This window comes from Marinobacterium sp. MBR-111, from assembly GCF_040547585.1.
Classification (GTDB): domain Bacteria; phylum Pseudomonadota; class Gammaproteobacteria; order Pseudomonadales; family Balneatricaceae; genus Marinobacterium; species Marinobacterium iners.
This window is the reverse complement of record NZ_JBEPQA010000018.1, coordinates 1-57,671: the sequence shown is the minus strand read 5'-3', so window position 1 is coordinate 57,671 and position 57,671 is coordinate 1. Positions and strand designations below refer to the sequence as shown.

The 57,671-nt window shown below is 53.0% G+C and carries 54 protein-coding genes (1 of these 54 running past the window's edge); 36 read left to right on the top strand and 18 right to left on the bottom strand.

The features are described from left to right. Nucleotides 1–527: the 3' portion of a DMT family transporter gene (locus ABIE61_RS12965; protein WP_354410124.1), read on the top strand. Its footprint begins 388 nt before the window's first position; only the last 527 of its 915 coding nucleotides appear in the window; its start codon lies off the left edge, out of view; the stop codon is at nt 525–527. A 12-nt stretch (nt 528–539) separates the two neighbouring features. Here the strand turns inward: ABIE61_RS12965 and ABIE61_RS12960 are convergent, their stop codons facing one another. Next, on the bottom strand, nt 540–1,130 hold the full coding sequence (locus tag ABIE61_RS12960; protein WP_354410122.1) for a nucleoside deaminase: 591 nt from the start codon (nt 1,128–1,130) through the stop codon (nt 540–542). An 89-nt stretch (nt 1,131–1,219) separates the two neighbouring features. Further along, complete coding sequence (locus ABIE61_RS12955) at nt 1,220–1,492, bottom strand: rhodanese-like domain-containing protein (protein WP_354410120.1); 273 nt, start codon at nt 1,490–1,492, stop codon at nt 1,220–1,222. Here ABIE61_RS12955 and ABIE61_RS12950 point away from each other — a divergent pair. From ABIE61_RS12950 to ABIE61_RS12895, 12 genes are all read left to right on the top strand, one after another. Then, the gene (locus tag ABIE61_RS12950) at nt 1,486–2,010 is read left to right on the top strand and encodes an MFS transporter (protein WP_354410118.1); all 525 of its coding nucleotides are present in this window, start codon (nt 1,486–1,488) and stop codon (nt 2,008–2,010) included. The two genes, ABIE61_RS12955 and ABIE61_RS12950, sit on opposite strands and share 7 nt — an antisense overlap. A 90-nt stretch (nt 2,011–2,100) precedes the next feature. After that, nucleotides 2,101–2,241, top strand: coding sequence for a hypothetical protein (locus ABIE61_RS12945; protein WP_354410115.1), 141 nt, complete (start codon nt 2,101–2,103; stop codon nt 2,239–2,241). 155 nt (nt 2,242–2,396) lie between these two features. Then, entirely contained in the window at nt 2,397–2,483 is an 87-nt protein-coding gene (locus ABIE61_RS12940; protein WP_354410184.1) for a potassium-transporting ATPase subunit F, read from the top strand. A gap of 79 nt (nt 2,484–2,562) precedes the next feature. After that, nucleotides 2,563–4,275, top strand: a complete 1,713-nt coding sequence (gene kdpA / locus ABIE61_RS12935; protein WP_354410112.1) for a potassium-transporting ATPase subunit KdpA — start codon at nt 2,563–2,565, stop codon at nt 4,273–4,275. A 13-nt stretch (nt 4,276–4,288) separates the two neighbouring features. Next, nucleotides 4,289–6,307, top strand: coding sequence for a potassium-transporting ATPase subunit KdpB (kdpB, locus tag ABIE61_RS12930; RefSeq protein WP_354410111.1), 2,019 nt, complete (start codon nt 4,289–4,291; stop codon nt 6,305–6,307). Between the two features lie 11 nt (nt 6,308–6,318). After that, nucleotides 6,319–6,921, top strand: coding sequence for a potassium-transporting ATPase subunit KdpC (gene kdpC / locus ABIE61_RS12925; protein WP_354410108.1), 603 nt, complete (start codon nt 6,319–6,321; stop codon nt 6,919–6,921). Then, on the top strand, nt 6,918–9,596 hold the full coding sequence (locus ABIE61_RS12920) for a DUF4118 domain-containing protein (RefSeq protein WP_354410106.1): 2,679 nt from the start codon (nt 6,918–6,920) through the stop codon (nt 9,594–9,596). The genes kdpC and ABIE61_RS12920 overlap by 4 nt, the downstream gene beginning before the upstream one ends. Beyond that, nucleotides 9,593–10,318: a response regulator gene (locus ABIE61_RS12915; RefSeq protein WP_354410103.1), complete on the top strand. Its 726-nt coding sequence runs from the start codon at nt 9,593–9,595 to the stop codon at nt 10,316–10,318. The genes ABIE61_RS12920 and ABIE61_RS12915 overlap by 4 nt, the downstream gene beginning before the upstream one ends. A 433-nt stretch (nt 10,319–10,751) precedes the next feature. After that, nucleotides 10,752–12,128, top strand: a complete 1,377-nt coding sequence (gene trkA / locus ABIE61_RS12910) for a Trk system potassium transporter TrkA (RefSeq protein ID WP_354410100.1) — start codon at nt 10,752–10,754, stop codon at nt 12,126–12,128. Nucleotides 12,129–12,140: 12 nt separating this feature from the next. Beyond that, a complete protein-coding gene (locus tag ABIE61_RS12905; RefSeq protein ID WP_354410098.1) occupies nt 12,141–13,586 on the top strand; it encodes a TrkH family potassium uptake protein in 1,446 nt (481 codons plus the stop codon). 3 nt (nt 13,587–13,589) lie between these two features. Further along, on the top strand, nt 13,590–15,041 hold the full coding sequence (locus ABIE61_RS12900; protein ID WP_354410095.1) for a sensor histidine kinase: 1,452 nt from the start codon (nt 13,590–13,592) through the stop codon (nt 15,039–15,041). Next, nucleotides 15,038–15,724 (top strand): response regulator, encoded by a 687-nt coding sequence (locus tag ABIE61_RS12895; RefSeq protein WP_354410093.1) that lies wholly within the window; start codon nt 15,038–15,040, stop codon nt 15,722–15,724. The genes ABIE61_RS12900 and ABIE61_RS12895 overlap by 4 nt, the downstream gene beginning before the upstream one ends. Here ABIE61_RS12895 and ABIE61_RS12890 read toward each other — a convergent pair. Together ABIE61_RS12890 and ABIE61_RS12885 are read right to left on the bottom strand one after the other, a co-directional pair. Then, on the bottom strand, nt 15,721–16,734 hold the full coding sequence (locus ABIE61_RS12890; protein WP_354410091.1) for an LLM class flavin-dependent oxidoreductase: 1,014 nt from the start codon (nt 16,732–16,734) through the stop codon (nt 15,721–15,723). The two genes, ABIE61_RS12895 and ABIE61_RS12890, sit on opposite strands and share 4 nt — an antisense overlap. A gap of 39 nt (nt 16,735–16,773) precedes the next feature. Next, nucleotides 16,774–17,361 (bottom strand): antibiotic biosynthesis monooxygenase, encoded by a 588-nt coding sequence (locus ABIE61_RS12885; protein ID WP_091828028.1) that lies wholly within the window; start codon nt 17,359–17,361, stop codon nt 16,774–16,776. A 168-nt stretch (nt 17,362–17,529) separates the two neighbouring features. Between ABIE61_RS12885 and ABIE61_RS12880 the strand changes: the two genes are divergently transcribed. Both ABIE61_RS12880 and ABIE61_RS12875 read left to right on the top strand, forming a co-directional pair. Beyond that, nucleotides 17,530–18,426, top strand: a complete 897-nt coding sequence (locus ABIE61_RS12880; RefSeq protein ID WP_354410087.1) for a LysR family transcriptional regulator — start codon at nt 17,530–17,532, stop codon at nt 18,424–18,426. A gap of 86 nt (nt 18,427–18,512) precedes the next feature. Then, nucleotides 18,513–19,478 carry an AraC family transcriptional regulator gene (locus tag ABIE61_RS12875; protein ID WP_354410085.1) on the top strand — a complete coding sequence of 322 codons (966 nt, stop codon included), beginning with the start codon at nt 18,513–18,515 and terminating at the stop codon, nt 19,476–19,478. A 44-nt stretch (nt 19,479–19,522) separates the two neighbouring features. Here ABIE61_RS12875 and ABIE61_RS12870 read toward each other — a convergent pair whose 3' ends face one another. The 6 genes from ABIE61_RS12870 to ABIE61_RS12845 form a co-directional block, all read right to left on the bottom strand. Continuing rightward, nucleotides 19,523–20,344 (bottom strand): IclR family transcriptional regulator, encoded by an 822-nt coding sequence (locus ABIE61_RS12870; RefSeq protein ID WP_354410083.1) that lies wholly within the window; start codon nt 20,342–20,344, stop codon nt 19,523–19,525. Between the two features lie 94 nt (nt 20,345–20,438). Next, nucleotides 20,439–21,149 carry an ABC transporter ATP-binding protein gene (locus tag ABIE61_RS12865; protein WP_354410080.1) on the bottom strand — a complete coding sequence of 237 codons (711 nt, stop codon included), beginning with the start codon at nt 21,147–21,149 and terminating at the stop codon, nt 20,439–20,441. 2 nt (nt 21,150–21,151) lie between these two features. Further along, a complete protein-coding gene (locus ABIE61_RS12860; protein ID WP_354410078.1) occupies nt 21,152–21,913 on the bottom strand; it encodes an ABC transporter ATP-binding protein in 762 nt (253 codons plus the stop codon). Further along, a complete protein-coding gene (locus ABIE61_RS12855) occupies nt 21,910–22,872 on the bottom strand; it encodes a branched-chain amino acid ABC transporter permease (RefSeq protein WP_354410075.1) in 963 nt (320 codons plus the stop codon). The genes ABIE61_RS12860 and ABIE61_RS12855 overlap by 4 nt, the downstream gene beginning before the upstream one ends. A gap of 15 nt (nt 22,873–22,887) precedes the next feature. Further along, entirely contained in the window at nt 22,888–23,751 is an 864-nt protein-coding gene (locus tag ABIE61_RS12850) for a branched-chain amino acid ABC transporter permease (RefSeq protein WP_354410072.1), read from the bottom strand. 70 nt (nt 23,752–23,821) lie between these two features. Then, nucleotides 23,822–24,994, bottom strand: coding sequence for an ABC transporter substrate-binding protein (locus ABIE61_RS12845; RefSeq protein ID WP_354410070.1), 1,173 nt, complete (start codon nt 24,992–24,994; stop codon nt 23,822–23,824). 271 nt (nt 24,995–25,265) lie between these two features. Between ABIE61_RS12845 and ABIE61_RS12840 the strand changes: the two genes are divergently transcribed. The 13 genes from ABIE61_RS12840 (at nt 25,266) to ABIE61_RS12780 (ending at nt 37,601) form a co-directional block, all read left to right on the top strand. Next, nucleotides 25,266–26,189 carry a catechol 2,3-dioxygenase gene (locus tag ABIE61_RS12840; RefSeq protein WP_354410067.1) on the top strand — a complete coding sequence of 308 codons (924 nt, stop codon included), beginning with the start codon at nt 25,266–25,268 and terminating at the stop codon, nt 26,187–26,189. 133 nt (nt 26,190–26,322) lie between these two features. Then, nucleotides 26,323–27,234, top strand: coding sequence for an acetaldehyde dehydrogenase (acetylating) (locus ABIE61_RS12835; protein ID WP_354410064.1), 912 nt, complete (start codon nt 26,323–26,325; stop codon nt 27,232–27,234). 14 nt (nt 27,235–27,248) lie between these two features. Beyond that, the gene (gene dmpG / locus ABIE61_RS12830) at nt 27,249–28,292 is read left to right on the top strand and encodes a 4-hydroxy-2-oxovalerate aldolase (RefSeq protein ID WP_354410062.1); all 1,044 of its coding nucleotides are present in this window, start codon (nt 27,249–27,251) and stop codon (nt 28,290–28,292) included. 37 nt (nt 28,293–28,329) lie between these two features. Further along, on the top strand, nt 28,330–29,178 hold the full coding sequence (locus ABIE61_RS12825) for an alpha/beta fold hydrolase (protein ID WP_354410059.1): 849 nt from the start codon (nt 28,330–28,332) through the stop codon (nt 29,176–29,178). Between the two features lie 109 nt (nt 29,179–29,287). Then, complete coding sequence (locus ABIE61_RS12820) at nt 29,288–29,608, top strand: 2Fe-2S iron-sulfur cluster binding domain-containing protein (RefSeq protein ID WP_354410056.1); 321 nt, start codon at nt 29,288–29,290, stop codon at nt 29,606–29,608. A 53-nt stretch (nt 29,609–29,661) separates the two neighbouring features. After that, nucleotides 29,662–29,994, top strand: a complete 333-nt coding sequence (locus ABIE61_RS12815; RefSeq protein WP_354410054.1) for a group II intron maturase-specific domain-containing protein — start codon at nt 29,662–29,664, stop codon at nt 29,992–29,994. Nucleotides 29,995–30,274: 280 nt separating this feature from the next. Further along, nucleotides 30,275–31,615 (top strand): benzoate 1,2-dioxygenase large subunit, encoded by a 1,341-nt coding sequence (gene benA, locus ABIE61_RS12810; protein WP_354410051.1) that lies wholly within the window; start codon nt 30,275–30,277, stop codon nt 31,613–31,615. Between the two features lie 3 nt (nt 31,616–31,618). Next, the gene (locus ABIE61_RS12805) at nt 31,619–32,113 is read left to right on the top strand and encodes an aromatic-ring-hydroxylating dioxygenase subunit beta (protein ID WP_354410049.1); all 495 of its coding nucleotides are present in this window, start codon (nt 31,619–31,621) and stop codon (nt 32,111–32,113) included. 71 nt (nt 32,114–32,184) lie between these two features. Then, complete coding sequence (gene benC, locus ABIE61_RS12800) at nt 32,185–33,198, top strand: benzoate 1,2-dioxygenase electron transfer component BenC (protein ID WP_354410047.1); 1,014 nt, start codon at nt 32,185–32,187, stop codon at nt 33,196–33,198. Between the two features lie 10 nt (nt 33,199–33,208). Beyond that, entirely contained in the window at nt 33,209–33,994 is a 786-nt protein-coding gene (locus ABIE61_RS12795; protein ID WP_354410044.1) for a 1,6-dihydroxycyclohexa-2,4-diene-1-carboxylate dehydrogenase, read from the top strand. A 65-nt stretch (nt 33,995–34,059) separates the two neighbouring features. Beyond that, nucleotides 34,060–34,464 (top strand): RidA family protein, encoded by a 405-nt coding sequence (locus ABIE61_RS12790; RefSeq protein WP_354410041.1) that lies wholly within the window; start codon nt 34,060–34,062, stop codon nt 34,462–34,464. Next, nucleotides 34,464–35,660 (top strand): benzoate/H(+) symporter BenE family transporter, encoded by a 1,197-nt coding sequence (locus ABIE61_RS12785; protein ID WP_354410038.1) that lies wholly within the window; start codon nt 34,464–34,466, stop codon nt 35,658–35,660. Before ABIE61_RS12790 ends, ABIE61_RS12785 begins: the two co-directional genes overlap by 1 nt. A 60-nt stretch (nt 35,661–35,720) precedes the next feature. Further along, the gene (locus tag ABIE61_RS12780; RefSeq protein WP_354410035.1) at nt 35,721–37,601 is read left to right on the top strand and encodes a sigma-54-dependent Fis family transcriptional regulator; all 1,881 of its coding nucleotides are present in this window, start codon (nt 35,721–35,723) and stop codon (nt 37,599–37,601) included. 56 nt (nt 37,602–37,657) lie between these two features. Here the strand turns inward: ABIE61_RS12780 and ABIE61_RS12775 are convergent, their stop codons facing one another. The 5 genes from ABIE61_RS12775 to ABIE61_RS12755 form a co-directional block, all read right to left on the bottom strand. Beyond that, entirely contained in the window at nt 37,658–39,112 is a 1,455-nt protein-coding gene (locus tag ABIE61_RS12775; RefSeq protein WP_206840116.1) for an aldehyde dehydrogenase family protein, read from the bottom strand. A gap of 16 nt (nt 39,113–39,128) precedes the next feature. Continuing rightward, the gene (locus ABIE61_RS12770; protein WP_354410033.1) at nt 39,129–40,673 is read right to left on the bottom strand and encodes a GMC family oxidoreductase; all 1,545 of its coding nucleotides are present in this window, start codon (nt 40,671–40,673) and stop codon (nt 39,129–39,131) included. A gap of 19 nt (nt 40,674–40,692) precedes the next feature. Further along, complete coding sequence (locus tag ABIE61_RS12765; protein ID WP_354410031.1) at nt 40,693–41,241, bottom strand: twin-arginine translocation signal domain-containing protein; 549 nt, start codon at nt 41,239–41,241, stop codon at nt 40,693–40,695. 14 nt (nt 41,242–41,255) lie between these two features. Then, a complete protein-coding gene (locus ABIE61_RS12760) occupies nt 41,256–42,152 on the bottom strand; it encodes a transporter (protein ID WP_354410029.1) in 897 nt (298 codons plus the stop codon). A gap of 525 nt (nt 42,153–42,677) precedes the next feature. Beyond that, nucleotides 42,678–42,878: a tautomerase family protein gene (locus tag ABIE61_RS12755; RefSeq protein ID WP_206840126.1), complete on the bottom strand. Its 201-nt coding sequence runs from the start codon at nt 42,876–42,878 to the stop codon at nt 42,678–42,680. A 122-nt stretch (nt 42,879–43,000) separates the two neighbouring features. On the opposite strand from ABIE61_RS12755, the gene ABIE61_RS12750 reads away from it, so the two are divergent. After that, complete coding sequence (locus ABIE61_RS12750) at nt 43,001–43,906, top strand: LysR family transcriptional regulator (RefSeq protein ID WP_354410026.1); 906 nt, start codon at nt 43,001–43,003, stop codon at nt 43,904–43,906. Nucleotides 43,907–44,087: 181 nt separating this feature from the next. Here ABIE61_RS12750 and ABIE61_RS12745 read toward each other — a convergent pair whose 3' ends face one another. The 3 genes from ABIE61_RS12745 to ABIE61_RS12735 all read right to left on the bottom strand — a co-directional run bounded on the left by ABIE61_RS12745 (nt 44,088) and on the right by ABIE61_RS12735 (nt 48,410). Beyond that, the gene (locus ABIE61_RS12745; RefSeq protein WP_354410024.1) at nt 44,088–45,062 is read right to left on the bottom strand and encodes an AraC family transcriptional regulator; all 975 of its coding nucleotides are present in this window, start codon (nt 45,060–45,062) and stop codon (nt 44,088–44,090) included. A gap of 426 nt (nt 45,063–45,488) precedes the next feature. Continuing rightward, nucleotides 45,489–47,402 (bottom strand): TRAP transporter permease, encoded by a 1,914-nt coding sequence (locus ABIE61_RS12740; protein ID WP_354410022.1) that lies wholly within the window; start codon nt 47,400–47,402, stop codon nt 45,489–45,491. 45 nt (nt 47,403–47,447) lie between these two features. Then, nucleotides 47,448–48,410: a TAXI family TRAP transporter solute-binding subunit gene (locus ABIE61_RS12735; protein ID WP_206840134.1), complete on the bottom strand. Its 963-nt coding sequence runs from the start codon at nt 48,408–48,410 to the stop codon at nt 47,448–47,450. A 163-nt stretch (nt 48,411–48,573) separates the two neighbouring features. On the opposite strand from ABIE61_RS12735, the gene ABIE61_RS12730 reads away from it, so the two are divergent. The 7 genes from ABIE61_RS12730 (at nt 48,574) to dmpE (ending at nt 57,532) form a co-directional block, all read left to right on the top strand. Further along, nucleotides 48,574–49,479 carry a LysR family transcriptional regulator gene (locus ABIE61_RS12730; RefSeq protein ID WP_206840149.1) on the top strand — a complete coding sequence of 302 codons (906 nt, stop codon included), beginning with the start codon at nt 48,574–48,576 and terminating at the stop codon, nt 49,477–49,479. A 424-nt stretch (nt 49,480–49,903) separates the two neighbouring features. Continuing rightward, nucleotides 49,904–51,154 carry an FAD-dependent monooxygenase gene (locus tag ABIE61_RS12725; protein ID WP_206840151.1) on the top strand — a complete coding sequence of 417 codons (1,251 nt, stop codon included), beginning with the start codon at nt 49,904–49,906 and terminating at the stop codon, nt 51,152–51,154. A gap of 407 nt (nt 51,155–51,561) precedes the next feature. Then, nucleotides 51,562–51,843 (top strand): class II glutamine amidotransferase, encoded by a 282-nt coding sequence (locus ABIE61_RS12720; RefSeq protein ID WP_354410181.1) that lies wholly within the window; start codon nt 51,562–51,564, stop codon nt 51,841–51,843. Then, complete coding sequence (locus tag ABIE61_RS12715; protein ID WP_206840152.1) at nt 51,843–53,504, top strand: AMP-binding protein; 1,662 nt, start codon at nt 51,843–51,845, stop codon at nt 53,502–53,504. Before ABIE61_RS12720 ends, ABIE61_RS12715 begins: the two co-directional genes overlap by 1 nt. A gap of 381 nt (nt 53,505–53,885) precedes the next feature. Next, nucleotides 53,886–54,953: a hypothetical protein gene (locus ABIE61_RS12710; RefSeq protein ID WP_354410018.1), complete on the top strand. Its 1,068-nt coding sequence runs from the start codon at nt 53,886–53,888 to the stop codon at nt 54,951–54,953. Between the two features lie 322 nt (nt 54,954–55,275). Beyond that, nucleotides 55,276–56,736: a 2-hydroxymuconic semialdehyde dehydrogenase gene (locus ABIE61_RS12705; protein WP_354410015.1), complete on the top strand. Its 1,461-nt coding sequence runs from the start codon at nt 55,276–55,278 to the stop codon at nt 56,734–56,736. A gap of 10 nt (nt 56,737–56,746) precedes the next feature. Further along, nucleotides 56,747–57,532 (top strand): 2-oxopent-4-enoate hydratase, encoded by a 786-nt coding sequence (gene dmpE / locus ABIE61_RS12700; protein WP_354410013.1) that lies wholly within the window; start codon nt 56,747–56,749, stop codon nt 57,530–57,532. The last annotated feature ends 139 nt before the right edge of the window (nt 57,533–57,671 follow it).

Genomic DNA, 57,671 nt, shown 5'->3' with positions numbered 1-57,671 from the left:
GCTTTATTACGGGAGGGTTGGGAATCCTGCTGTTGACGTGGGGTAAGGAGCCACAGTCCGTGGAAGGTGGCAATGAGTGGCAATACATCGGGGCTGCACTGGGGTTGTTGGCCGGTCTGACGTATGCTGTCTACTCGTGGTCAGCTCGACGATTGATTGAGCAAGGGATACACGCCAGAGCGGCCATGGCGGCAATGTTTGGGCTGGCGGCGCTGGTATTGCTGCCATCACTGGCTATCACGGGTGACAATCTGTTGACGACTCCGATTCATGCCAGTGTTGCGTTCTATATGGCAGTGGTGCCCATGTTCATCGGTTACCTCTGCTTCAGTCGTGGGCTTAGGCAGGTGGAGGCCAGCACAGCAACACTGATTACACTGCTGGAGCCTGTAGTTGCTGTGATGTTGGCAGTGCTGATCGTCGGCGAACGCTTTATGCCTGTCGGTTGGCTGGGGGTTATGCTGATTATGTTGAGCCTATTGCTGCAGACTGTAAAACGCCGCCCCGGCGGTATAAAGTCGCGGTAGTGAACCGGAAGTTCAGTAGTTCTCTTTCTTTGCATCTGTTGCGGCAACGCCCCGCCAGTCTTCAAGCTCCAGCTGTGGCTGCTCCGCTCTGAAGCGCGCATAGAGCTCGATACCGTTCAGGTCTTCCAAAATGTCGACCTGAATGCCTTTGCTGCGCAGTAGAGCTTCGTTGCCACTGGCGCTGGTGATGTCACCGACGACGACGCGGCTGAAACCACGCATGTACAGCAGCGTGGCGCAGACATCGCAAGGGCTGAGCGAGGTGAACAGCGTGGTATGGCTGAAGTCGATCCTGCCGGCATCTCGGATGGCAGAGGTTTCGCCGTGATTGTAGGGGTGACTTTCCTGTACCAGCGTATTGTGCCCCTTGCCCAGAATGCGGCGTGTGCTGTTATCGATGATGACGGCCCCGATAGGGCAGCCACCCTCGTTATAACCTTTATGGGCAAGCAGTACCGCGATCCGCATAAAATCTCGGTCCGACAGCCTGTGTGTAAAGTCGTCAGCCATCAATACAGGCAGACTGGCTGTTGGCATGTGTGCAATCACGTTGAGTACAGACTCGGTAACGGGGGTATCGCATGTGAGCAGTGGAGTCGTCATGGGCAGCATCCTTGTATGTAGTTTTGAGTGGGGCCTGTGACCATACTCAGTAGGCACGCATCGTGCGTCACGGGCAGGCCGGCTGCCTTTCATTCCGGATAGCCTTCGGCAAAGCGACGTATCCTGAAGCCCTTTTCACGCAGGCCTTTGACGGCTTCATGAGAGAGCGCACAGTAAGGGCCGCGGCAGCAGGCAACAATTTTCCTGTCTTTGGGCAGCAGGTTGAACATCTGCTTCAGCTGGCTGATCGGAATATTGAAGGCTTCAGGCAGGTGACCAGCCTGAAACTCATCTGCCGGACGTACATCCAGCAGAGCAAGAGTGCCCGCTTTCAAGCCTTGCAACAAGTCATCTCGTGACACCGGCCTCATGCGTTGTCGTCGGCAAACAGTTGTCCGACAAGCAGCTCCATCTCAGCCAGATTTGTTTGAGTTATCTGGCCGTCGGGCTAGGGTCGCGCGTGGGGGTATTCGTGTTTGGAGCTGTTGTCATTGCATTGGCCATAGTGCTGGTGTTGTTGCTGGTACGTGAGACACACGGCTGGGCCAGGGCTGAAAGTGCCCGTCATGCCAGTTGCAACTCCGTTGGGCCGCGTGCTCGCCTGCCGCAGAACATTTCGGATACGCCGACCACTGCTGAAGTCTTTGAACAGATGAGCTGGACCAACAGGCGCATGGCCGCGTTCAGTCAGGCGGGTCTGGTGGAAAAGTTTGTCGACGCCCTGATCTGGGTGTTCTATCCGGTGTTTCTGTATCAGCAGGGTCTGGGTCTGGGCGCCATCGGCTGGATTGTGGGTATCTATGGTTTTGTCTGGGGTGGCTTGCAGTTTATCACTGGCCGTCTGTCGGATCATATCGTCCGGCTCAAGCCAATTATCTAATTATCTGGGGCATGTGGATCTGTGGTGGTGGCGTGGCGCTGATGCTGGTGTGATCTGGGCTACGGCATCGGCGCGCTGGGGTTTGGTCTGGTGGTACACCTGACCGGGCTCGAAAGCAGTGGCTTCTGGTTTGTCGCCATCGCCATGTTTCTGTCCGGTGGGCTGGTGATGTTGTGGAGGGAAGAGACGCGCCCGCGGTTGCATGCTGAAAGGCCTGATGACTGCCGTTAAGCTTTTAATCAGTCTGGAAATCCATGTCTCAAAGCACATCATGGGCGAGGTGAGCATAAAGAATTTTAACGATTTTTTTATGTGCAACACCTGACTTGGTCATCGAATTTTTACACCTTTACATACCAACATAGAGACACACTCACTGAAGGAGAATGAGCGTGTCTACTTTCCTTTTATTCCTTTCTGTAGCAGTAGGTGGCTATCTGATTGCTGCACTGCTTTTGCCTGAGAGGTTCTGATCATGGCTTTGGTCGGTATTGGCATAATCCTCGGGCTTTTTGGCTTATGTTTCTTGTTCATTGATCTGGAGGGGCGATTGTGAACGAGGTCATCATAACGTATGCGGTCACGCTACTGCTGGCGTGGCCATTAGGGAGATTTATCGCTGGGGTATTTTCCAGTGGTGCAGGCGCGGGTGCAACAGTTTTCCTGCCGGTTGAAAATAGGCTCTATCGCCTGTTTGGTGTGAATCCGGCTCAATCGATGAACTGGCAAGGTTACGGCAAGGCTCTATTGAAATTGCACTTGGTCTTAGTGCTGATCGTGTTTGGCTTGTTGATGGCTCAAGGAATTCTTTTCCTCAATCCTGACAGCATTGAAGGAATGAGCTGGGATCTTGCTCTGCACACGGCTGTTTCGTTTCTCACGAACACCAATCAGCAGCACTATTCCGGACAGGCTCAGTTGAGCTATTTGGCGCATACTTTCGGCATCGTGACACTGCAAGTGGTTACTCCCGCTGCAGGTATGGCGGCACTGGTCGCCATAGTTCGTACTCTTTTCGGCCGAGCAGACAAGAAGCCAAAACCCTCTGAAGACGGTACGGTAGCTGTAGGTAACTTCTATGAAGATATTACCCGTGCGGTTGTCCGTGTGATGTTACCTGTCGCGACAGTGATTGCTTTATTGTTAGCGTCACAGGGCGTTCCCAATAGTTATGAGGGTGCTCGAACCGCAATTCCGCTTGATCAAACTGTCGAAATGGCAGAGCAGAACATCCCCATCGGACCAGTTGCGCCGATGGTTGCTATCAAGCAGGTCGGTACTAACGGTGGCGGGTGGTATGGACCCAACTCAAGTGTGCCATTGGAAAATCCCACTCCAGCTAGCAATTTCATTCAGACCGTTTCGCTTGTCTTGATCCCGGCTGCACTGGTTTTTGCTCTTGGTTTTTTAACTGGTCGCCGGCGCTTGTCGCTGATGGTTATGGGAGTGATGCTTGCCATGTCGGTTTCGCTCACGTCTGTTGCCGTGTGGTCAGAAAATCAGCCTAATGCAGCATTCGAAGGTTTGGCAGCTGAGGGTCCCAACCTGGAAGGCAAAGAGGTCCGTTTTGGCGCCACCGCTACAGCACTGTGGGGTAGCTGGACAACCCAAACCTCCAACGGTTCCGTCAATGGCATGCATGACAGCTTCAACCCCATCGGTGGCATGGTCCCAATGCTGGATATGTTCATTAATGTCACTTTTGGTGGTATCGGCGTTGGACTCATAGGATATCTTTTGTTCCTATTGCTGGCTGCTTTCCTTGGTTCACTGATGATTGGCCGTGCACCGGAGATTGCCGGTAAAGCCTTGGAAACCCGTGAGATTAAGCTGGTGTGCATCGCTCTGCTGATTCAGCCCTTGTTGATTCTGGGATTCAGCGCCATCACTGTGGCATTCCCTGCACTGACCGGCAACTCCAACCCCGGTTATCACGGAATCAGCCAGGTTATCTATGAGTACCTCTCGGCGTTTGCCAACAATGGTTCCGGCTTTGAAGGGCTTGGCGATGACTCTGTCTGGTGGAACGTCACCTGTGCAGTCAACCTTGCACTTGGTCGCTTCATTCCAATCCTAGCGCCTCTGGCGATTGCAGCCTCGCTCGCTGCCAAGCGTTCTGCTCCTGAAGGTCGCGGCAGTCTCAGTATTGATACGGTTACCTTCGGCTTGATGACGTTGGCAGTGATTGTGATGTTTACCTTGCTGAGCTTTATGCCGGTGCTGATTCTTGGCCCAATTGCTGAAGCTTTGGCTCTGATGTCCTGATTGGAGAACGAAGATGTCTAACGAAACCCCAAAGCTGACCGCCTCGTTTGAGGCAAGGAACATTGTAAGTCAGTCTTTCAAGCGCTTGTCTCCACGGAACCTGGCACGCAACCCTGTTATGCTGGTTGTAGGTATTGGCACGCTGGTGACTGGTCTGTTGGGTATTACCCACATGACCCAAGGTGAGCCTGCGGCACTCGATTTTATAATTTGTGCCATTCTGCTGTTCACTGTGTTGTTTGCAAACGGAGCTGAATCCGTTGCAGAGGCACGAGGCAAGGCCCAGGCAGGGGCTCTCAGGGCTACAAGAAAGGACCTGAAAGCAAGAAAACTCCAAGGCGAGCGTGAGCAGGAGGTGCTGGCAACGGACCTCAGAAAAGGCGATTGGGTACGGGTTAAGCCTAACGAACTGATTCCTGGGGATGGTGAGATTGTTAAAGGTGCCGCAACGATCAACGAATCCGCGGTGACTGGTGAGTCCGCTCCAGTACTTCGCGAAGCGGGTACTGATAATAGTGGCGTCAGCGCGGGTACCAAGGTGCTATCCGACGAGATTGTGATCGAGATCACCGTTGACCCAGGCAACTCGCTACTGGATCGGATGATTGCCTTAGTTGAGGGTGCTAAGCGTCAGAAAACACCAAGCGAGCTGGCTCTCTCGGTTCTGCTTGCCGCCATGACACTGATCTTTCTGATTGTGGTAGTCACTTTGGTACCTTTTGCTGGCTTCGTCGGTGCGTATCCTTCTTTCTCGGTACTTGTCGCATTGTTGGTGTGTCTTATTCCCACCACCATTGGGGGGTTGCTGCCAGCTATTGGTATCGCGGGTATGGACCGCGCCATGCGTGCGAACGTTATTGCCAAATCCGGCAAGGCGGTTGAGGTGGCAGGCTCTATTGACACACTTTTGCTGGATAAAACCGGCACTATTACTCTGGGCGATCGCCGCGCCACATCATTTGAGACGGTTCAAGGCGTTGCACCAGGTACTCTGAGAGATGCAGCGCTGCTTACTTCCCTTGCAGACCCTACACCTGAAGGTAAATCAATCGTTGCCCTGGCACTGGAAAAAGGCTCCAAAGCCGATGCGGAAGACGGTACAGAGTTCATTGAGTTCTCTGCCAACACCCGGATGTCTGGTGTGAATATGCCCAATGGTCGTATTCTTCGTAAGGGCGCCACAGACGCAATCCGAAAGCTGGTTACCGAAAACGGGGGGCACTATCCACATGAAATGGACCGCCTGGTTGAGCGGGTGGCGAAAAATGGTGCAACGCCACTTGTGGTGGCTGAAGGCAACCGGGTTTTGGGCGTCATAGCTTTGTCGGATGTAATCAAGTCCGGTATCAAAGAGCGATTTGCGAAACTGCGTGAAATGGGCGTAAAAACAGTAATGATCACTGGTGACAACCCGGTAACAGCAGCCGCTATTGCAGCCGAGGCCGGTGTTGATGACTTCGTGGCAGAGGCCACCCCAGAGCAAAAGCTGGAAATTATCCGTCAAGAGCAAGCCGAAGGGCGACTGGTTGCCATGATGGGAGACGGCACCAATGATGCGCCCGCCCTGGCCCAGGCTGACCTGGGCCTGGCCATGAATTCCGGTACACAGGCAGCCCGTGAAGCCGGAAACATGGTTGATCTGGATTCTGACCCGGGAAAACTGCTGGAGGTGGTCGAAATCGGTAAGCAATTACTGATTACCCGCGGTTCGTTAACCACTTTTTCCCTGGCTAATGACGTGGCTAAATACTTTGCCATTCTACCGGCACTCTTTGTCGGCAGCCTTCCAGCTCTCGATGTACTCAACATACTGAACCTGTCGAACCCCATGAACGCGGTGTTGGCCGCAACAATTTTCAATGCACTGATCATCCCGGCGCTAATTCCGTTCGCGTTAAGGGGGGTGAACTACAAGCCTGCAAGCGCAACGCACTTGCTGCGTCGGAACCTGCTGATCTTCGGCGTTGGTGGTTTGTTGTTACCTTTCCCCGCCATCAAGGCGTTGGATCTGATGCTCACGGTTGTATTGTAAGGAGATAGGAAATGACTGGTTCAGACTCTGTTGTTGTACGCCGTTCGGCGTCTTGGCTCACAGCCGTAAAGGCTGCAATTGTGTTCACTCTGCTGTGTGGAGGTATATACCCTCTCTTCGTGACGGCTATCGGTGCCGTGTTGTTTCCTCATCAGGCTACTGGGAGCCTTATTGTGGTTAACGATACCGTCGTCGGTTCTGAATTGGTTGGGCAACCATTCAAAGCCCCGAAATATTTCCAAGGGCGGCCCTCGGCAGCGGATTATGATCCATTTTCCGTTGGCGGTTCAAATTACGCGGCCAGCAATCCAGATCTGCGGGCCCGTGTTTCTGAAGACTCAGGGAGCATTGCAGAAAGAGAAGGTATTGACGCGGCTTTGATCCCCGTAGATTTGCTCGCGGCTTCAGGCTCTGGCATAGACCCTCATATCTCACCAGAGTCTGCTCGATTGCAGGCTTCTCGGGTGGCGACAGTCCGTGAAATGCCGGTCTCACAGGTTAATGAACTGATTGAGCGGTATACTGAAGGCCCGGTAATGGGCGTCTTCGGACAGCCGCGAGTCAATGTTCTGCGGATCAATCTTGCACTAGATGCAAAGGAGTCACTGGATTGAGTCAAGGCGATCAAAATCGCCCAAACCCCGATGCGCTTCTGAGAGTTCAGGAGCGTGAGTCGGGTAATGGGCTGAAGATATTTCTTGGGGCCGCTCCTGGAGTTGGCAAAACCTATCAAATGCTTCAGGCAGCCCATGAATTACGGAGGCAAGGTCTCGATGTTGTTATCGGGGTGGTAGAAACACATGGTCGTGAAGAGACTATTGCTCTCTGTGAAGGCCTTGAGACGCTGTCAAAAAAAGAGGTCGAATATTCGGGTAAGAAATTTCAAGAGTTTGATCTGGATGCCGCCCTCGAACGCAAGCCTGATGTACTTTTAGTTGATGAGCTGGCTCATCGGAATATACCGGGTACACGTCATTCACGCCGTTATCAGGATATTGAAGAGCTGCTAAATCAAGGTATCACTGTCTGGACAGCGATTAATATTCAACACTTGGAAAGCCTCTCGGATGTGGTTGCCAGTATTACTGGCATTCGCATGCGGGAAACGGTTCCTGACTCGATATTGGAACAAGCCAGAGATATTGTTTTAGTAGATCTAACACCCTCCGAATTACTGGAACGTTTGCGGCAAGGGAAAGTGTATCTACCTGAGCAAGCCCGAGCAGCCATGGAGGGATATTTCTCACCTTCGAATCTTTCGGCTCTCCGGGAGTTGGCAGTTCAAGCTATCGCCGAACGCCTTGATGCAGACGTCCGTGAGAGCATGCAGTCTCGAGGAATTGAAGGCCCATGGCATGTCCGGTCAAGACTGCTGGTAGCTATTGACGGAGCATCAGGTCAAGGAGAGGCTCTCGTCCGGGCGGGGAGGCGGCTGGCGGATAGACGCAAATCCCCTTGGATTGTCGTGATGGTTGATAATGGGCACTCCCAGCCTGAAGATCAGCAACGACAGGCAAAAGCTTTTGAGTTGGCTGCGCGTTTGGGGGCCGAAACACGGACACTTCGTGGGTATGACATCGCCAGCGAAATTGTCACTTTTGCAAAAGAGATCAACGTGACAACTCTGGTGCTCGGTCGCCCCCGCGAACATTTCTGGAGTCTGTTACAGTCCACGAGTCGGCGAATTCTGAATCAAGCAGAAGCATTTGAAATTATTTTTGTTCCAGTGCCTCGTAAGAAGCGAAAAAAAATAATAAGTCTTCCTTATGATGGCAAAAATACCGATTATTATTGGGCTGTTGTCAGCGTTTTTACGGCTACTATTATCTCCATGGGACTTGATCACTTCCTCCCCCTTGGAAATATTTCACTTGTATTTCTGACATCGGTGCTTTGGGTTGCTGCACGTACGGGTATTCGTCCCGCATTATTTACTGCATTGTTGAGTTTTTTTACATATAATTTCTTTTTTACAGTTCCTCGTCTTAGTTTTAATATGACAAATACGGACGAAATATTGACTGTTTTGTTTTTCTTTATTATTGCGATTATTGGCGGGAATTTGGCAGGAAGGTTGAGAGGCCAAATCCAGATGTTGCGTGCCTCAAATGATCAGACCGATGCACATCTTCAACTCAGCCGCCGTCTGGCCGCGGCTCCAGATATCAGCTCGGTTCAAGCTGAGGCAGTTGAAGCGCTATACGCACAGCATCGAATACCGCTGATTATTGCTCAACAGAATCCGGAAAACGGTGCTATTGAGGTTGTAACCCGAAGTGGGCCTTCGCACTTGCTCAATGATGCTGCCTGTTCTGCAGTTGACTGGGCAATAACGAACAATAAACCCAGTGGAGCGTTTTCGGATACCTTGAGTAGCCTCCCGTGGCGCTTCGAGCCTGTTGAAGCGGATGGTGAGGTATTTGCTGTTCTTGGGGTCTGGGTAGAAGATATGACGCCAGAGTATTATCGGGGCCTCGCAATCAGCGTTTATTCCCATCAGCTTGGACTTGCATGGCTCCGCACTCGGTTGGTTTCTAATCTCTCTGCTTCTCGTGTGGCTGAAGATACTGAAAGGCTGCGTTCTGCCTTACTGTCTTCAATATCTCATGATCTTCGAACCCCCCTTGCATCCATGATTGGCTCAGCGAGTACCCTGAAGTCGATGTTTAATCGTTTGTCCGGTGAAGACCGGGATAGCTTACTGGACTCAGTGTTGTGTGAAGGGGAGCGACTGGACCGCTACATACGTAACCTGCTGGATATGACAAAGCTTGGGCACGGAACCCTAAAAATCGAGAGAGACTGGATTGCATTAACGGATATACTGTCTTCAGCTTTGCGCCGGACCAGGAATTTAATGACTAAAGTTCGAGTGGAGCGAGATGTAGCAGATGACCTGCCCCTGCTATTTGTACACCCTGCACTGATTGAGCAGGCTTTGATAAATGTACTTGAAAATGCGGCCAAATTCGCGCCAGATGGCTCAATCCTGACCATACAGGCACGTAAAACTGGAAATGAATTCATTATCTGTATTTCGGATGAGGGGCCGGGGATACCGGAGGTTCAAAGAGAGCAAGTTTTCGACATGTTTTTCACTGGTGGAGAGGGTGATCGCGGTCCTCATGGCAGCGGCCTAGGCTTAGCTATATGTCACGGTATGATCGCAGCACATGGTGGGCGGATTCGGGCATTGCCAGGGCCTAAAAACTGTGGAACAACCATTGAAATTGCACTTCCTTTAACAGACTTGCCAGAACAAGAGTCCAAGACAGAGCCATTTCAATGACAGAGTCGACAGCTAATCGAGAATCCCACTGTATTCTGATAATCGATGATGAGCCTCAAATTAGACATTTTCTCCGTATCAGCTTGAAAACTGAAGGTTATGAGTTGATAGAAGCTGAGAGCGGTGAGGTCGGCCTGAGTTTATGTGCGAGATATTCGCCAAATCTCGTCATTCTTGACTTGGGGCTCCCTGATATGGATGGGTCTGATGTGCTTGCAAATTTGCGGGAGTGGGCGTCAGTCCCTGTTCTTATTTTATCAGTTCGAGATCAGGAGCCTGAAAAAGTAAAGGCGCTCGACTTGGGAGCTAACGATTTCATAACCAAGCCATTCAGTATTGATGAATTATTGGCGCGAGTCAGAACACAGCTGCGTAACTATGAGCGTTACCGAGAGGCGTCTATTGAAGCCCCCGCAGTTTTTGACGATGGGACATTAAAAATAGATCTTTCCACACGAACGATCGTTGTTGATGGTGAACGAATAAGGTTGACGCCTAAAGAGTTCTCCGTTTTACAGGCTTTAATGTTGGCTGCAGGTAAAATTGTTACCCAGTCTCAGTTACTTAAAAGTATATGGGGTGAAAGTCATGCTAAAGATACTCATTATTTGAGGATTCTTATTGGTAGGCTTAGACAAAAAATAAAAGATGATCCAACAGAACAATACTACATAAAAACAGAGCCTGGTATTGGGTATAGGTTTGTCGAAAAATTTAAATAATTTGATTTTTGGTTGTTTATTATTTTTCAATTATAAAAAAATTATATTGAGGTTTATATGCATTGCTATGATAATATCTCTGAGGAGGAGTATAATTGTTTGAAAATATTGGCTTCAAGTGGTCCAGTAACGTCAGCTTGTCGACCAGCGGTGCTTGAAAGACTACAGGAAATGAGACTTTTAGAGGTTCAGGTTCAGTCTTTACCAATGTTCCCTTTGGGAAAGAGCTTCAAAATTACAACACTAGGGAAAAAGATACTAGCAGGAAGCGAATAATATGGTTTTGGTCGTACGTATTGTTTGAGTACTACTGGAGTCCGTTTACGGTTTCTTTACGCTCTTAAGGCTTTTGCACCCTCGATTCTTTACGTGTTTTCGCTGGATAATTCTAAATTATTCATCATAGAGGGCCTTCAAGGCCACAGGCGATACGATGCGAATTGTCATACTGGGGGCCGGTCAGGTCGGTGCCACCCTGGCTGAACAGCTGTCCGGAGAGTCCAACGACATCACAGTAGTCGATGCCAATGCTGGCCGCTTGCGTACGCTGCAGGACCGGCTTGATATCCGCACGGTAGAGGGGCGTGCCTCGTTTCCTTCGGTACTGGCTCAGGCGGGGTGTGCGGATGCCGATATGCTGGTGGCCGTGACCAACAGTGACGAGGTCAACATGGTGGCCTGTCAGCTGGCACAGTCGCTGTTTAACATTCCTCGAAAAGTGGCGCGCATTCGTGGCAGCAGCTATCTCGGCTGTGCTGATCAACTGTTTCGGACAGGCGCGATTCCGGTAGATGTGCTCATCAGCCCGGAGCAGCTGGTGACCGATCACATCGAACAACTGACACGCTGGCCCGGTGCGCTGCAGGTGCATGATTTCATGGATGGGTTGGTCAAGCTGGCGGTTTTTCGGGTCGGAAGCGGCTCCGGCCTGCGGGGCCATACCGTTTCCGAACTCGATAGCCTGCTGCCAGGGGTTGAGGTGCGCATTGTGGCCCTCTATCGGGGCGAGGCTCATGTGTCTTTGCACGGCGATCTTCAGTTCCTCCCCGGGGATGAGGTCTACATGATTGCGACCCCTGCCCATCTTGAAGCCGTGACTCAGCTGTTTGTCGGTAATCGACAGCGCTATCGCCAGATCATGATTGCCGGGGGTGGTAACATCGGCGCATCGCTGGCGGCGCGGCTTGAAGCTCGTTTTAATGTCAAGGTGATAGAAGTCCGGCCCGAGCGCTGTCGAGAGATTGCGAATATGCTCGATGCCGCTGTGGTTATCAATGGCAGCGTATCGGAACTGGACATCCTGACCGAAGAGGGGATTGATGAGGTGGATCTTTTCTGTGCCCTCACCAATGATGACGAGGCCAACGTGATGTCATCCATGCTGGCCAAGCGCGCCGGAGCACGCCGTGTGCTGACCATCATCAATAACCCGGCGTATGTGGACCTGGTGGATGGTAATATTATCGACTATGCCATTTCGCCCGAGCAGATCACTATCGGCAGTCTGCTGGCCTATATCCGCAAGGGTGATGTGACGCGGGTTCACGCACTGCGCAAGGGGAAGGCCGAAGCACTGGAGACGGTAGTACACGGTGATAACAAGACCTCTCGTGTCGTTGGGCGTCAGGTGGGTGAGCTGAAACTGCCAACAGATGCACGCATTGGTGCCATTGTGCGCGGCAACCGGGTAATCATGAGTCACGCCGACACGCGCATCGAGAGCGAAGACCATCTCATTTTCTTTATGACCAGCAAGCAGAGCCTGAAGCAGGTTGAAAAACTGCTGCAGGTCGGACTTGGCTACTTTTGAAGGGGTAACAGGATGAAACTCTTTCGCCCGGTACTGTATGTGTGCGGTATGCTGGCCTTCATCATGGCGGGGCTGTTGCTGGCACCTGCAGTTTTTGCCCTGCTGACTGATGACGAGGAGTACAGTACCTTCTTCCTGTCATCCGGTCTCGCTGCACTGGCAGGGTTACTGTTGATGCTGCCAGGCCTTGGCCACCGCTTCACGCTGACGGCACGACAGCTGTATCTTTTGACCAGCCTGAGCTGGTTGTCCCTGTCTTTTTACGGCGCCTTGCCGCTGATGCTCAGCCACCACCCGCTGTCGCTGGCCGATGCAGTGTTTGAAGCGGTGTCCGGCATTACCACCACCGGCTCAACCGTGATGTCAGAGCTTGCTGCCCTGCCGCACTCCATACTGCTGTGGCGTTCCATGTTGCAGTGGGTCGGAGGGCTTGGCGTGATTGGTATGGCAGTGTCGATTCTGCCATTCCTGCAGGTAGGTGGCATGCGTCTGTTCCAGACTGAATCTTCCGACTGGTCTGAAAAATCCCTGCCACGTTTTCATGAGATGGCCCGTGGACTACTGTTGGTCTATCTGGGTATTACTTTGGCCTGTGCGCTGTCGTATCTTGCGGCTGGCATGACTCTGTTTGATGCCATCAACCATGCAATGACAACCGTTTCCACGGGGGGCTACGCCACTGATGACAGTTCCATGGGGCGTTTCAGTGATACCATTTTGTGGATTGCCGTGCTGTTCATGATGATTGGCGGCATGCCATTCATGCTCTACATCCGTTTTTTGAGTCAGCGCAACCTGAATGTGTTCAGAGATCAGCAAGCGGGAGGGTTTCTGCTGGTGGTATTTGGCTTGATCAGCCTGCTGACATTGCAGCAGCTGCTGACCGCAGATCGAGAACCGTTTGAAGTATTGACCCATGCGGCTTTCAATATCGTCTCGGTGATCACGACTACCGGTTACGCGTCGTCCGATTACACCCTGTGGGGCTATTTCAGTATTGCCTTTTTCTTTCTTATCACCTTCATAGGCGGCTGCTCAGGTTCAACCAGTGGCGGTATGAAGATTTTCCGTTTCCAGCTCTCATGGCTGTTTTTGCGTGACCAGATGAACAAGCTGGTGCACCCGCGGGGTGTATTTTCGATCCGCTATAACGGTAAGGCGGTTGCAGACGATATCATGGTGTCGGCGGTTGCATTTTCATTTTTGTTCTTTCTGGTTCTGGCCGTGACGACGCTGGCACTGGCGGCAACGGGGCTGGATTTCGTGACGGCATTGAGCGGTGCGGCAACGGCATTGACTAATGTGGGGCCGGGGTTGGGGGATATGATTGGGCCGGCGGGCAATTTCGCCGATGTGCCGGACAGTGGTAAATGGATTCTTGGCTTCGCCATGATCCTCGGTCGGCTTGAACTCCTTACCGTGATGGTATTACTGACACCTGTATTCTGGAGAGGCTAGGTTATGTCCGAACTGCAGTCACGTGCCAGCCTGCAACGCCATTGGCTGCTGGCGTCAGCCGCCCCAGTCGCGGCGACACTGATTTGCTGGCCATTGTTCGAACTGCTGCCAGCGGCCAGCCTGTCGCTGCTGTATCTGGCCAGTGTGTTAATTGTGGCAATCGGCACCTCAACGCGCCCTGCCTTGTGGTCGGCATTGTTGTCATTTCTGGCCTACAACTTTTTCTTCACTGAGCCTCGCTTTACCCTCTTTATTCTTCACCGTGAGGATATCATCACTGCGCTTGTGCTGGTTCTGGTCGCCCTGTTGACTGGCCAGCTTGCCGCTCGACTGCGTGAAAAAGTTGATGCGCTGGAAACCAGTATACGTTGGAACCAGGGGCAGATGGCACTTGCCCAGGCATTGTCAGATTGCATGGATGCTCCTGCGCTGATAACTGTATTTTCATCCCATCTCAAGGAACGATTCAGTCATCGTCCCTGTCGCATTGAACGGTTGCCTGAAGTTGAAGCAGGTGCCGCGATGGAGATGTGCTCCGAATCGATTCTGCTGAAAGAAGAGATGACCGGCTATTGTCTGTATGTGCGTGACCAGGATGCCCAAGTGCAGGGGCTGTCGTTCCGGTTTAACGCTGATCAGTTGCCCGATCTTAAAGTCCAGCTTAATTCTGCTGTGGAACTGTTCAAGCTAGCCTGGAGTCGCATTCAACTCGCTCAAAGACTTCAGAGAGAAACCCTTGAAAAGGAGCGAGAGCAACTCAGGTCAGCCCTGCTGTCTTCCATTTCTCACGATCTACGCACCCCTCTGGCAACCATGATTGGATCAGTCAGCACTCTTATTGATCTGCCCGAGAGCCTGTCGCAAGAACAAAAACGGGAATTGCTCGACAACACGCTTTCTGAGGCGCGTCGATTGGATCGCTATATTCAGAAGCTGCTTGATATGACGAAGATCGGGCAGGGAGAGTTGAAGCTCGAACGTGATTGGGTTGGGGTGGATGAAGTTTTGAATGTTGCGCTCAGGCGTTTGCAACCCTTGCTGAAGGGACAACGGATTGATGTCGTGTGTCAGCCCGATCTGCCCATGTTCAATTTGCATGCGGCTTTGGTTGAACAGGCCATTTTCAATGTACTGGAAAATGCAGTGCGCTTTACACCACCGAATGAGGTGATTCGAATTGAAGTGTCCGTCGAGGGGGATGATCTGAACATTGACATCGCCGATACAGGACCGGGTATTCCGGCCAGGCACTGGCCGCGTATTTTCGACATGTTTTTTACCCTTTCGCACGGTGATCAGCAGACAGGTGGGACGGGGTTGGGGTTGGCAATCTGTCAGAGCGTTCTGGGTGCCCATGGTGGCGAAGCCAGTGTTTTGTCGAGCACGCCGGATCATGGCAGCTGCATTAGGTTGCGGTTACCGCTTACATTGGCACATAACGGAGACGGGGCATGACACGAATTCTGATTATTGATGATGAGCCCCAGATTCGTCGCTTTCTTACCATCAGTCTTGAGTCTCAGGGTTATCAGATTTGTGAAGCCGTGTCAGGACGAACCGGGCTGGAACAATTGACCCTGGAACAGCCGGACCTTGTCATTCTGGATTTGGGGCTGCCGGACCTGGATGGGCAAGAAGTGTTGAAAGAGCTGCGTGGCTTCAGTGAAGTGCCTGTTGTCGTCCTGTCCGTGCGTAACAGCGAGAAGGAAAAGGTTCAGGCGCTGGATTCAGGAGCCAACGACTACGTCGAGAAGCCTTTTGGTGTCAAGGAGCTTTTAGCCCGCATTCGAGCCGTGCTGCGTTCAGCGTCGGGTAAGGATGTGCGTCCCAGCGCCTATGATGATGGCCATTTGCGCATTGATTACCATCTGCGTACCGTACAGCTGGCCGGTGAGCGGGTGCATTTCTCGCCACGGGAATACGATCTGCTATTGGAGCTGGTGCAGCACCCGGGGCAGATCCTGACGCAGCAGTATTTACTGAAGAAATTCTGGGGGCCTTCTCATCTTGAAGACAGCCACTACCTGAGAATTTTCATTCGCCAGATACGCGGCAAACTGAAAGATGATCCGGCACGGCCTCTCTACATCGAGACCGAACCCGGAGTCGGTTACCGCTTCATCGGTGGCGTGACTTAACTAATCAACGCCCCGGCAAGCCGCTCGTAGCTGCGCAGACGATCACTGTAATCATGAGTGACCGTCACAACGCCCACTTCATCGGAGCGGTATTGATCCGCTACGCGATTGATCTGATCGGCACACTCTTCAGCGGTCCCCAGTATCATTGAGTTCAGAACCGCATCAAAGAAGGCCTGATCGGCCGCGCTCAGGTTTTGTTTCAGGCGCAGGGCCTCGTCGGGATGCTTAACCACCTCACGGATGCCCTGACGGAACGCCTTGACCTTCCAGTAGACGGCGGGGGCTGCCAGGTATTCGGCTTCTTCACGGCTGTCGGCACAGAGTGCCGCCACTGCAATGCTGGCTTCAGGTTGGCCAGAGTGTCCCGCCTCACGCCAAGCCTGCTTGTATTCGCTGATGACACTGGGCGGGGCCGGTTCGGGGCTGATGAACAGGGCCAGACACATCTTCATGCCGACCTGACCAGCCAGCCCGGCACTGCCACCGCTTGATCCCAACATCCAGGTTTGTGGTATGGCAGGCTGTCCCGGCATGACCTGCAGCCCCTTGTAGGCATGGCCTTCAGGCAGGCTGTGGTGCAGCAGGTTCTGCAGCAGCCATGATTGCTCAGCATAGTCTTCCAGCCCCGGCTGGGCGGGGTAGGCCAGCGCATGTGATGCCAGCGCGTCACCCCCTGGTGCCCGTCCGATGCCCAGATCGATACGACCGGGATAGAGCGTTTCCAGCATGCTGAACTGTTCAGCGACCTTGTAAGGGCTGTAGTGGGTCAACATGACCCCCCCGCTGCCGACACGAATCCGTTCGGTCACACTGGCGATGTGGCTGATCAGTATCTCCGGGCAGGGGCCGGCAAAGTTGATGCTGTTGTGGTGCTCGGCCAACCAGTAACGGTAATAGCCCCACCGATCACAGGCCTGAGCCAGCTCAACCGTCAGGGCAACGGGTGAAACGTTTGCAGGCAGACCTTGCACGGGAGATTGGTCAACAACGGTCAGTTTTAGGGTCATGGGAGTTCCTGAATTCTTGGTCCGGACGTACAACCGAGCTTAGCGCTCGTTCTGTTCTCGCTTGGGGAACAGCCAAAAGGCGAACCATCGAGTGAAGCGAGGCATCAGCAGATAGGACATGGCCACCATCACCACGGCTGTAATCAGCATGGTGCGCAACAGCAGTGGTACTTGTGCCAACAGGTCGCCAAACAGCAGAAAGATGATGGTGACGGTGGGGTAAAGCGCCAACCAGCTGACAAAGGTCATTTTGTATTTGGGTGGCGGTTTCACCGGGTTGTGGCCGGGCAGAGTGAACCAGTTGATGATGCCAGAGGTGGTTTCCACCTGACTCGGGGCTACCAGCAAAGGCTCGATCTGCTCCAGAATCTCGGCGCGCTCGGACGACTGCTGCCAGGCTGACAGCGTCGTTTCATCGTTGAACTTGAAAATGATGCGGTACTCGGGATCGTCGGAACTCGCAGGACGAAACATGCTGGCACCGAGGTAACCGGGGTAACGCGCCGCACGCTCGGTCATCTGACTGCTGAGGCGTTCGAATTCGGCTTCCTGGCCCTTGACGACGCGACGGGAGATTACCACCGTAACGGGGTTGATACTGTTGTCCGCTGAAGTCTGGTCTGACATGTTGATGTCCTGAATCCCGAAAATGAGTGGGGAAAGCCGAAGCCGAGTGGTGTAGCATCAGACGATTCGGATTGCACGATCCGCCCAATGATGCTCAATATAGGCGTTCAGGGATATTTATCCACACGCTGCGCGGGACGGCGTGATTTCATTTTTGAGAATTACACTATGAACTATCAGGATCTGTACTACTTCATCAAGGTGGTTGAGAAGGGAAGTCTGGTGGCGGCGGCGCGCTATCTGGATATTCCGACTTCAACCCTGTCGCGTCGGTTGCAGGCGTTCGAGCAGGATCTTGGCTACAAGCTGGTACACCGCAGTTCCAAAAAATTCGGCCTGACGGAGTCCGGTCAGCGTTTTTACAACAGCCTGTCCAGCGTTGTGACAGAGCTGGAGATGCGAACCGAGGATGTGAACACTGAACTGTCCTCCATGTCGGGTGACATCAAGATTACCGCACCATTGACCCTTGGGCACCATTACGTCAAGAACTGGGTGTTTGAGTTTATGGAGATGAACCCGCGCATCAGTGTCGAGATGTTTCTCAGCAACGAGAACGTGGATCTGGTGAAGAACAGCATTGATATCGCCTTTCGACTGGGCAAAGTCACCCTCAATGACTGGGTGATGCGTCCTTTGCTCAGTACCGAGATGGTTGTGGTGGCCACACCTGAACTGGTTGCACGCCATGGTGCTCCACAGCGACCGGAAGAATTGAGCAAGCTGCCGCTGGTGGTGCTCAAGCGTTCGGCGTTCTGGCGTTTTATGGACCCGGATGGTCACGCGATTACCTTCACCCCGCATGCCCATTTGCGAACCGATGAGATCCGCTTTGCCGTGGATGCGGTAAAGAAGAATCTGGGTGTCTGTTGCATGCCACGCTACGTTGTCGCGGCAGAACTGGAGCGGGGCGAGTTGGTCCAGTTGCTGCCCCAGTGGTCGATGGAGGGAAGGACCATGCATATGCTCTATCCACACCGGGAAAGCCTGCCGGTCAAAACCCGGGCCTTTATCGAGTTCGTCATGGCCAAGGTGGCGCACATAGAGGCAGGTATGGCCGAGTGACGTTGATTAAAAAACAGGCATTGCATCGAGGGGTCTTTTACCTATAATTAAGCCGTTAACAATAATTACAAAATACGGTGCAAGCCATGTTCTCCAACGTGCTCAGTAATGCTGTGATTTTTGATCAGGCACACCCGCTGGAAGTGTCCGAATACGTCAATCGCCATGTAGGACACCACAAGCTTGAGTTTGCCGATCGCGAGTGTAGTCGTTCACCGGCCTCGCGACTGAACCACCGGGACTTTGCCGGTCTTGGTCTGTCATCCATCAGTTATGGCGATCAGGTGGATGTGCGCTGCCCTGAACTGCAGGGGATCTATCATTTTCAGGTCGTTACCCGTGGCGAGTGCCACTGGCGCTTCCGTGATAAAAGTGTTCGGCTCTTGCCTGGTCAAGCACTTATGGTTAATCCCAATGAGCAAGTATCTTTAACCTATTCTGCTGATTGTGAAAAAGTTGTTGTCACAGTACCTCAAGCTCTAATCAGCGAAGTAAGCCTTCATGAGGCAGGTTTATTGCCTCGTGAAGGAATAAAGTTTTCATGTGATGTTATAAACTTGAACAAATCATTAGGTTTCTTGAAGTTGCTTGAAGCGTTGCTGCTGGAGGCCAATGAAACCGAGCTGGACCTGAGCCATCTGCAGCTGCCCTACCGCGATATTCTGATTCGCAAGCTGTTACAGCAGTTTGACAGCAATGCCGCTTCAGGGCGTGATCTGCACGCCAATGACCGCAGTTTCTCCCACCTGCTGGCCTACGTTGAGGCCAATATCCGCGATGATCTGAGTGTTGAAGAACTGGCGCAGGTCGGTAACGTCAGCGTGCGTACCGTGTACAACCTGTTCGCCAAATATTTCAATGTAACGCCCAAGCTGTTTATCAAACAGTCAAAGTTGAAAAGCCTGCGCGAAGAGCTGGGCAGTGGCAAAGCAGTTCGCAACGTGACTGAAGTGGCACTGGATTACGGTTTTACCCACCTCGGCCGCTTTTCATCCGATTACCGCAAGATGTTCGGTGAGCTGCCGTCGGAAACATTACGACGCAGACGCTGACGGCTGCTGTATGTGCAGTCGTGACCAAGCATACAACGGCACGCTCAGGCGTGCCGTTCTCGTTGCGGCTGGCCGCAGATCTCTTCCGTTACCCCTGTCACACAGGACATCAGCTGCTGCTGCAGCACCGAGCCCGGGGTGATGTCGGTATCACCGGCCATTCCCATCAGACTTACCACCGATGAGATGTTGCCGTTGATATCATAAATGGCACTGCCGGCTACATTCAGATCGGGCAGGTAATCACCGTAGAAGCAGCACAGATTATCTTCTCTGACCTGATCCAAGTGTGCCCGGAATTCATCCTGCTGCAGGCCTTTGCCACCGTGGCGAGGCAACGCAGGAGGCTGGCGGAAAAACTGCTCCAGCATCGCTTCACGGCGCTCGTGTGGCAGGTTGGCAAGGAAAATCCGGCCGGAGACCGAATAAAACGGCGACAATTCCAGTCCCAGCCGGATGTTGACGGCAACGGGATAGCTGGAGTCCAGCCACTTGATCACCAGCGGTGCCTGACCGTTCCAGACCGTGACTGAAACGGTTTTGTCACTGCGTTCATTGAGTGCTTCAACGGCGCTGAAGGCCAGTCGAATCGGATCAATGCGGCGAATGGCTGCTACGCCCAGCGTCAGGCAGGATTTGCCCAAGGTGTAGCTGTTGCCGCTGTCGTGCACGATATGGCCCATGCGCAGCAGGCTGACCAGATACTTGTGCAGCCGACTGGGCGAAAGTACCAGCCGGTCAGACAGGTTTTTAAGCGTCAGCGGTCTGGGCGACTCGGCGATGGTATCCAGAATTCGCAGACCGATCTCAAGAGAGCCGATCCCCTGACGTGGGGTTTCAGAGGCTTTTTCAGTGTCCGCAGTCATGGGCGGGGGTCCCTGTAGCGCTGCATAAATAGGGGATTGTACCAAGTATTCACCCCGGGCCGGAATCAGCCCGGAGTGCAGCGTGGAAAGTGGGTCAGACACCGAGGTAGGACTCAACCTCGTCCAGCCGTGACAGCAGCTGTTCCGAGTTGTCGTTGAACACCACTTTGCCTTTGACCAGCACCACATGATGGTCGCACAGTTCCTTAAGCACCTGAATGTTTTTATCCACAATCAGGGTCGAAATGCCGCTCTCCTTGATGGTGCGAATCACGTCCCAGATCTCCTTGCGAATCAGGGGCGCCAACCCCTCGGTGGCCTCATCCAGAATCAGCAGATCCGGGTTGGTCACCAGTGCACGGCCAATGGCCAGCATCTGCTGCTCGCCGCCGGACAGCTGGGTGCCCAGGTTGCTCAGCCGCTCCTGCAGGCGCGGGAAGGTCTCCAGCACGCGCTCATAATTCCAGAGTCGCTCGCCCCGGTTGTTGGGGCGCGCCGCCATCTCCAGATGCTCCTTGACCGTCAGGTTGTGGAACATGCCGCGACCTTCGGGAACATAGGCAATGTCCTTTCGCATCCGCTGCCAGGTGGGCAGAGCAGAGATCTCTTCGCCCTGAAAGAACACATGGCCACTACGCGGCTGGACTAGCCCCAGAATCGATTTCAGCGTGGTGGTCTTGCCCATGCCGTTACGCCCCATCAGGCTGACGGCCTGACCGGCTTCGATATCGAAGCTGACGCCGTGCAGGATGTGGCTTTCATCGTAGAAGCTGTGCAGCCCCTTTACTTCAAGCAGTTTAGTCATCTTCAGAATACCTCGTCGCCCTGGCCCAGGTAGGCTTCCTTCACGCGGGGGTCATCACGCACCTCGTCAACAGTGCCGGTGGTCAGGTGCTGGCCGTCTACCATGACCGTGAGCTGGTCCGACAGTTCGAACACTGCATCCATGTCGTGCTCAACCAGCACGATGCAGTATTCCCGCTTCAGTTTTTTCAAAAGCTCGATGATCAGCAGCGACTCTTCATGCCCCATGCCCGCCATCGGTTCGTCCAGCAGCAGAACCTCGGGAGCTGTTGCCAGCACCATGGCGATCTCCAGCTGACGCTGCTCGCCGTAACTGATGTGAGATGCGATTTCGTCACGCCGCGCACCCAGTCCAACCTTTTCCAGTGCCTCGGTGGCGATCTCGTCCAGTACTTTCTGGGTGTAGCGTGAGCGCAGAAAATTGAAGTTGCCGCCCATGCGCCGCTGTACCGCCACACAACAATTCTCCAGACAAGTGGCACCCGGATAGATGTTGGTTTTCTGGAAGCTGCGACCAATCCCCCGGCGGGCAAAAGCGTGTGGCTTGATCGCCTCGATCGGCTCCCCCTTGTGCAGAATCCGCCCGCTGGTGGGTTTGTAATGGCCGCACAGCAGGTTCAGCAGGGTACTTTTACCGGCCCCGTTGGGTCCGACAACACCGTGCAGTTCCTTGTCACGAAATTGGAGGGAGATGTCATCCAGTGCTTTCAGGCCGCCCCAGTATTTGCACAGGCCCTCGGTTTCCAGCATCAGCTCTGTGGTCATGAGCGTTTCTCCAGCAGTTTCTCCAGATAACCGGCAATGCCGTTCTTGAATACCATCACCATTGCGATGATCAGAATGCCCATAAACAGCATCCAGTGTTCGGTCAGATGCTCCAGGGAGTAGTGCAGGCCCTCGTACACCAAGGTGCCGAGGATGGCGCCATAGATGGAGCCCATGCCGCCCAGAATTGACATCACCAGTGCCGAGCCGGAGGTAGTCCAGGCCAGCATGGACGGGTTGACGAAACCATACTGCAGGGTGAACAGGTAGCCGGCGTAAGCCCCCAGTGCTGATGCGATCACATAGCTCATCAGGCGGAACATGAAGATGTTGTAGCCAAGGGCCGTGGTGCGACCCGGATTCTGGTGGATGGCATCCACCACGCGACCGAAGCGAGAGCGTATCAGCAGTTTGAAAAACACCAATGTGTTGAACAGTGACAGTAGGCAGAGGTAGTAGAAGTGGATCGGGTTATCCAGATCAAACAGGCTCAGGCCGAAGATACTGGTTTCGGGCTTCATGTAGATGAACAGCCCGTCATTGCCACCAAACTTGATGGAGTCCGAGAAGAAATAGAAGGCCATCTGGGCAAAGGCCAGCGTGATCATGATCATATAGACGCCGTTGGTACGCAGTACCAGAAAGCCGATCACCAGTGCGATGGCGGCCGCACTCATGCATACGTAGAAGGTATACACCCAGAAGTTCACCTCGGTGTACTCCGGCGCAAGCATCCAGAACAGATAGCCTCCCAGACCATAGAACATGGCGTGGCCAAGGGTAATCAGACCGCAGCGGCCCACCAGATAGTCCAGTGACATCACGAACAGGGCGAAAATCATGATGCTGGTCAGCTTGCTGACGTAGAAGGTGTTCTGTTCCAGAAACAGCGGCAACAGCAGGGCCAGGGGAAAGAACACCCAGATGAAGATGCGTTCGGTACGTTTATTGAACAACATGACACAGACTCCGGATCAGGAAGAGAACAAGCCTTGCGGCTTGATCAGCAGGATGAACGCCATCAGGATGTAGATCATCATGCTTGAGATTTGGGGTACCAGAACGGACGAGAAGGTATCCACAAGCCCCACCAGAAGGGCCGCAACAAAGGCGCCCTTGATCGATCCCATGCCGCCGATCACGACCACCACGAAGCAGGTGATCAAGACGTGTTCGCCCATGCCGGGCATGATGGAGGACATGGGGGCAGACGCGACCCCGGCGACAGCCGCCAGCATCACGCCGATGGCAAACACGATGGTGTAGAGGCGACGGATGTCGATGCCCAGACATTCCACCATTTCACGGTTGGACTCGCCGGCACGGATCAGCATGCCCAGCCGGGTCTTGTTGATCATGTAATACATCACGAAGGCGATGGCGATGCAGAGCAGGGCAACAAAAATGCGATAGACCGGGTACTCCAGTACATCATTCAGCGGTACGGCACCGGAGAGTGCCTGAGGCACCGGCACGCCCAGCGGGTCGTTGCCCCAAAGCAGGCTTTGCAGTGCGTTGAAGACAAAGATCATGCCGATGGTGAGCAACACCTGGTCCAGGTGGTTGCGCCGGTAGAGATGGCGTATCAGCCCCCGTTCGATGGTAATACCGATCAGCAGGGCGATCGCGGCGGAGATCAGTGCGCTGATGCCGAAGCTGCCGGTATGCTCGAAGAAATACCAGGCCAGATAGGCGCCGACCATAAACATGGAGCCGTGCGCCAGGTTGAGAATGCCCATCACGCCGAACACCAGCGTCAGGCCGGAAGCGATCAGAAACAGCAGCAGCCCATACTGCAGGCCGTTGATCAGCTGCACAAAAAACAAAGAGGTGGTCATAGCAGAACCCGGGATGATCAGTCAGGTTAATACGACCGGGCAGGGTGAAACCCCGCCCGGTATTGCAGGCTTAGAGCTTGCAGCCGCGAGCCGGATCTTCCAGCATCGGGGATGCGATCTCGATCACCTTGTTCTCGCCGTTTTCAACTGTGCGCAGGTAAATGTTCTGGACCGGGTTGTGGGCCTTGGAGAAGGTGAAGTCGCCACGCGGGCTGTTGATCGTGGTGTTGGCCATGGTATTGATCAGTGCATCGCGATCGGAAATGTCGCCCTTGAGCTGGTTCAGCGCATTGGCAATCAGCAGACCGGTGTCATAGCCCTGCACCGCGTAAATGTCAGACGGCTTGCCGAACTGCTCCTTGTAGGAGGCGCGGAAGCGGTTGTTAAGGTCATTATCCAGCGTGTCGGCGTAATGCAGTGTGGTCATCACGCCCTCGGCAGCAGCGCCCTGGGCTTCAATGGTGCCCTCGGTCAGGAAGCCAGAGCCCAGCAGGGGAATTTTGCCTTTCAGGCCCAGTGCATCGTAATCCTTGACGAATTTGACCGCGCCACCACCGGCAAAGAATACGAACACGGCGTCAGGCTTGAGCGATGCGATTTCCGACAGGTAGGACTGGAATTCGGTTTGCGGGAAGGGGACCAGCATCTGTTTGACGATCGTGCCGCCACCGGCAGTAAAGGATTCTTCAAACGCATCCAGACTCTCGCGACCCATTCCGTAGTTCCAGCTCATGGTCACGACATTCTTGTAGCCCTTGTCGAGTGCCACCTTGCCCATGGGGTAGGACGGCTGCCAGGAGGAGAAGGAAGTGCGGAATACGTTGGGTGCACACAGAGGTCCGGTCACAGGACCCGCGCCGGCGTTGGGTACAATCATCACGGTATCCTTGCCGCGCAGTACCTTGAGCATGCCCATGGCCACACCTGAGTGGACAGGGCCGATGATGAAGTCGGCTTTAAAATTATTCAGTAAGGAGGAGGCAATTTCAGGTGCACGCTCTGGACGGGCTTCTGTATCAATCTCGATATATTCTATATTACGCCCGTGTAAGTCGGGGGCCCTTTCTTGAAGCGCCATTTTTAATCCATTTCGTGTTGATATTCCCGGTGCTGCATAGATGCCGCTAAAAGGCATCATAACCCCAATCTTGACTGGCTCGTTTGTAGCAATTGCAAATGTGCTTAAACTCAGAGCAGCCAAGCCGGTAGAAACAGCTATAGACAGAGTCTTGATCTTAAACATATAAACCTCTCGGCGTTACGTTATTTTTATGGTCTGATGATTAGAAAGAACCCAGGCCTGTATTAATAGCCGCTAGATGCAGATATGTGTCCAAAAATTGCAACCCGCATTTCGGAGTTGGATTTGCGCCCCGCTGAAGTGAAGTTGCGGGGTGCAGTGTGCGGATAAAGCTTGCACCCAAGGGATTTAACTCGCCGCTATGGTCTGTAATAGTCGATCTCGGTTGTAATCGGGCCGGCAGCGGCCAGAGTTGTCATAAAAAGAGGTGGGTATGAAAAAAGGTGTAATGCGTCCCGGGCACGTACAGATTCGTGTGCTGGATATGGATGAAGCCGTCAAGCACTACGTGGACCTGCTGGGTCTGATTGAAATGGACCGTGACGATCAGGGCCGCGTCTATCTCAAGGGCTGGACCGAAGTGGACAAGTTCTCGGTGGTGCTGCGTGAAGCGGACGAAGCCGGCATGGATTTCATGGGCTTCAAATGTCTTAGCGAAGAAGTCGTTGATAGCCTGCGTGCCGAGCTGGTCGAATTTGGCTGCGAAGTTGAGGATATTGCCGCGGGTGAGCTGAAAGACTGCGGTCGCCGCGTGCGCTTTGTCGCGCCCACAGGCCATGCGTTTGAACTTTTTGCCACCAAGCAGCAAACCGGCAAATGGGGTGTGGGTAACCACAACCCGGAAGCTTGGCCGCGTGGTCTCAGGGGCATGCAGGCCACCCGTTTCGATCACTGCCTGCTGTACGGTCCCAACCTGGATCGCACGCTTGACCTGTTCCGTGATGTGCTGGGCTTCGATCTGGCCGAGCAGGTGATGACGCCGGATGGCAAGCGTGTCGCCCAGTTCCTCACAGCCAGCATGAAGGAACATGATATCGCCTTTATCGATCACCCGGAGCCGGGCAAGTTCCACCATGTCTCCTTCTACCTGGAGACCTGGAACGATGTACTCAAGGCAGCGGATCTGATCTCCATGACCGATACTTCCATTGATATCGGTCCGACCCGCCACGGCCTGACCCACGGCCAGACCATCTATTTCTTTGACCCGTCAGGCAATCGTAACGAAGTCTTCTGCGGTGGCGACTACCACTACCCTGATCACGAACCGGTAACCTGGGATATGAGTGAGCTGGGTAAGGCGATCTTCTACCATGACCGTAAATTGAATGAAAATTTTATGACAGTACTAACCTAAAAATCATAAAGTATTTTATGAAATTATTCTCTTATGTTTTTTCGGAAAATATTTCATTAAATTTTTATTTGTTGTTCTTGTTATAAACGCTGATTTTTGCCATATAAAATATATCCTAATAATTTTTATAATTATGTCTATTAAAATTAAAGCGGTCATTATTGGCCCGGGTAACATCGGCACCGACCTGCTGATGAAAATGAAGCGTTCCGAGTGGATCGAGCCGGTCTGGATGGTGGGCATCGACCCCGAGTCCGAAGGCCTCAAGCGCGCTGCCGAAATGGGCATCAAGACCTGCGCCACCGGCGTGGACGGCATCCTGCCCCACGTGATCGAAGACGATATCCGTGTCGCCTTTGACGCCACTTCCGCCTATGTCCACGCCGAGAACAGCCGCAAGCTGAACGAACTGGGCGTGATCATGGTCGACCTGACCCCGGCGGCCATCGGCCCCTACTGCGTACCGCCGGTCAATCTGGCTGACCACGCCAGGAATCTGGAGATGAACGTCAACATGGTCACCTGCGGTGGCCAGGCCACCATCCCGATGGTCGCTGCCGTCAGCCGCGTACAGCCGGTTGAATACGGCGAGATCATCGCCACCGTCTCCTCCCGTTCCGTAGGCCCGGGCACCCGTCAGAACATCGACGAATTCACCCGCACCACGGCCGGTGCCGTTGAAAAGGTCGGCGGTGCCAAAGAGGGCAAGGCGATCATCATCATCAACCCGGCCGAGCCACCGCTGATGATGCGTGACACCATCCACTGCCTCACCGAGAGCGAGCCGGATCAGGCCGCCATCACCGAGTCCGTCCACGCCATGGTGAAAGAGGTACAGAAATACGTACCGGGTTACACCCTGGTCAACGGCCCCGTTTTTGATGGCAACAAGGTCTCCTGCTTCATGCAGGTGGAAGGGCTGGGCGACTTCCTGCCCAAGTACGCCGGCAACCTGGACATCATGACGGCTGCTGGTCTGCGCACCGCCGAGATGTTTGCTGAAGAAGCGGCCAACGGCACCATCACACTGCCGGCACGCGGCTAAGGGGAGAACAGAACATGAACCTGAACGGCAAAAAAGTAACCCTGCACGACATGAGCCTGCGTGACGGTATGCACGCCAAGCGTCACCAGATCAGCCTGGACGAAATGGTCCGCATCGCCACCGGCATGGATGAAGCCGGTATGCCGCTGATCGAAGTCACCCACGGCGATGGTCTGGGCGGCGCCTCCGTCAACTACGGCTTCCCGGCCCACAGCGATGAGGAATACCTCAAGGCTGTAGTGCCCAAAATGAAAAACGCCAAAATCTCCGCGCTGCTGCTGCCGGGGATCGGTACCGTTGACCACCTGAAAATGGCCAAGGACTGCGGCGTCTCCACCATTCGCGTGGCCACCCACTGCACCGAAGCGGACGTGTCCGAGCAGCATATCGGCATGGCCGCCAAGATGGAAATGGACACCGTCGGCTTCCTGATGATGGCCCACATGGTCAGCCCGGAGAAGATCCTGGAACAGGCCAAACTGATGGTCAGCTACGGCGCCAACTGCATCTACGCTACCGACTCGGCCGGCTACATGCTGCCGGATGACGTCACCGCCCGCATCGGTCTGCTGCGTGCCGAACTGCCGAAAGAGATTGAGATCGGCTTCCACGGTCACCACAACATGGGTATGGCGATCGCCAACTCCCTGGCCGCTATCGAAGCCGGTGCCTCGCGCATCGACGGCTCCGTAGCGGGTCTGGGTGCCGGTGCCGGCAACACCCCGCTGGAAGTGTTCTGCGCCGTACTGGACCGCATGGGTGTGGAAACAGGCGTTGATCTGTACAAGATCATGGATGTGGCCGAAGACCTGATCGTACCGATCATGGACCAGCCGATCCGCGTGGACCGCAACGCCCTGACGCTGGGCTATGCTGGTGTGTACTCGTCGTTCCTGCTGTTCGCGGGGCGAGCGGAGAAGAAGTACGCCATCTCGGCGCGCGACATTCTGGTCGAGCTGGGCCGTCGCGGCACTGTAGGCGGACAGGAAGACATGATTGAAGACCTGGCACTGACCATGTCCAAGGTCTCAGAAACAAAGCACGTTAACCATGCGTGATCTGCCCATCATCTAAAAATAACGAAGAGAGCTCACAATGGAACTGAATACTGATAACCCTGAAATTGCCCAGATGATCACTGCAGCGGGTTTTGAAACGAATCTGCATGATTACGGTGATGGTTTTCCGCTTATGATGATCCATGGCTCCGGTCCCGGTGTGACTGCTTGGGCAAACTGGAGATTAGTTATGCCAGAACTCGCAAAATCACGGCGTATAGTTGCGCCAGATATGCTGGGTTTTGGCTATTCTGCGCGTCCTGAGGGTATCACCTACAATCGCGAGCTTTGGGTAAAACATGCAGTAGGTGTACTTGATGCGTTAGGCCTTGATCAGGTCGATCTATTAGGAAACTCATTTGGTGGTGGTATTGCACTGGCTTTGGCTTTGGCGTACCCGGAGCGGGTCAGGCGTTTAATTTTGATGGGTAGCGCGGGAACCCCCTTTGCTTTGACCGAAGGGCTCGACGCTGTGTGGGGATATACCCCCTCGATCGACAATATGCGCAGGTTGCTTGATATATTTGCCTATGACCGCACGCTTGTAACCGATGATCTCGCTGAACTGCGTTATCAGGCCAGTATTCGCCCTGGCTTCCAGGAAGCGTTTTCCCAGATGTTTCCCCCACCTCGGCAGAACGGTATCAACGAACTAAGCAGCCCTGAGGATAAAGTGCGCCTGTTACCTCATGAAACATTGATTCTGCATGGTCGTGAAGACCAGGTTATACCTTTGAGTGCATCGTTAACTTTGCATGAATGGATTAAAAATTCACAGCTACATGTGTTCGGCTGTTGCGGTCATTGGACGCAAATTGAACATTCTGAACGTTTTGTAAGATTAGTGAATGACTTTCTTGATGAAACAGGAAATGAATCAAGTTGATTGACTTTTAAAATGAATTCACCCGCTTTCGGGATTACATGTTTCCATCAGGGGTGGTGGAAACACTGGCCCCGAGACGGGATTATCAGGCATCACGTGAGGTCTGAACATGAATAACAACTATAACGCATCAACTCCGGAGACACCCCAGCGCCATAACATTGAGTTGGCGGATGAGCAGACCTATTTCAACGCCTGCTCGGAATTGAGTGTGCTGGTCGCCATGGAGCGGGCCGGGCAGGTATTGATACCGGTTGGCTGTCGTGGCGGTGGCTGTGGCAAATGCCGCATCCGGATTATAAAGGGTGAGTATTTCAGCAAGCGGATGAGCAGGGCCTGGGTATCTCCTGAACAGGAGGCCGAAGGCACTGTGCTGGCCTGCCGGGTGTATGCCCGCAGTGATCTGACTATCGAACCTGATCCGCCTTAAATTTCCTGGGTGTCGTAATCCATACAGATTACACACGCATTCAGGACAAGAAGGTGCTGAAACTCAAAGAGAAGCTGAAAGCGCTGACTAAGCGAAACCGTGGCATAGGGCTTGTAGATACCATCCACGAATTGAATCCCGTGCTGCGGGGCTTCGCCAACTACTTCCGTCGCCGACTGTGCGCGCATATTGAAACAGGTGATGGGCTGGCTGGGGCGACGTTTACGCTGCCTACAGCTCAAACAGTGGTAGAGGCCGAGCCGGCTGCATCGCCGACTGGAACAGTTGGGCTATCGTCCGCCGTTCAAGTCGATCAAGGTGAACAGCTGGCACAATGCGGCGTCTCCACTGGCTCACCAGTTGATCCCCAACGCTTATCTGCATGAAGAACTAGGGTTAATGGACTTGACCCAAGTGAGAACCAGCATCTCTGTCCCTATCCTTTGGGTCAATTAATGATATGAGCTGTATACGATGTCCGTACGCACGATTCTGTGAGAGGGATGAGGTGGCCCCTGTGTGTCAATCTACTCGATGTTTTTAAACCACTACAAGCGCAGATCGAAATGCACCCGCTGCAAGTATGGGATAAAGAATGGCACTGGCTGGATAGTGAGCGTAGGCACCGCCCTCTAATCTGAGGCAAACAATAAGGAGGGCATCGCCATGCAAGACAATCTGATAGCAAAAGTGGGCGGCATGATGGAGGTCGATAAAGAAAAAGGCCTTTATCGCGGTCGTCGCGACATGTTCACCGATCCCGAGCTGTTCGAGCTCGAGATGAAGCACATCTTTGAAGGCAACTGGGTCTATCTGGCGCACGAAAGCCAGGTCGCCAACCCTAATGACTACTTCACCGGTTACATCGGTCGTCAGCCCATCGTCATCACCCGCAACAAGGATGGCGAGCTGAACTGCTTCATCAACGCCTGCAGCCACCGTGGCGCTGTGCTCTGCCGCAAGAAGAAGGACAACAAGGCCGTCTTCACCTGTCCGTTCCACGGCTGGAGCTTCAACAACTCCGGCAAGCTGGTCAAGGTCAAGGACCCCAACGACGCAGGTTACCCGGATTCCTTCAACTGCGAAGGCTCCCACGACCTGAAAAAGGTCCGAATGGAAAACTATCGCGGTTTCCTGTTCGGCTCGTTGAACGATGAAGTTAAACCGTTGGTAGAGCATTTAGGTGACGCAGCTAAAATTATCGACATGATAGTGGACCAATCTCCAGATGGCATTGAGGTCCTTAGGGGATCATCTACCTATATTTATGATGGAAATTGGAAGATGCAGGCCGAGAATGGTGCGGATGGATACCATGTTTCCGCGACTCACTGGAATTATGTTTCTACATTGGGTCGAAGAAAGACCGGATTGTCTGCTGATGATGTCAAGGCTATGGATGTTGGTACTTGGAATAAGCAGCAAGGTGGTTCTTATGCATTTGAAAATGGACATATATTACTATGGATGCAATTTCCAAACCCTGAAGACCGTCCACTATTCGAAAAAAGAAACGAGTTGGTGGAAAAACACGGTATTTATAAGGCTGATTGGATGATTTCTAACCTTAGAAATCTTTGTTTATATCCAAATGTTTTTCTAATGGATCAAATGAGTACACAAATAAGACACTTTAGGCCTGTATCAGTTAATAAAACTGAAGTGACGATATACTGCTTTGCTCCAAAAGGTGAGACTAATGAAGCTCGTGCTCATCGCATCAGACAATATGAAGATTTCTTTAATGCTTCAGGCATGGCTACCCCTGATGACCTTGAAGAGTTTCGTGCATGTCAAGAAGGGTTTAATGCAAAAAAACTCCCTTGGAATGATCTTTCAAGGGGGGCTGAGCACTGGGTATATGGTGCAGACGAAAATGCTAAGTCTCTAAATTTAAGTCCTATTTTAAGCGGCGCAAAGTCCGAAGACGAAGGTCTCTACATCGTTCAGCATCACTACTGGCAGAAAGTGCTGGCCGAAGCGGCACGCAAGGAAAAGGGGGAGTAAGCCATGACTATCAGCTACGACGAAATTCGTGATTTCCTGCACTCTGAGCAGCGTGCGCTGGATGACAAGGACTATGACAACTGGCTGGAGCACTACGACAAGGGCGCCGAGTTTTGGGTGCCGAGCTGGGATGTGGATGGTGAGCTGACCGAGGACCCGCAGTCCGAGATCTCCCTGATCTACTACGCCCGTCGTGATGGTCTGGAAGACCGTGTATTCCGCATTCGTACCGACCGCTCCAGCGCCAGCTCGCTGCCGGAGCCGCGCACCCAGCACATGCTGAGCAACCTGGAAGTGTTTGCTGCATCGGACAATGACGCTGAAGTGCGCTATAGCTGGATGACCAACAGCGTGCGCTACAACACCGTGGATACCTACTTCGGTACCGCGTTTGTCACCCTGATCCGTGGCGAAGACGGCAAGCTGAAGATCAAGCGCAAGAAGGTCGTGCTCAAGAACGACTATATCCACCACGTTGTGGATATCTATCACCTCTGATCCCGGCCCAACATAACAAGTGTCCCTCGGGGTGTCATCGACACCCCTGAAGGGGACCGAGGTAGCACACAATGTATAAAGTAGCGCTCAACTTTGAAGACGGTGTCACCCGCTTCATTACGACCCTGCCGATGGAAACGGTGGCCGATGCCGCCTATCGTTCCGGGCTCAATATTCCGCTCGATTGCCGTGACGGTGCCTGTGGTACCTGCAAATGTCACTGCGAGTCGGGCAGCTATGAGATGGATGGCTATATCGAGGATGCGCTGTCCGATCAGGAAGCAGAGCAGCAGTACGTGCTGACCTGTCGCATGATTCCGGAGTCGGATTGTGTGGTTACCGTGCCGGCCTCGTCTGAAGTTTGTGTGCGCAGTCAGCAGGCGGATGTGCATGCTAAACTCACCGATATCAACCGTCTGTCTGATTCCACCCTGTCATTCACGGTGGCCGGTGATCAGGTGCGTGCCATGCATTTCCTGCCGGGGCAGTACGTCAACGTACAGGTGCCGGGTACCGATCAGTCCCGTGCCTACTCTTTCAGCTCCATGGTTAACCAGACTGACGAGTCGGTCTCTTTCCTGATCCGTGTTGTGCCAGAAGGCCTGATGAGTACCTATATGGCCGAGAAGGCCAGTGTTGGTGACAGCATCACCCTGCGTGGTCCTTTCGGCAGCTTCTACCTGCGCGATATCAAGCGTCCGGTGTTGATGTTGGCTGGCGGTACCGGTCTGGCACCCTTCCTGGCAATGCTGGAGAAGATTCAGCAGGTCGGTAGCTCGTACCCGATCCATCTGATCTACGGCGTCACCCACGACACCGATCTGGTGGAAATGGACAAGCTGGAAGCCTTTGCAGCGGCCATCGACAATTTCACCTTCAGTGCTTGCGTCGCCTCTGAAGAGAGCAGCTGGCCGCAGAAAGGTTATGTCACCAACCACATGGAGCCCGGTCATCTGCATGACGGCGATGTGGATATCTACCTCTGCGGTCCGCCGCCGATGGTAGAAGCGGTGAACAGCCATATGCAGGAAAAGGGCATTCAGCCGGCCAGCTTCCATTATGAAAAGTTTGCAGCCAGCAAGTAAGGACGATTCCATGAGAGCTGAACGTTTCGAAAACAAGGTGGTTGTTGTCACCGGCGCGGCCCAGGGCATTGGTCGTGCCGTTGCCCTGCAGATGGCCGCCGAAAAGGCCAGCCTGCTGCTTGTAGACCGCTCCGAGATTGTTAAAGAAGTGGCCGAAGAAGCGCTGGCCGCCGGTGCCGTTGAGGCCCAGATCATCAATGCGGATCTGGAGCAGTATGCAGGGGCCTGCAAGGCGGTGGATGCGGCTGTGAGCCATTTCGGTCGCATCGATATTCTGGTCAACAACGTGGGTGGTACCATCTGGGCCAAACCCTATGAAGCCTACGAAGAAGAACAGATCGAAGCCGAGATTCGCCGTTCTCTGTTTCCGACCCTCTGGTGCTGTCACGCCGTGCTGGCACAGATGCAGAAACAGCAGGGCGGCGTGATTGTCAACGTGTCCTCCTGCGCAACCCGAAGCCTTAACCGTGTGCCCTACGCTGCGGCCAAGGGGGGCGTGAACGCCATGACCGTATGCATGGCATTTGAAAATGCCAAACACGGCATCCGGGTCAACGCGGTGGCGCCGGGCGGAACCGATGTGGGTGAACGACGCATTCCGCGTAACAGCGAAACCATGAATCAGCAGGAGAAGGACTGGTATCAGACGATTGTTGACCAGACCATCGACTCGACGTTCATGAAACGCTACAGCGTGCCGGAAGAGCAGGCCAATGCCATACTCTTTCTGGCCTCGGACGAGGCCTCCTATATCACCGGTACCATATTGCCGGTGGGTGGTGGCGATCAGGGCTGACCTTGTTATCCAAACCAAGCAGGGCTCCGGCCCTGCTTTTCTGTTTTATGCTGAGGAGCAACATGATGGCAACAAAAACAATAATCGTGCCTGAAGGAATGGAATTCATCCGCGACGAGATCGGCTACGCCCCGGCGGTGCTGGTTAACGACACGCTCTACATTGCCGGTCAGATCGGCCGCAACGATCAGCGTGAACAGGTGGCTGACAAGGAAGCCCAGTTTGTGCAGGTGTACGAGAACCTGAAGCGAGTACTGGAAGCGGCAGGCGCCCGTTTCGAGGATATTGTCGAGGTCACCAGCTACCACACCGACATGCGTGACTTGCCGTTGTATATGGAAGTGCGCAACCGCTACATGCAGGGCTGCTACCCGGCCTGGACCGCCATTGGTGCCGCCTTATTGTGCGGCGCGCCGGGCTATTTCCTGGAGTTGAAAGCGATTGCTATTATTGGACGGGGGGATGAGTGATGCTGAAAGATCTTTCACTATCAACCGTCATCGCTGGATTTATGGCTGTATTAGTAGGTTTTTCTGGTCCTTTAGCAATATTTTTTCAAGCAGCGCAAAACTCTGGGGCTTCAGATGAAGTTCTGACATCTTGGATTTGGGCTGTATGTTTGGGTGCTGGTGTTGCAGGTATTTCGTTGAGTTTCTGGTTCCGTATACCTGTGGTCACGGCTTGGTCGGCCCCGGGGACTGTATTGCTTGTGGCCCTATTTCCGGCGTTGTCCATCAACGAAGCAGTAGCTGCCTATATCACCGCAGCGGTCGTCATCTTCCTGATCGGAATTACGGGCCTGTTCGATAAGGTAGTGCAGATGATCCCGAAAGGGATCGCCGCCGCCATGATGGCGGGTATCCTGTTCGACTTTGGCCTGGGGGTCTTCCAGGCAATGGATTCCGTGCCGTTGGTGACCAGTGTGATGATTCTTGGTTTTGTGCTGTTCAAGTTTGTCAGCCGCGCCTATTTTCTGGTGCTGATGGTGGTGCTGGGTGTGGTGCTGTCCATCACCGCGCTGGATGCCAACCTGAGTCAGCTGGAGTGGCGACTGGCCAGTCCGACATTGATCATGCCCGAGTGGAGCTGGAGCTCGACACTGGGATTGGCGCTGCCGCTGGTGATCGTCAGCCTGACGGGGCAGTTTCTGCCGGGCTTCACCATTCTCAAGGCCTCGGGCTACCGCTTCGCTTCAAGACCCATCGTGTCGATGCTGTCACTGGTGTCGATACCGACCGCGTTCTTTGGTGGCATCACCACGGTGATTGCCGCCATCACCGCCTCGATCTGTACTAGCCCCGATGCGCATGAAAATCCGGACAAACGCTATTGGGCCGGTGTCGCCAACGGCGTGTTCTACCTCATCGGCGGCATTCTGGCCGGCAGCATCGTGCTGTTTTTTACCAGCTTCCCCAGCGAAATGATCGCGATCATTGCCGGCCTTGCACTGCTGGGCGCCATCAGCAACAGTTTGACTGCCGCACTGGAAGACAAGGCGCATCTGGACGCCTCACTGATCACCTTCATGGTGACTGCGTCGGGGGTTAGTATATTCGGAATCGGATCTGCCTTTTGGGGTGTGGTGCTGGGATCGATGGTATATGCCCTGATGGGGGTATTGCGAGCACGCCGTTCACCGGAAAGGGAGGCCGCCAGCAGCAGCTGAAGGGGAGCAGGTGCAGACCTGCCCCGGAACTGTTTGTATAACAATAATAAGGATGACCTCATGACGCCGAACATGTCTCTGGTTCGGAGAGAGTTCGCCAATGGAGACGGTACGCTTGCCAGTCTTATGGATCGGCCGGTGTATGATTCCTGGCGACGATGCTTCTCCAATCACCTGCCAATGGATGGTGAGGTGGATTATGGTTTTCTGTCGGATGAGCAGCTGAAAGATACCCTGCTGTTTCAGAAGCCATTGCTCGACTGCTCGGATGCTCATCTGGACGCGCTCTACCGTTCGATCAGCGGGGCAGGGTGGTCCGTCCTATTCACCGATGTTGACTGCCACGCGCTGAAGGTTTTTCAGTCCAGGAACCTGGCTGAACAGCGCATCATGCAAGCTTTCCGGCAGGGCGCCGTCCTGTCGGAAGAGCGTATCGGCACCTCGGCCATGTCCTGCGCCATCGATTCCCGGCACCTTGTCAGTGTGTTTGGCGAGGAGCATTACAAGGCGTTTCATCGTAATTTCAACTGTGTGGCTGTTCCGGTGTTTGATCCGACCGGAAGAGTGTGCGGCAGCATTGATATCACCAACGAAGCACCGCAACGTGATCCCAGTGCGTTCTATCTGCTGGAATCTTGCGCACAAAACATACAAGCCGAGTTGATCCGCTCGATACCCGATACAATCGTGATCGATCTGCAACTGGGGGCTGGGCGGTTGATCAACGACCACATCATTCTGGCGTTTTCTTACGAGCATAGTCTGATTGGCGCCAACCAGGCGGCGCAGCGCTTCTTCAACCTGGATCTGCAGCATCGGCCGGTCAGCTTTGCATGCCTTTTCGAGGATGACTTTGCCCTGCTGTTCGATCAAGGAGTCTTGAAAAGTGAACCTTTCAACCTGAGGCTTGCGACCGGCATCCAGCTCTCGGGGAGGGTGCTGAGTGCGCCTGGTCGGGAGCAGAAACGCGTTCATGCCGTTGCAGAGCCGGGCAGTAGAAGGCACGCCTATGCGGTATCTGCTGAACGCCCTGCACCCTATTATGGCGATACAGGCATTCAAACGGCGGTAGAAAAAAGCCTGAGAGCCGTGGGCCGTCTGCCCATTCTTCTGCTGGGTGAGTCCGGTGTCGGCAAGGAAGTGATTGCCCGTCATATTCATGGCGCCAGTCCAGGAGGGCAAGGCAATTTCGTGTCCCTCAATTGCGCATCCATTCCGGAAAGCCTGATTGAAAGCGAGCTCTTTGGTTACGAACGAGGTGCCTTTACCGGTGCCAGCCGAGAGGGGCGTAGTGGCAAGGTGCAGGAGGCCAATGGTGGCACCCTGTTTCTCGACGAGATTGGGGATATGCCCACAGCGTTGCAAACACGCCTGCTGCGCGTGCTGGAAACACGGGAAGTGATGCGACTGGGAGCTTCCAGGGTGGAGAAGGTTGATTTCCAGCTGATCTGTGCCACCAACCGAAACTTGCCGGATGCTATTCAAAGCGGTCTGTTTCGGGAAGACCTGTTTTACCGCATCAACGGCTACGAGATCAAAATTCCCCCGTTACGCAAGCGGGAGGATATTAGTGGTGTGGCCACGGCCATTCTGGAACAGGTTTCCGGCGGACAGCGCCAGTTCAGCGAAGAGTTACTGGACGCGCTCGGAATCTATACCTGGCCCGGTAACGTGCGCGAGTTGCGCAACGCCATTGTCTTTGCGGATACCCTGGCAGCACCCGGCGAACCCTTGCAGTTGACCGACTTTCCGGAAGAGATCGGGCGCATCATTCGACAGGCCCGGTCGCTGGAGCGAAAAGACAAGGGAGTACTCGAGGCTCGCTCGGATGAAGTGATCCTTGAGGCGCTGGAAAAATGCGGCGGCAACAAGACTCGGGCAGCGGATTATCTGGGGATTGGCCGCGCCACCTTGTATCGGCGCATGATGAAAATGCACTGAGTGATCGGTTGCAGTATCGGTGATACCCCGCCGTGTGCGGGGTATCACCGGGCGGATCAGAACGGATAGAGCATGGGTTCGTTGACGGAGCTGATCCATTTGGTTTCGGTAAATTCGCCGAAGTTCTCCGGGCCACCGAAGCGACCGGAATTTCCGGAAGCTTTCATGCCGCCGAAGGGGACCTGGTACTCGTTGTTAACCGTCTGGTCGTTTACATGCACCATGCCGGCATGAATCTGTGCCGCCAGGCGCTTGGCCCGTCCGATATCCTGGCTGTGTACCGATGCGGCCAGGCCGTATTCAGTATTATTGGCCAGCGCAATGGCTTCCGCCTCGGTAGCAAAGGTGATCACCGGCGCAACAGGGCCGAAGATCTCTTCCTTGTAGATCGGCATGTCAGTCGTGACACCGGTCATCACGGTGGGTTGAATGAATGCGCCCTCCCTGTGCCCGCCACACACAACCTTGGCTCCCATGGCCACTGATGATTCGATCAGCTGCATCACACGCTCGGCCTGACGTTCGGTGATGATCGGTCCCAGGTGCACGTTGTCGCGGTAGGGATCACCAACGCTGAGGTTGCGCGCCCGTTCACTCAGCGCGGCTACATAGTCATCGGCAACGTCGGCATGCACGATATGACGGCCACTCTGCATACAGATCTGCCCCTGGTGCAGGAAGGAGCCCCAGGCCGCGCAGGAGGATGCACCCTGGATGTCGGCATCCTCCATGATCACCAGGGCGTTGTTGCCACCCAGCTCCAGTGAGGCTTTTTTCAGGTTATAGCCACAGTGCTGGCCAATCTGACGACCCACGGCGGTCGAGCCGGTAAAGGCGATCATATTCACCTGCGGATGTTCGACCAGCTGCTGACCTGTCTCGGCACCGCCCAGTGCCAGGGAACAGACCCCTTTGGGCAACCCGGCCTTTTCCAGCAGCTCGCAGATGATGACACCACCGACGATGGCGCTGTTTACATCCGGTTTGAGGACCACCGCATTGCCCATGGCCAACGCGGGCAACACGGCACGTAATGAAAGCAATAACGGGAAGTTCCAGGGGGAGATCACGCCGACCACGCCGACGGGAACCCGAATACAGATGTTTTCCCGGCCAGGCATGTTGGAGGGGTAGACTTCGCCATAAGGGCTCATCGGCATGGCTGCACACATGTGGGCCTGATCAATACAGGCCTGCAGCTCCCATCCCGCCTTGCCCTGGGTGGAGCCGGCTTCGCGGGCATTCCAGGCGTTGATTGCTTCGGCGTTCTGCTCCAGCTGCTGGGCAAAGTGACGCAACACCTGGGCGCGGGTTTCGAAGCTTGTTGCTGCCCAATCAGACTGGGCCTTCGTTGTCGTTAAGATCAGTTGATTCAGCTCAGTTACCGTCGCACAGCGGAATGTGCCTAAGCGGGATTGGGTCGCGGGCTCAGTTATCGGTAACAGTTCGCCACTGAAACCGCTGTCGAACTCGAAATGACAGTTGTCATCGTTGATGGTGGACAGGTTCATGTCGGGTTCCCGCTCCTTAGCTGAAGTTGGCTTTGGCGATCTGGTCGGCGATATAGCTGGCCAGCGCATAGACGGTTTCGGACGGGTTGTAGCCGATGGAGGTCGGCAACAGGCTGGCGTCTGCAATATACAGCTGCTTCACATCGTGGGTCTCGCCGTAGGGGTTGACCACGGTTTTGGTCGGGTCGGCACCCATGCGGCAGGAGCCCTGGGGGTGGAAGGAAACGTAGCGGTAACGCGCCGGCTCGTTTTTGAGCTGATCGATAACGCTGTCGATCTCCTCGACACTCTTGATCAGGGTACGATCGGATGTAGGCAGGTAAAGATACTCGGCACCGGCTGCAAACAGGATGCGGGCGTTATACTTGAGGCCCTCCTTCATGATCTCGAAGTCCTTATCATCGACTTCATAGATGATCTCCTTGACGCCATCCTTGAAGCGGATTTCACCCACATTCTGGTCATGGATCAGGGTGACCAGTCGGATCGAGTTGCGGTACTTCTCCATATAGGCGACGTAAGGCGCACCGGTACCCGGCTCGGCCTGGAAACTTGCTTCCACCGGGTCCTGCACGGCGTTCAACAACAGGTAGCCACCCTCTTCGGGCAGCACATGAGTATCCACATACAGAGAGTGTGTCGCGCCGTGGAAGTCATCCACATGACGGTCGAACATCGCCGTGATGGACAATGACGGGTGGCAGGCGAAGTTTTTGCCTACTTGGCCGCTGGAGTTGGCGATGCCCGATTGCATCAGAATGATCGGTGTCTGCACCGGGCCGGCTGCCAACACCACGATGGGGGCGTTGACCTTGACGTTGGATTTGACCGTCTTGGTCTTGGGGTCGATGACCTGGGCTTCGACACCGGTGGCGCGTCCATTTTGTGTATTGATACGGGTTACACGGGTATCGGCATAGATTTCCGCACCATGGTTGCAGGCCCAGGGCAGGTAGGTCACCAGCATCGACTGCTTGCGATCGGTCTTGCAACCGGCGAAACAGAAGCCGGTGAGGGCGCAGTCACGAATATTGCGGTGGGCAACACCCTCCCGAATGCCCAGCTGCTTGAGGCCATTGGAGATCAGGTGGGCACCGATACTGGTTTCCTGCGGGCCGTTTTTGTCGATGCTGAGGTTTTTCTCAACCTTGTCGAAATAGCTCGACATCAGCTCCGGAGTCAGGTTATCGAGACCGAACTCCCGTGCCCAGAGGTCGAGATAATATTCCGGTGTGCGGAAACAGAGCGCCGCGTTAACTACGGTCGAGCCGCCGACACAGGCACCCTGAAGGACACTGATATCGCCATGGGTATTCGACTGGCCGCCTTCGTCCTGATAGAGGGTGCCCATGGCCACGGCCATCATCTCCGAAAATTTGGAAGAGGGCACATAGGGACCGGCTTCCAGCACAACGACCTTTTTGCCCTGGCGAGCCAGCTCATAGGCGTTGATGGCACCACCGGCACCCGAGCCGACGATAACCACGTCGGCGTCGATGGACAGTTCCGGTTTATCTATGTCCTGGGCGGTTTTAATGTTCAATGTGTTCTGTGCTGACATGAGTGCTTACCTGTCCTGGTTATGCCTTGGGTTCGGGGGTGTTGCCCAGTGAGGGCAGGTTCCACTTGTCTGAGACCGGGCCATCGTAGCCGAGCGGCTGCCAGGTATCGGGAATGGCCCAGTAGGACAGGGTGGTCAGCTTCTTGAGCCCCATCGCCAGGGCGCGTTGCGGTGCACTGTCGGAGTCGGCCCACTGATCGCAGAAACGCGCGGCCTTGTCGTCGTCCAGCTGCACAAAGGTCTTGCCGAAGGCTTTGACGGCACCATCGTTAAAGTAACCAATGCCACCTCTGAGGCCCTGACGGATATGCGGTGCCATGCCGGCGAGCAAGGCATTTTCCAGTGTTGGCAGTACTGGCAGCGTAGCCGGGTCGACCAGAGAGCTGCCCTCGGTTGGAAGCGAAATGCGCAGCAGCTTGGCGAATACATCCCGCTCCAGGTCGTTCAGTTTCGCTTCTTCGGTCAATATGCCGGCCATGCTGGAAACGGCGGGCAGTAGGCTGACCGCCGCTGCCACCATGGAAGCGGTCTGCAGAAACTTGCGACGGTTGATCATCATCGTGTTCATACGCTCTCTTCTTTTTAGAATACTTTTACAAAGCGGAAGTTGAATCGATCGTTCTCGGCAAAGCCGTTTTCGACATCGATACTGCGGCCATACTGGAACTGCAGCTGCATGTCAGGAGTAATGAAATGCTGAAGACTTGCCTGCCAGCGGTTGTTGTCCAGCTCATCATCCTGATCCACGCCATTTAGCCGCGTTTCACCGCCGAAATCGTGATAGTAGGTCAGCACGGCTTTGGTGTTGGGGCTCAGGGCTTTGCTCAAATGCGCCTGAATACCGTACTGGTCATCCTGTTCTTTCTTGAGACCACCAAAGTCATCATTGTCGCCGAAGAAAGTGTATTCAGCGATTAAATCCAGCGAAAGGGTGTTCGTGAGCGGTGTCACATAGGCCGCCTGAGTGATCAGTTTCCAGCGATTCTCACCGATATTTACGGCACCCTTTTCAGCGTCGTACTGGCCCAGTGGCAGGGACGCCAGAGCAGTAATACCGAATGCACGCTTTGTCTTGGTGTCGTTATGCAGCCAGAGAGTGCCGCCAGCGATTGGATCTCCCACACCGGAGCTGCTGACAGTGCCACCGGTGGTCTCCAGGGTGACTTTGCCGAAAGGGATGACGATCTGTGGGTCAAGAATGTAACCGCCCACATCAATGAAGTGAATCCAGCGCACCAGTCCGATGTCGGTTTTCAGCTTTTCAATACCGGCCAGGTCACTGATTTCTTGGCCGGATGAGTAGAGCTCATCATGGGTCGTGTGCTGCAGGTACAGAATACCCAAGTCGATACCTGCAGGTAAGGGCGCATAGTCGCCAGCATCGGTCGCGACCTGTGCAGCGTGAGATGCTGGTGCAAGCAGAAAAAGAGTGGAAATAAGCGAACTTGCAGTGAGTGATGTAACAAAATGATTTTTCATGGCGGAAACCTTCTTATAGTTTTTGACTTCAGTAGTCTGTATAGCGAAGGGTGTGCCATTTTTAATAACATCTTTAAAATCAGATGGTTAGTGTATTAATTTGGCTGTTTTATAGATGGTTGTGTGTCTTTGCGGGACACTGTCTCGCGCCAGGTGTCTCGATACAAGACGATTTGGAGCCCCCTGTGTGAGCACGCCGGCAAACTCGACTTGAACTACCGCGAGTGCCCTGGCCTAGGAGTGGCGCGGTCGACACTAGAAAGGCCTGGAGTTTCGCCTCAAGCAGGCACTGCTGCCCTGGATCAAAACACTGGTTCCCGTATACAGGACGGAGGCCTCAGGCCCCCTCCTACTCGATACGTCCGCCCAAGACTACGCTTGAGCCAAGGGCCTTCGCATCCAACGGCTTGCGGCAACCTTCTTTGTTTGTACGTGTTGAAGGCGATTAAGCAAAAGCCATAGATAGACTGAAAAATCTCAGGCTCAACTATGGCTTTGGTCAAACCTCTAACGTACTAGAACCGTTCAGGAACCTTGCTCTGGAGTCCCTCCGAACATCTTACCGGCACCCGCCCAGTCGGAAGGTGCAACATCCTCGAAGATGACATAGATGTACTCGGCAGGTGTACCTGTGTTCTTCATGATACTTTCAGTGATCTCTGCAGCAACGATTGCTTTCTGCGACTGCTCCTTACCTTCAAACCAGCTAACGCGTACTACGGGCATGGGGTAATCCTCTGATGATTAAGAAAACTGTTACGACCCCTATGTTAATGTAGAAAAAAATGTCGATAAACAAGCTAAAAGATTAAACTGAGTAGACATTAAATCTACACTGGATGCTTAACATGGTTTCTAATGATTCATTTCAGGGGGTTATCACGTTTACGGTCGCCGCCAGATGCCATAGCTTTACTGAAGCAGCTGATCAGTTAGGCATTTCGAAATCGGCTGTTGGCAAGGCTATAGCGCGACTTGAAGCACGACTTGGTACCCAGCTTTTTCATAGGACGACTCGAAAAATTTCACTAACAGCTGATGGAGAAGCCTATCTTGCAGCTTGTACAGCAGCTATTGATGAAATCAGCACCGCCGAAAGCGTGTTTGGTTCTGCAGGAAAAGAGCCTTCAGGGAGTCTCAGGGTGGATGTACCGGTCGCGTTCGGTCGGCGTGTAATCGCGCCCGCGCTCTTCGAGATTGCTAGTAAGTACCCGAAGTTGCATCTGCATATGACATTTTCTGATCGATTGGTAGACCCGATTGAGGAAGGAATAGATCTGCTTGTTCGATTTGGTGAGCTAAGTAATACTTCAGGGCTGGTGGCACGTCGTTTAGCACGACAGAGATGGTCTATCTGCGCGGCCCCTGAATACCTAGAACGTTACGGTACTCCCATTACCCTGGAGGATCTACGTCATCACCACTGCATCGTCGGGCACCGGCTTGGGCAGCCACTTTCTTGGCGAGTTATGCAAGAAGGCAAAACGGTACGTTTCACACCAGCAATCATCCATCAGATTGGGGATGGTGAGGTCATGATTCTCGGGGCCTTGGCTGGTATTGGGCTCTGTCAGATGCCTCGTTGCCTATTCAAGAATGATATAGCAGAAGGAAGATTGATAGAGGTGCTAGTGGATCTGGAACCGGAACCTGTGGATGTTCATGCCCTATGGCCGAAAGTGTCCGACCTACGTCCCAAAGTTCGATATGTTGTAGATGAACTTACAACTTTGTGTAAAAAATGGGCGAAGTGAAAGCGCTTCAGTATTGATTCAGCGATAGCCCAACCTGTACAGGTCTTTTTTATGACAGTCTGTGTGTCAATACATCATGATATATAACACTATTTCTTGAAATAGCTATTAGAGGCACGGCCACCTGAAAAATTATATTTAGCAGCACCTTTTTTTGGTGTGGTCATATATGTGCTTTATATTAACGGCGGTACTTGATGGTTTCGGAAGGTAATTCACCGAACATCTCTCGGTACTCTGATGAGAATCGTCCCAAGTGTGTGAAGCCGTAATCGAGAGCAGCCTGAGTTACGTTACGTAATTTTGTATTTCTAACCAATTCCTCACGTAAATTTTTCATCTTTGCTTTTCTTATATAGCGCTTTGGAGTCAGACCAAAGTATTTTGAAAACTGATTATAAACGGTACGTATGCTGACGTTGCTGGCTTTTGCCATCACGTGTACATCGATATCATCCTTAATATTAACATCTATATAAGTGAGCAATTTGAAGAAGCTCCTATCCATCTGGGAACTACCCATATTATGAATTTTAATCATGCCACTGAACTGCTGCAGCAATTTGCTTATTAATATGTCTCTATATGGGCGCTGAAGAGTGTCTATATCTACTTTTACTTCATTTGCTTCTGTAAGTAGTGCATCAAGGAAACTGAGAAAGCATTTCGAATTATTAAGGTCAACCACTCTTCGGTCAAAACAAAAATCATCATGCGGTAATATACCGATATGTTTTAAATATCCTTCTTTTAGTATCTCTACCGGTATCTTTATAATAATTTTTTCACAGTCATCTGAGTAAGATATATACATCCGTTCTTGTGGGTTTATCATCAAAGCTTGGCCGGGCCGCAACAGCAAACGTTGGTCATCATCATAATGCCAGCAGCACTGCCCACCGGTTACTACATGTAGGTGGTAAACATCAGATAGGCCCAGACAGCAAATCCTAACCTCATCACCATAACTAACGCGTGCAAGCCCCATGTCAGCAAAGACGCGATAGCTGAGTTTAGCGGAGAAGGTTCTGTTTTTTTTGTTTGTATTAATTATTTCAAGACGGTGCGTTCCGACGTGCTGGTTCATATACTCGGAAACCTTTAGTGGGTGTACGCCGTCAAAAACCATTGTGTTATTTAGGACATCAAGAAGCATATTAGATACCTTTTTACTTATTATCCTAATTCTTTAGGGATCCAGACTGGATCGCCCAGCGCTCCTTAAATAAACTGCTATTCAAAAAATATATCTATATCAGGCTATTGAACTGTCATCTTTGAGCAATTGGAATAACAATTTACACATATATAATCGCGACAGCAGCTGCGAAGGATCCCCATTCCTTAAGCTGAATTACTACGTCGACTTTGAGTTCTTCTAGAAAGCCATGTATAGGTATAATATCTCCTATGCTCTAATTCACCCTATAGGCATTGGGTGGTCTATAGAATCATGGTAGTTACCTGCAAGGCTCCTTTATATTGAGATTTCCACCTCTGCAGTGGAAGCGGAAATCTCATGAAGGTTATAGGGCCAAGGAAAAGGAGAAGCCAACGCAATGAGTACCAGAATACACCGGCTTCATTTCAGCTCCAGAGATAAACCCCGTTTACCTGAACATCCCATCACAATAAGTAGGACGATCAGCAGCAACCCAGCAGCACGTGTAATGAGAATAAAGTCATGCCCCCCGATATTGGGGAGCAAAAGCAGTATCCCTGCTAGTGCAAATGCAAGTCGTCCTATGGGGCCCCGTTTATAGCCCAGATAGCCCACAAAGCCTACAGATACAGCCCAAACACCAGCAAGTGCACTAACCACAGCCAGTGCTATCTCGACTGTATCCCCAATCAGCAGGAGTGCAGGAGAAGAGACAAACAGGAAGGGCACGATGTAGGCAGTCCAACCCAGTCGCATGGAGGTAAATGCTGTCTTCATGGGGTCCGCCTTGGCAATGCTGGCGGCAAAAAAGGCACCTATCGCAATTGGTGGTGTAATCATGGACATCATGCCCATATAGAAAATGAACAGATGTGCCGCTATTGGCTCTACACCAACCTGAACCAGTGAAGGTGCTACCAAAACTGCCAGCAACATATAGACGCCTACCGTCGGCATCCCCATACCCAACACAATACAAACTGCCGCCGAGATCAGCAGTAGCAAAAACAAGTTACCCTGCCCGAGCTCAACCAAAAAATATGTCAGCCCAAAACCAAGACCTGTCATGTTCAGAATGCCAATAATGAAGCCTGCAGCAGCACCAATCATGATGATATCAACGATTGAATGGCCGGTTTCGGCTAATGAGTCGCGCACATCCCCCAAAGTTATGCGCTTACCTTTGTAGCCTTTTGCAAGACCCACAATTAAAGCGCCCAATGCTCCCCAAAGTGCGGCAACTTCCGGGCGCGCATTGAAGAAAAAGAGTGCCCCAATAACTCCAGCGAACGGTATCACAAACACCCAACCTTGAGAAAAAACATCTTTTTTGGCTGGTATCAATGAAGGGTCGATTTTCTTTATATGTTCTTTCGCAGCTTCCAGGTCAACTTGAATATAGAGCGCTGCATAATAAAGAATGGCTGGCACTAAGGCAGCCAGTACTACATCCGCGTAGCTAATCTGAAGAAATTCAGCCATTAGAAAAGCGACAGCACCCATGACCGGTGGCATAATCTGCCCGCCGGTTGAGGCGACTGTTTCAATCGCCGCCGCCGTCTGGGGCTTAAAACCACCCTGTTTCATCATACGGATCGTTACCACGCCAGTAGCGACAATATTGGAGACCACTACACCTGATATTGAACCGAATAAAGCGGAGGCAATGGTAGCGATTTTGCCAGACCCGCCCTGTGAGCGTCCCATCAAGACAAGTGCCAGATCATTGAAAAAGTCCGCACCACCTGATCGCAGCAGGAGCTGCCCGAACAGTACGAAGCCGATAACAATTGTTGCAGCTACACTCAGTGTCAGCCCTAGCATACCATTTGTATCTACACCTAAGTACACCATCAGGCGCGTCATCTCGATTTCGCGAGTTTGCAACGGCCCTGACAATTGGTGACCCAGCATGGCAAAAGCAAGAAAGGCCAGCACGACTACTACCAGTGCTACACCTACGACCCGGCGTAGACCTTCAAGGACAAGTACAAACAACACACTTGATATAATCAGGGCATCTATTGGCAAATCCAGTTGCCGCTCTACCAAGTCAGGGTATGCCACGGCCATGTAGCCGCCCGCAGAGAGCCCAACGAGACCGATGACACTATCGATACAGCGCCGTTTGAGTAAGGGTTGCGGTTTTAAAAATACCAAAGCCAGACTGGCGCCAAGGACAATCGACAAGTATTGCTCTGTATAAATTGAGAGTCCCAAGCGGCTGAATAGATCAGTGGCATAGGCAATCGCTGCGACTGCGATAAAGGACCCAAGAAGGGTCCGGATCAGTGGCAGCGCAATAGGTTCTTTAACATGAGAACGAATGCTCATGATAGACCTCCAAAAGGCTCTGCAGTATTACTTATTTTCAACAGCTTATTCTTCCAGCAGACCTTTTTCTTTAAAGTAACGCGATGCCCCTGGATGGTACTCAAGATCGGGGTAAACCTTGTACGGCTCCTCCACGGCAAGCTCACGAAAGCCGGGGAACAGTTTCACCAACTCGTCCTTATTTTCAAGAATGGCCGTTACGAGTTGGTATACTTTCTCCTCAGAAACATCAGCACCAGCAACCAATACATTATCCCATGTTACCATTTCCATTGGGGATTCAAGCCCCGCTCGATGAGGTGCAGGTTTGACGACGGAGAAGTAGAAAGCGGGCCTAATGGCGGACATGGCTACCAAGGACTTTTCATCGGTTGCAACCGGGAGAAATTTAACACCACCAACCGAAGCATTTACTTCTGCCACTTTGGGGCCACCCACAGCGAAGAAAGTTGCATCCAATCTTCCTGAAGCAAGGTTATCTGCAGCACGGATCAAGTCAGGCACAGGAACTTGTTCAACGTCATCCCATGTAAGACCTCCGGTCGCGAGCATCGCAGACATGTGTGAGCGACCCAGCGGGAACGCATTCCAACCAGCTGCGACACGCTTGCCAGCCAGGTCGGAAATGCTATCGATACCTGAATCCTTACGAACGAAAATGCCAATAGGCTGAGGACTGATCCGTAACACGACCCTCAGGTTGCTACGTGCCCGGTCTGTGTAATCGGCTTGCCCACGAGCTGCGACGATGACGTCATTGACATCATTGATCGCGAACTCGGCAAAACCTCGGTCAACCGCGTCCATCATTGCACGGTTACCACTAAAGGGCTGTACAACCACGTTAAGATTTTGCTTCGACCGCGCCACATTAGCGATCGATGTACTCATGGTGTTCCACACCGACCCCTGTGGTGGTGATGCGAACGAGAGCATCTGAGCAGATGCGAGTGCCGAACAGACTGAGAAAGACAACCCTGCGAAAAGGGAGATGGCGGTACGCTTCATAGCTATACTCCAGTTTACTTATTGTTATGGGCTGGATTTCAAGGCGTCGTTGAGGCGGACGACCCTGAACATTTATGCGGGAACCACTATAGACTCGCACTTGATATTCAGATATATAATCATGTTTATAGTATATATTCACGGAACTTATATCGGAAGGCTAATGATTCGCTTGCAAGATATCGATTTGAACCTCTTGGTGGTTTTTCAGCTAATGTATCGGGAACGTAAAACCGGGGTAGTGGCAGAACAGCTGGGCCTGAGCCAACCAGCTGTGAGCAATGCACTCAAACGGTTGAGGAAGATGCTTAATGATGAATTATTTGAGCGCACAGCAAGAGGGATGAGGCCAACTCCATTCGCTGACAGTATAGCTGAATCGATAAGTTATGCCCTTAGTGCTATACAGGAGGGGCTCAACTACAACGATTGCTTCGATCCTGGCTCCAGTGATCGAGCGTTTTCAATCGCCATGACAGACTTGGGGGAAATGTATCTTCTACCACGACTGATGGCTTACCTTACAGAGCACGCTCCCAATATCTCATTGAGTACCGTCAGGGACAACGAAAGTGCCTTGAAAGACGATATGGAGATGGGTAATGTCGACTTGGCGATTGGGCTATTACCGCAGCTGGAGGCAGGTTTCTATCAGCGACGTCTTTTTGATCAACGATATGTTTGCCTGATGCGCCAAGGCCACCCACTGTCTGAAGGTGCGTTTACACTCGAAAAATTTTCGCAGGCTAGACACATTGTCATCGAAGCCCGTGGTACAGGACACGGGCGGGTTGAAAAGCAGCTTGCCCAGAGCGGGATCTCGCGGATTATCCGTTTGCGTTTGACACATTTCATGTCCGCCCCTTATATCGTGAGCGAGACAGATTTCATTGCGACAGTAACAGAAAAACTGGCACTACAAACCCAAAAGAGTCTTGGCTTAGTAGTGCGCACTCACCCCGTGGACATACATCCAGTTCAGATCAATCTGTTTTGGCATCGCAGATACCATCGTGATGCCGGTAATATCTGGTTACGCAACTTGATTTTTGAACTCTTTTCTGAGTAGTCATCATGTTATGCGTCAGACTAAGAAATCATTCCGAACTCTGCATGCAAAGGTTACAGACGGTATCAGCCAGCAGTTTACCACCTTTCACCTTCCTCCATTAGTGTCACATTTACAATTTGAGCTCCCGACCCCATTTGCTGACTTGGCAGGCCAGCTCTAGGTCGGGGCAGGCGCATTCAGCTTAATGCCTCATTGTTAATATTCACGCCAGTGATAATGGTTATATTGATTTGAATATTTACTTATATGTCGGCCTTCTCTATTTTCACTCAACACATCACCGTGGGGAGTGTGGTCAGGCAGACACTCACACAACAGCATGAGACGCTGCAACTCATCGGTCTCTGTTAAAAGCCCCTACATGATGTCATTCGCACTTTCTCAATTTTTGTCTACATCTAATAAGAAAGAGATGATCATTATGAATGAAAAAGAAATGAATAAAGTACGCCGTATTGCTGTCGTTGGTGGCGGTATTGGCGGCCTAACCTTTGCGATTGCAATGCGTCACCATGGTATTGATGTCGATGTATATGAACAAGCAGATGAGTTGCGTGAGGTAGGTGCAGCGGTGGCTTTATCCGCTAACGCTACACGTTTCTATTATGATAAATGGGGTATGGGGGAGTCGTTCGAAGAGGCAGCGTTTGAAATCTCTGCCTTAATTTATCGAGATGGAAAGACCGGTCAAGAAATTGGCCGGCATGCAGGAGGGCAGGCATATAGAGAGCTTTTTGGCGCACCATATCTTGGTATTCACCGAGCTGAGCTGCAAAGAATTCTTTCTGCCAAGGTAGGTATGGACCGCATCCACTTGGGCAAGCGTTTGGAAAATATCGATGACACTGGTGAGCAGGTAGTGCTGCAGTTTAAAGATGGCAGCAAGGCGGAAGCGGATATCGTCATTGGTGCTGACGGGGTGCGTTCTACCGTACGAAACTTGATGCTGGGCTATGAAGATTACATCTATGCAGGATACACGGCATTTCGCGGGATTGTACCAATTGATAAGCTACCTAATATGCCTGATCCAACTGCAATTCAATTCTGGATGGGTGAGTCGGGCCACTGCCTCCACTACCCAATAGGTGGGGACAGAAAAGGGGATATCAACTTCTTTCTTGTTGAACGTACGCCGACGACATGGCCGTTAAACCGATCAACGGCACCAACAGAAGACGGTGAGCAGCTTCGTCTGTTTAAAGACTGGCACCCCGCACTTGTCGAGATGATTGCTTCAAATACTTTGAAGACAGTTAACGAACGATGGGGCATGGTATATCGCATGACCTTGGGCCGCTGGAGCAAAGGACGAGTAACACTGCTTGGCGATGCTGCACATTCACTGGTACCACATCATGGGCAGGGTGCTAACCAGTCGATTGAGGATGCAGTAGTTCTTGCAGACTGCATTGCCGCCGCTGGGTCTGAATCAATTGCTGAGACCTTCGAGCGTTACGAGCGTCTGCGTCGTGGTCGTGCACGTAAGGTTGTGTATGCGTCCGTAACTACAGGAGATATGTTGCACTTGCCACCCGGTGAAACCCGAGATCAGCGTGATGCGCGCCTTGCTTCACATAAAGCTATGTTGCATCACCTTGATTGGATTCATGGTTTCGACGCTGGTGATCTCAACGAGCCAAATGATCGCCAAGGTGGGACTTGGTTATAAATAAAGAGCGCTTTTAACACGGCATTTGAATGAAATAAAAAATTTTAAACGTGTGGCACAATTCCGCTTGTTTGAGCGGCATTGTGCCACAGTAGAGGTAATTTCATTTGAGTTTATATGATGTTTCTATCTGTTCTAATTCTTGTTTTTCAATCTAAGGAAGCAATCAATTTCGCGGTATAAGATATACCCGCCGTTACACGTTTTTCGGCGTAGAGTGGATCTGTAAGTCACCTTCGCTGATAGCGAGCTCAGCGCACCAGAAAGGCTTATAGAGCTTGGTATGAAGCGGATTGATGGTTCTATTTCCTGTCCGGTGAGCGAGATGTTCGAGTAACAGCTGATGCCCTGTAAGTCGAAACTTCGAGACATGGAAGTTTTGCCGCTGCACGAATGGTTGTTATTAGCTGAACAGATCAAGGTTTTGCCAATCAAGGCGGAACCGAACAAAAAAAATCGTTGGTAGCAAACGGTTCTGGGTACACCGTCTTGAACCTATTGGCGAAGTATATATCAAGGACTGTGAGATGAGCGTCGATTTTGGTGCTGTGATAACCCCTAATTATGTGGTGACCGTGATTGCCACCAAGCCATTGACAGACAATGGACATTGGCATCGATTGCAGGCCGGAGAGCTGGTGGTGTTCCGGGATGGCGAAGTGGTGTGTCAGCTGCCGGAGGCCCGTTGATGGCGGCACCCGGCCCCGTGTTCGACAGTCTGTCTGATATGGTGCAGCAGCTGGCGCGCCGGTTTGACGAACAGCCGGCCTTTGGTCATATGGGCGCCAGCATCAGTTTTGCCGACCTTGACCGCATGTCGCGCCGTTTTGCGGCCTGGGTGCAGCATGAAACCGATCTGCAGCCGGGCGATCGTATCGCGCTGCAGTTGCCTAATGTGATGCAGTACCCGGTCGTTCTGTTCGGTGCTCGACGGGCGGGGCTCGTGGTGGTGAACACCAACCCTCTCTATTGTTGCGATGAGTTGTGTCAGCACCTGAAGGATTCGGGTGCGCGAGCGCTGGTGGCGTTTGCCCCACAGGAAGCCGTGCTGTGTCAGCGCCTTGACAGTACTGAAGTCGAGTATCTGATTACGACGGAGTTGGGTGATCTGCATCCAATTGGCAAGCGCTGGGCGTTGAATTTGGCTGCTCGCCTGAAGCGTGGCGGGAGTCCGGGGTTGCTGCAGGCAGCAGCGCCCGTCGTTCCGGGTGTGACAGGCATACGATTGACGCAGGTGATGCAGAAGGGCAGTAGCCTGATCTGGCAGCCACCGGAGCGCTTCGGGCAGCTGGAATCACTGGCACTGTTGCAGTATACCGGTGGCACGACCGGGCCTGCCAAGGGCGCAATGCTGACGGAAAAGGCACTGTTGGCGAATCTGGCTCAAATCCGCAATCTGCTGGATGACTATTGCGAGCCCGGGGGAGAAAAGCTGCTGCAGCCTCTTCCGCTCTATCACATTTATTCCTTCATGCTGACGCTGGTGATGTTCAGTATCGGCAGCAGCATCGAACTGGTACCTGATCCGCGCCGCATTCGTGGTTTGGTCAAGTGCTGGGATCGTTTTGATCCCAGCGTGGTCGCCGGTATCAATCCGTTGTTCATTTTTCTGTGTCAGCAGCCTGAATTTCAGAGGCTGGACTTCAGTCGCTTGAAACTGACCATTTCCGGAGGTATGGCGCTGACGCGCTCCGTGGCACAGCGCTGGCAACAGGTGACGGGGCATTCGATTTGTGAAGGCTACGGTCTGACCGAGTGTTCACCGGTTGTCAGCGTCAATCGGCCCGATGCCATTCACCTGGGCAGTGTTGGACGGCCGCTGCCGGATACCGATGTAAAGATACTGGGTGAGCAGGGGCAGGTCCTGCCGGATGGCGAGATTGGTTCCATCTTCGTACGTGGACCGCAGTTGATGCAGGGCTACTGGTACCAACACGAGGAAACCCAGCTGGTACTGCAGGGTGGCTGGCTGGATACAGGGGATATTGGTCTGATCGACGCACAGGGCTATTTATATATTACTGACAGGCGTAAGGAGTTGATTAATGTCTCCGGCTTCAAGGTTTATCCAAGCGAGGTGGAAGGTATCATCGCTTGCCACCCAGACATTCTGGAGTGTGCAGTGATCGGGCTGCCGGACAGCTGCAGGGGGGAGCAGATCAAGCTGTATGTGGTGCCTGCAAGTCGGCAGTTGACTATTAAAGCGGTACGCGACTATTGCCGTGAACGGCTGACACTCTATAAAGTGCCGCGACTGGTTGAATTTTGCCAGCAGCTGCCGCGCACGTCCATTGGTAAGGTGTCGCGACGAGCATTGCGCGAACAGGCGCTGGGGCGACATACGGGTTGAATATATCTGCTAATAGCCCCTGAGATGTTGTACTGGCATTAGCATCTTGTCTCTGTTGGGCGGCCGATGGGTACGTTGTCAACCTTGTGTGCGTGGGGGCAGATATTTGAGAGCACAGTTTAGTCCTCCTGTCTTCTTAAAAAAGCGGTTGCAGCCTGTGAAAAGAGATAAGCGCGAGTAGTGTATAGCTTTGATACAAAATAGTGTGCTAACAAGCTGGTAAGAGTTTCCTATACACTCTTTGGCGCTCACATCTACTTGACCATCGGCTGTTTTCACTTTTTGGATAGTGTTGATGTAAAAAATGGATAGTTTTAGCCTATATCGTTCTGTTTTCATTAACCGCCCCAATATTAAAAAGATAATAAATAGGAAGGTTAAATGTTAATCAGAAATAAATTGACGCTGGCAATTATAACAGCAAGTCTCACAACCCAGATTCATGCACTCGAGTTGGGTGAGTTCAATGGCACTTCGTTCAGCATTGGCGGATATGTAAAGGCGGAAGCCCGTTTTACCGATGCTGACAACGGTGACAGCGAGTTTGATGGCACTGCCCGCCAGTCACGCCTCAACTTTACTGCCAAGCGCAATATTGAAGGCCACTCTTTGATGGGCTTTGTGGAAGGGGACTTCTATGGTGGCGATGCCACGGGGTCGACCTACGACTGGCGTTTGCGCCACGCGTTTCTCAAGGTCGATAACCTGACACTGGGACAAACCTGGAGCGGTCAGTTCTTGGCTTCGGTTCCCTATGATGTTCCGCAACTTGACTTCTTCAATCCTGGTAAGGGTAACACTGGTGGAAATGGTGGTGTTGTTCGACCGGATATGGTCATGCATTACCAGATGGGCGATGTCCGCTTCACGTTGCAGGACCCCATTAATGATGATGCGGATTACCCTGACTTCGTTATCAACTATGCGAAAAAATTCGAAGGTGGTCATGCCGCGAGCATTGCTCTGGCTGGACGAGATGTTGCCAGAAGCAACACCACCAACAGCAGTGACGATTCGGAGTTTGGTGCCGCTTTGATCTATGCGGGCAAGTACTCACTGGGCGCGACCACACTGCACTTGAACGGCTATCACGGTGAAGGGCAGGGGGTCTATTCCGGATTCGGTTACGGTGGTGCCTGGCACCCGACTCTCAGGCCAGCCGTTGATGCGAATGCTGCCGGTGAGTTGATTAAAACCACAGGCATCGTTGCGGGTGTCTCGCACAAGTTCAATGACAAACTGACAGGCGCAGTTCGCTATGCCCAAATTGAGGCCGATGAAACGTCAGCCGGGGCCGAAGATACATTGAAGATTGGTCACGTCAATCTGGTGTACAACTACTTGCCAGGGCTTGATTTTGGTATCGAGTGGCGAGACCAGAACCTGGCCACACACGGTACACGTCCTGCGGGGCAGCAGCTTGAGCTGATGGCGATGTACAAGTTCTGATTATTGATTAGAACAGCATGAAGAGTAACCCGGGTCCCCTTCCCCGGGTTATTTTTTTGAGGCGCGGTCAGCATGATGGTACCGGTTGGTGGTTCATCCGGCCAAAGCGGTAAAAACAAAGTTCCCTGTCGATATTCCATGTATGATCCTAATTCCCGAAACTGGAATCACCAACCCCCGTTTTTGCGCCTTCTATCCCGTTTTTGCAACGCTATACTGGATTTCACTCTAATGCACCGCCTTCAGTACAGGCAGTGACTGTGTAATCCGACCATAAAAGTCCGCGACCTGACCAACCCGGTCGTAACAAATAAGGTGAGCCATGAAAGAGTTCAAACACTTTATCAACGGTGAGTATGTCGCCTCAGCCAGCGGCAAGACCTTCGAGAACCGTTGCCCGGTGGACAACAGCCTGATCGGTATGGTCCATGAAGCCGGTGAGGCTGAAGTCGATGCTGCGGTGCGCGCCGCCAAGGCCGCGCTGAAAGGTCCCTGGAGCAAGTTGACTCAGGCCCAGCGTACCACGCTGCTGAACAAGGTTGCGGATCGCATCAACGAGCGTTTTGAAGAGTTTCTCGCAGCCGAGTGTCTCGATACCGGCAAGCCGCGTTCCATCGCCAGCCACATCGACATTCCGCGTGGTGCGGCCAACTTCAAGGCCTTCTCCGAAACCCTTGCCAACCATCCTACTGAAGCGTTCCGCATGGATACGCCGGATGGACAGGGTGCGCTGAACGTGGGTCATCGTACACCCAAGGGCGTCATCGCGGTTATCTCTCCGTGGAACCTGCCGCTGCTGTTGATGACCTTCAAGGTTGGTCCGGCACTGGCCTGTGGTAACACTGTTGTGGTCAAGCCGTCTGAAGAAACGCCGGCCACTACCACCCTGCTGGGTGAAGTGATGAATGAGTGCGGCGTACCGCCGGGTGTATTCAACGTGGTGCACGGTTTCGGCCCCAACTCGGCCGGTGAATTCCTGACCACACATCCGTTGGTTAATGCGATCACCTTCACCGGTGAAACCCGTACCGGCGAGGCGATCATGCGTGCCGCTTCCGTTGGCCTGCGCAACATTTCCATGGAATGTGGCGGCAAGAACCCCGGCCTGGTGTTTGCAGACTGCGATATTGAGAAGGCGGTTGAGGGCACCATGCGCTCGGCTTTCGTCAACTGCGGTCAGGTGTGTCTGGGTACCGAACGTGTCTACGTTGAGCGCTCCATTTTCGACAAGTTCCTGTCGCGCATGAAGGAAGAAGTGGCCAAGCTGAAGCTGGGCCGTCCGGAAGATCCTGCTGCCAACTTCGGCCCGCTGGTCAGTCTGGAGCACCGTGACAAGGTCAAGTATTACTACGATTTGGCTCGTGAAGAGGGGGCAACGGTCGAAATTGGCGGTGGCATCCCGGACATGGGTGAAGAGCTGAACGGTGGAGCATGGATCGAGCCGACCATCTGGACCGGCCTGTCTGATGATGCCCGAGTGGTGCGTGAAGAGATATTTGGCCCTTGCTGCCATATCCGTCCCTTCGATACGGAAGAGGAAGCGATCGAGCTGGCCAACGATACCGAGTACGGACTGGCATGCGCCATTTGGACTGAAAACTCTGCCCGTGCCGTACGTGTAGCCGAGCAGATGGAAGTGGGTCTGGCCTGGGTTAACTCCTGGTTCCTGCGAGATCTGCGTACCTCCTTCGGTGGCGCCAAGCAATCCGGTATTGGTCGTGAAGGCGGCGTACACGGATTGGAGTTCTATACCGAAACCAAAAACATCTGCATCAAGCTGTAAGGGATAGACAATGGATAAGCAACAGATTCAAGCCTGCGGCGACGAGCTTTACCAGGCAATGGTCGACCGCAAGCCGGTACGCCCGCTGACTGAACGCTTCAGCGATATCACCATTGATGACGCCTACCACATTTCCCTGCGCATGCTGGAACGTCGCATCGAAGCCGGCGAGCGTGTGATCGGCAAGAAGATCGGTCTGACCTCCAAGGCGGTGCAGAACATGCTCAAGGTTGGCCAGCCGGACTTCGGTTACCTGACCGACTCTATGGCGTTCAGCCAGGGCGAAGAGATGCCGATCTCCGAGCGTCTGATGCAACCCAAGGCTGAAGGTGAGATCGCTTTCATCCTGAAAAAGGACCTGATGGGCCCTGGCATCACCAACGCTGATGTACTGGCAGCGACCGACTGCGTTATTCCCTGCTTTGAAGTGGTGGACTCCCGTGTCGAGAACTGGGAGATCAAAATTCAGGACACCGTGGCGGACAACGCTTCCTGTGGTCTGTTTGTACTGGGTGACCGTGCTGTTGATCCGCGCAAGGTCGATCTGGCGACCTGTGGCATGGTGGTTGAGAAAAACGGTTCCATCATCAGCACCGGTGCCGGTGCCGCAGCACTGGGTAGTCCGGTGAACTGCGTGACCTGGCTGGCCAATACACTGGGTCAGTTCGGCATTCCATTGAAGGCCGGTGAAGTGATACTGTCCGGCTCCCTGGTTCCGCTTGAGCCGGTTAAGGTCGGTGATTTCATGAGTGTCAGCATCGGTGGCATTGGCAGTGCGTCTGTCCGTTTCATCTGATCGGTCCCGTTGATTACAGGAATAAAAACATGAGCAAAAAACTCAAAGCGGTCATCATTGGCCCCGGTAACATCGGCACCGACCTGCTGATGAAAATGCAGCGCTCCGAGTGGATCGAGCCGGTCTGGATGGTGGGCAT

What these genes read in the sequence shown, in the direction of transcription:
- ABIE61_RS12960 (WP_354410122.1), bottom strand. Translation starts at nt 1,130, where the DNA reads ATGACGACTCCACTGCTCACATGCGATACCCCCGTTACCGAGTCTGTA.
- ABIE61_RS12940 (WP_354410184.1), top strand. Translation starts at nt 2,397, where the DNA reads ATGAGCGTGTCTACTTTCCTTTTATTCCTTTCTGTAGCAGTAGGTGGC.
- kdpB (WP_354410111.1), top strand. Translation starts at nt 4,289, where the DNA reads ATGTCTAACGAAACCCCAAAGCTGACCGCCTCGTTTGAGGCAAGGAAC.
- kdpC (WP_354410108.1), top strand. Translation starts at nt 6,319, where the DNA reads ATGACTGGTTCAGACTCTGTTGTTGTACGCCGTTCGGCGTCTTGGCTC.
- ABIE61_RS12915 (WP_354410103.1), top strand. Translation starts at nt 9,593, where the DNA reads ATGACAGAGTCGACAGCTAATCGAGAATCCCACTGTATTCTGATAATC.
- trkA (WP_354410100.1), top strand. Translation starts at nt 10,752, where the DNA reads ATGCGAATTGTCATACTGGGGGCCGGTCAGGTCGGTGCCACCCTGGCT.
- ABIE61_RS12905 (WP_354410098.1), top strand. Translation starts at nt 12,141, where the DNA reads ATGAAACTCTTTCGCCCGGTACTGTATGTGTGCGGTATGCTGGCCTTC.
- ABIE61_RS12900 (WP_354410095.1), top strand. Translation starts at nt 13,590, where the DNA reads ATGTCCGAACTGCAGTCACGTGCCAGCCTGCAACGCCATTGGCTGCTG.
- ABIE61_RS12895 (WP_354410093.1), top strand. Translation starts at nt 15,038, where the DNA reads ATGACACGAATTCTGATTATTGATGATGAGCCCCAGATTCGTCGCTTT.
- ABIE61_RS12890 (WP_354410091.1), bottom strand. Translation starts at nt 16,734, where the DNA reads ATGACCCTAAAACTGACCGTTGTTGACCAATCTCCCGTGCAAGGTCTG.
- ABIE61_RS12885 (WP_091828028.1), bottom strand. Translation starts at nt 17,361, where the DNA reads ATGTCAGACCAGACTTCAGCGGACAACAGTATCAACCCCGTTACGGTG.
- ABIE61_RS12880 (WP_354410087.1), top strand. Translation starts at nt 17,530, where the DNA reads ATGAACTATCAGGATCTGTACTACTTCATCAAGGTGGTTGAGAAGGGA.
- ABIE61_RS12875 (WP_354410085.1), top strand. Translation starts at nt 18,513, where the DNA reads ATGTTCTCCAACGTGCTCAGTAATGCTGTGATTTTTGATCAGGCACAC.
- ABIE61_RS12870 (WP_354410083.1), bottom strand. Translation starts at nt 20,344, where the DNA reads ATGACTGCGGACACTGAAAAAGCCTCTGAAACCCCACGTCAGGGGATC.
- ABIE61_RS12865 (WP_354410080.1), bottom strand. Translation starts at nt 21,149, where the DNA reads ATGACTAAACTGCTTGAAGTAAAGGGGCTGCACAGCTTCTACGATGAA.
- ABIE61_RS12860 (WP_354410078.1), bottom strand. Translation starts at nt 21,913, where the DNA reads ATGACCACAGAGCTGATGCTGGAAACCGAGGGCCTGTGCAAATACTGG.
- ABIE61_RS12855 (WP_354410075.1), bottom strand. Translation starts at nt 22,872, where the DNA reads ATGTTGTTCAATAAACGTACCGAACGCATCTTCATCTGGGTGTTCTTT.
- ABIE61_RS12850 (WP_354410072.1), bottom strand. Translation starts at nt 23,751, where the DNA reads ATGACCACCTCTTTGTTTTTTGTGCAGCTGATCAACGGCCTGCAGTAT.
- ABIE61_RS12845 (WP_354410070.1), bottom strand. Translation starts at nt 24,994, where the DNA reads ATGTTTAAGATCAAGACTCTGTCTATAGCTGTTTCTACCGGCTTGGCT.
- ABIE61_RS12840 (WP_354410067.1), top strand. Translation starts at nt 25,266, where the DNA reads ATGAAAAAAGGTGTAATGCGTCCCGGGCACGTACAGATTCGTGTGCTG.
- ABIE61_RS12835 (WP_354410064.1), top strand. Translation starts at nt 26,323, where the DNA reads ATGTCTATTAAAATTAAAGCGGTCATTATTGGCCCGGGTAACATCGGC.
- dmpG (WP_354410062.1), top strand. Translation starts at nt 27,249, where the DNA reads ATGAACCTGAACGGCAAAAAAGTAACCCTGCACGACATGAGCCTGCGT.
- ABIE61_RS12825 (WP_354410059.1), top strand. Translation starts at nt 28,330, where the DNA reads ATGGAACTGAATACTGATAACCCTGAAATTGCCCAGATGATCACTGCA.
- ABIE61_RS12820 (WP_354410056.1), top strand. Translation starts at nt 29,288, where the DNA reads ATGAATAACAACTATAACGCATCAACTCCGGAGACACCCCAGCGCCAT.
- benA (WP_354410051.1), top strand. Translation starts at nt 30,275, where the DNA reads ATGCAAGACAATCTGATAGCAAAAGTGGGCGGCATGATGGAGGTCGAT.
- ABIE61_RS12805 (WP_354410049.1), top strand. Translation starts at nt 31,619, where the DNA reads ATGACTATCAGCTACGACGAAATTCGTGATTTCCTGCACTCTGAGCAG.
- benC (WP_354410047.1), top strand. Translation starts at nt 32,185, where the DNA reads ATGTATAAAGTAGCGCTCAACTTTGAAGACGGTGTCACCCGCTTCATT.
- ABIE61_RS12795 (WP_354410044.1), top strand. Translation starts at nt 33,209, where the DNA reads ATGAGAGCTGAACGTTTCGAAAACAAGGTGGTTGTTGTCACCGGCGCG.
- ABIE61_RS12790 (WP_354410041.1), top strand. Translation starts at nt 34,060, where the DNA reads ATGGCAACAAAAACAATAATCGTGCCTGAAGGAATGGAATTCATCCGC.
- ABIE61_RS12785 (WP_354410038.1), top strand. Translation starts at nt 34,464, where the DNA reads ATGCTGAAAGATCTTTCACTATCAACCGTCATCGCTGGATTTATGGCT.
- ABIE61_RS12780 (WP_354410035.1), top strand. Translation starts at nt 35,721, where the DNA reads ATGACGCCGAACATGTCTCTGGTTCGGAGAGAGTTCGCCAATGGAGAC.
- ABIE61_RS12775 (WP_206840116.1), bottom strand. Translation starts at nt 39,112, where the DNA reads ATGAACCTGTCCACCATCAACGATGACAACTGTCATTTCGAGTTCGAC.
- ABIE61_RS12770 (WP_354410033.1), bottom strand. Translation starts at nt 40,673, where the DNA reads ATGTCAGCACAGAACACATTGAACATTAAAACCGCCCAGGACATAGAT.
- ABIE61_RS12765 (WP_354410031.1), bottom strand. Translation starts at nt 41,241, where the DNA reads ATGAACACGATGATGATCAACCGTCGCAAGTTTCTGCAGACCGCTTCC.
- ABIE61_RS12760 (WP_354410029.1), bottom strand. Translation starts at nt 42,152, where the DNA reads ATGAAAAATCATTTTGTTACATCACTCACTGCAAGTTCGCTTATTTCC.
- ABIE61_RS12755 (WP_206840126.1), bottom strand. Translation starts at nt 42,878, where the DNA reads ATGCCCGTAGTACGCGTTAGCTGGTTTGAAGGTAAGGAGCAGTCGCAG.
- ABIE61_RS12750 (WP_354410026.1), top strand. Translation starts at nt 43,001, where the DNA reads ATGGTTTCTAATGATTCATTTCAGGGGGTTATCACGTTTACGGTCGCC.
- ABIE61_RS12745 (WP_354410024.1), bottom strand. Translation starts at nt 45,062, where the DNA reads ATGCTTCTTGATGTCCTAAATAACACAATGGTTTTTGACGGCGTACAC.
- ABIE61_RS12740 (WP_354410022.1), bottom strand. Translation starts at nt 47,402, where the DNA reads ATGAGCATTCGTTCTCATGTTAAAGAACCTATTGCGCTGCCACTGATC.
- ABIE61_RS12735 (WP_206840134.1), bottom strand. Translation starts at nt 48,410, where the DNA reads ATGAAGCGTACCGCCATCTCCCTTTTCGCAGGGTTGTCTTTCTCAGTC.
- ABIE61_RS12730 (WP_206840149.1), top strand. Translation starts at nt 48,574, where the DNA reads ATGATTCGCTTGCAAGATATCGATTTGAACCTCTTGGTGGTTTTTCAG.
- ABIE61_RS12725 (WP_206840151.1), top strand. Translation starts at nt 49,904, where the DNA reads ATGAATGAAAAAGAAATGAATAAAGTACGCCGTATTGCTGTCGTTGGT.
- ABIE61_RS12715 (WP_206840152.1), top strand. Translation starts at nt 51,843, where the DNA reads ATGGCGGCACCCGGCCCCGTGTTCGACAGTCTGTCTGATATGGTGCAG.
- ABIE61_RS12710 (WP_354410018.1), top strand. Translation starts at nt 53,886, where the DNA reads ATGTTAATCAGAAATAAATTGACGCTGGCAATTATAACAGCAAGTCTC.
- ABIE61_RS12705 (WP_354410015.1), top strand. Translation starts at nt 55,276, where the DNA reads ATGAAAGAGTTCAAACACTTTATCAACGGTGAGTATGTCGCCTCAGCC.
- dmpE (WP_354410013.1), top strand. Translation starts at nt 56,747, where the DNA reads ATGGATAAGCAACAGATTCAAGCCTGCGGCGACGAGCTTTACCAGGCA.